The sequence below is a fragment of the Leptothrix ochracea genome (assembly GCF_041083635.1).
Taxonomy (GTDB): Bacteria; Pseudomonadota; Gammaproteobacteria; order Burkholderiales; family Burkholderiaceae_C; genus Sphaerotilus; species Sphaerotilus ochraceus.
The window spans coordinates 1-47,165 of record NZ_JBFPHB010000043.1; the positions used below are offsets into that span (position 1 = coordinate 1).

Consider the following 47,165-nt stretch of genomic DNA (forward strand, 5'->3'; position numbering starts at 1 on the left):
ATTGACTGCTCACCGACACGGAGCTGTGCAGCATCCCCGTCGCCCACGAACCGTACCCCTTGTGGCAGCTGTCGCAATTCGTCGCCGTGATCCCTGTGACTGACTTATAGGGAATGTGGTTCACCACTGGACCATCCGCTGGCGGATAGGCCCCCGAGTGACACGTCGCACACTGCCCACTCACCACCAACTGGCTGTGATTCCACAGCGTCGGCTTCCAACCCGTTGTGTTGTGGCACGTGGTACACGTCGCATTCCCCATCGGAATGTGTGTGCTTGGTCGCCCCGTGGCCGTGCTGCCGTTATGACATCCGGCGCAGTTCGTCGCAGCAGTGAACAAACTGTGATCCGGTTTGCCAGAGGAGGCCCAGCTTGTCGTGGACTTATGGCAGCTTTCGCAGTTGCCCGTCACGCTCGCATGGGTCGCCGTCGCCGGCTTGCCCACAGCCCCCAAATAACTGCCCGTGTGGCACGTCGCGCACTGACTACTCACCGACACCGAACTGTGCAACATCCCCGTCGCCCACGAACCGTACCCCTTGTGGCAGCTGTCGCAATTCGTCGCCGTGATCCCTGTAACTGACTTATAGGGAATGTGGTTCACCACCGGACCATCCGCTGGCGGATAAGCCCCCGAGTGACACGTCGCACACTGCCCACTCACCACCAACTGGCTGTGATTCCACAGCGTCGGCTTCCACCCCGTCGGTCGGTGACAGTTATCGCAAGTCGATGCTCCTGCAACCGGCATATGCAAAGCATGTTTGCCGGTTGCTGTCACGCCATTGTGACAAGTTGCACACGTACCTGGAGTCACATTGGTATGGTCAAAAGCCGTAGCAGGCCTCCAGCCAGAGGGACGGTGACACGTATCGCATGAAGCCTGAGTGGAGATGTGCCCCTGAGGCTTGCCACTGGTATAGATGCCGTTATGACAGTTGGTGCAGGTGCCAGACTGAACCCCTGAGTGGCTGAATCTTGCCCCGCTGAAGGCGCGAGTGATGTGACAGGTATCGCAGCTGTTCTGGGTTGGTAAGTGATTTGCCGGTTTCACCACATTGGAGCGAGCATGTGAGGCTCCCGATGTATGACAAGAAACGCACTCCCGCGGCGTACCTTTAAACACGCCATTGAGGTGACACGCTTCGCACTTCGCAGTCGAATGAGACCCAGTCAATGCATACCCTGTTTTGCCATGATCCTCGGCCTTACGAATTTGGGCATGAGCGCTCACACCCAAACACATCCACACAAGCAGAAAAAGAAAAGACAGCCATGGAGACGGTCCCAGTAACCGCTCACTCACGGTCAGGGATGAGCCACTTCTGTTCATTTCATTCCTCCAGTTTCAAATGCGTAAGACCGACTCGTCGCGCCAGCGTCTGTAGAACGGCGCTCCGATGGTCCGCGATCAAGCTGATGAAAAGCTTGTGAGGCCCCTTTACGGCTACCCGGTTGAATCACCTTGGCCCAGTTGTCCACACCATGACACTGGTCACAACGCGCCCCGAATTGCCCGTCATGGCGATCATCGTTGCGATGGCAACTGACGCACACGGTCCCAACAGGATCTGTCGCACGATTGGCCGGAGCCGGTCTGCGATGGCACGTCTCACAGGTCGCTTTCACGCGATGCCCACCTTCAAGCTTGTACGAAGTGCGCCGATCATGGTCGAAGCTCCAAAGATCCCAAGAACGCACGTTATGGCAATCCTCACAGCGAACACCAAACTTGAGTTTGTGCCGGTCATCCTTCTTGTGACAAGCCACACACTCCTGCGGTGCCTCCCTGTAGCGCAACGTCGTATGACAACCCTTGCAGGTGACATTCTTCGCCCCACCCAACACGTGCAAACCCGTTAACGGGAATCGGGTTCGATTGTGATCAAAGGCAGCCACTTTCCATGACTTGTCCGAGTGACAACTGTCACAACGGGTGTTGAGCGTGCCCTCGTGTTTGTCATCTTTCTTGTGGCAGCTGTAGCAGTCTGTTGGCGTATTGCGCAAGCTACTCGGGTTGGCATGGCAGGCCTTACAACCTGTTCTGGCAACCGAGCCATCGACCACCAAGCTAATCTTGGGATTGGCGTGTGCGTTGCGCAGAGGGAACTTGAGCTTGTCGTGATCAAACCGACCGAGCGTGTTTTTCCAAACTCGCTCGGTATGGCAATTGACACAAGCCTTACCCAACGTACCCTTGTGCGACTTGTCGTCATCCGCCTTGTGACAACCCCAGCAATCTTTCGGTGCATCTTTATAGAGCAAGGTCTTGTGGCAATCCTTGCACTCCAAGTCGACGTGCCCGCCTAGCAAAGGGAAACTCGACGTGCTGTGATCGAAAACTCGCCCCTCAGCTGAGCGTGCACCGCCGACAACAGCCTTAGAAGCCAAGGTTTTCCAATTTTGCGGTGTATGACATCCATCGCATTTGGGTCCAAGCATCGTCTTGTGCTTGTCGTCTTTCTTGTGACAAGACAAACAATCGGCGGCCAATTTAGCTTTGTAAAGCGGCCCTGTGTGGCAGTCCTTGCAGCCCGTGGTGCGATGCTTTCCTTCCAGTGCGTACTTGGTATCGACATCGTGGTTGAAGGCGATCGTCTTCCAAGACTTGGCCCCGTGGCACGACTCGCACTTATCGCCAAAGAACCCTTTATGACCCTTTTGATCATCATCTTTACGGTGACAGGCGACACACGCCTTCGGCGTTTCCTTGTAGCGAGCATCCTTGTGACACGTTGCGCACTTCACATCAACGTGCTTCCCAAGCAGTGGGAACTTCGTCTCACCGTGATCAAAATCGGTGTCTTTCCAGCTCTTTTCGTTGTGACAGTCAGCACACTTGAGCCCCAAAGACCCTTTATGGACATCCTCCTTGCGGTGACATTCCACGCAAGTATTCGCAGCCTGCGCCCACTTTTTAGACGCGTCATGGCACTTATCGCAGGTCACTTTGACGTGCTTTCCAAACAACTGGAAGTCCGTCTTCGTATGGTCGAAACTCTTTTTATCGAGACTGACGATCTGTGCCGTGCGTCCTTTGTGATCGGTGTGACAAGAACGGCATATCTGAGGCTTCATACGGCCGTGATAGCCCGTTTTATTCACCACGTCTTGGGCAATTTCTTTATGGCAATCAACACAGCGCTGATCTTGAGCCGTGCGATCAAACTTGACGTGGCAGCGAGCGCAATCGCTCTCCCATTTGACGTGTGCGTTAACGAGCTTACCGGGGGAAAGGACTGACTCCAGCCCCGGAACAGCGGCGGCAGGCAAAGCCACGAGAGCCAAGAAGAGCGCAAACCACCATGCCGCCCAACATTGCCGATCTCTGGAGGACCACCACACACGTACTTTCAACGAAACCTCACTCGAATGGAGTCAACAGTCATCAATAGGCATGCACTGCAATGACATGAACAATGGCGCTGATGATCAGAAGATAGACGAAAGGGATGTGCGCCACGTGCCAAAGTGCAAACAATCGCTCGTAAGCTGAGACCTGCGCAACACGTAACACAGCATCCATATCCTTGCGCACCAACACGCGGGCATTGCGGTTACGTCGAACGCGGTCATAGGCATGCCACTGGTTCTTTTCCGCAAGGGCTCGCATCGGCGCATCCATCTCAGCAAGACAAGTGCGATAAACGCGCCACTCAGCCCACGGCAGAACGAATAACCGGGAAACCACCCCATGCCAGCCGGGATCTTCCGTCAGCGCAAAGGACTCAAACTCCACCAGTCGTGTTTCTAGACTGGGGACAAGTTTGAACAAAGATCGCATATCACCCTTGTCCCAACCCGCCCGATCACGCCACATGCGCAGCTGATCCTTCTCACCTTGAACGCCACGCGTGATCCGCACATACACAAAACGGCCAACGATCCCACTGCCCGCCACAATCAGCATGCTGTAAAGCGCCACGGCAGCATTGAGTGATCCGATGTGGAAGGTCGAATGAGCAAGGATGAGAAGTGGGCCACCAATGCCTAGGGCCATGTGCACCACAAGCCAGCCCTTCATCTGACCGAGTCGGTGAAAGAAGCGAATGTGCTTTCTCAGCGGATAGAGAAAGATAAACAACATCATCACACCGCCGGAAACCCCGAGCCAGTAACCAACATCGTCCCCGGCCTTGAACAAGCCGATGGAACTGATTTTCCAAACGCCCAGAACAAGCGCGGTAATCAGGGCATATAGCATCGCACCCACACTCCTTCAGAATCGGATCAGCCTATCATAAGACATGGGAAATATTCCCATGCAGACCAAGTCATCGAGAAATACACCACACACCCAGATCGGACCGCAACACTTCGAGACCCACAAAGACGAAAGCCCACCAAACGGTAGGCCTCGAATTGGATCGAAAACAACAAAACTACGCGACGACCAACAAAGACGAGGTATCAAACGCACTACTCATCAAAGGCATATGCGGCGCAAAGACTGGCGCCACATGCTTCCCCTGCTTGACCGGTGCGCTAGTTTGAGCCACTTCAGCCCGCTCCCATTGCCCATGTTCCTGAGAGCGGGCTACCGAAAAGAATAGAAACATCTGAACGGGACTTTTCTGTCCGCCCAAAAATCTGCCGCATCTCGGAAAACATCAAGCAACTGCTCACGAGCCTCGCGATCAAAACGAGGCCCGTCGGGCAACTGCTCAAGCACAACAATGAACCCGGATTGCGCACCCGACTTGTGAACCAAGTCGGTCATGCAGTCATGCAGGGCATCGTAATTCTTGCCAAAGTGTGCGGGAAAAAGAAAGGCCTCGGCGATACCGTCCAGCACTTCTTGCTTGGACTGCGCCTTGGAAAGATTGGCATACAGGAAATGGTGTCCCATTTCCTCAGCAGACTTCATCAGATCATCGACCCGAAAAGCACGGATCGACTGAACAATGTTCGGACGCACAGACTGCAGCAGCATGACGGTCCCTTGGTAATCCTCAATATTCATGGAGTTCACGGCAAGATGCGGGAAAAGCTCGCATAGTGATCCTGCGTGAAATAACAGATATCAGGGGTTTTCGGCTGGACGCCACCACAGACCATGCGTTGCGCCCCCCGCCCCTGAGCCCCTGGCACCGGCACCGTGTACTCACGGTAATAACCGCGCGCCTGACGAGGCAAAATTCTTTCCCTGTTGGCAAAAACGATGCCGTCCTTCTCGTAGGGGAACGGCCCGCCCGCAAGAATCAGTCGGTACGTCGCCTGCGCATGCCCAGACATTGCCGACAACGCAACGGCGGCCAATGGAGCATCGACTCTTGCTTGAGAAACAGCGCTCCATAGCAAGCCACAGAGCGCAGCAACAGAGACAAAAAGCCGAAAGAACAAGCGCGCCATAGCCACCAACGAGGGTTTATCCTGATCCACGAGTCTGCCATGGTACAGAAATGGCGCGCAAAGCTCAAGGGCGCATCTCACAAATGCACGTCAAACTGCTAAGAATACAGCAAAGTCTTGCTGTATTCGACAATCAACGGGCCGCATTGGCATCGGCGACGGTCAAGGCGGTCATATTCACGATACGCCGAACCGTCGCCGAAGGCGTCAACACGTGCACAGGTTGAGCCGCACCAAGCAAGACAGGGCCAATCGCAATACCCCCACCGGCGGCAGTTTTGAGCAAGTTGTAGCTGATGTTGGCAGCGTCAATGTTGGGCATCACCAACAGGTTGGCTTCACCCGACAGCGTGGTGTGAGGCATCAAGCCAGCACGGTACGCTGGATCAAGCGCAGTATCGCCATGCATTTCCCCGTCCACTTCGAGCCAAGGCGCCTTGGCCTTGATCAGCCGCAAGGCCTCAGCCATCTTGAGCGCGGAAGGATATGTACTGGAACCGAAGTTCGAATGGGACAACAACGCCGCCTTGGGCTGGATACCGAAACGCATCAGCTCTTCGGCCGCCATGATGGTGATCTCAGCAATTTGCTCGGCCGTTGGATCGTAATTGACATGGGTATCGACCACAAAAACTTGCCGATCCGGCAACACCAACCCATTCATACAGGCATAGGTGTTCACACCCGGGCGACGGCCAATGACTTGGTCGATGTAGGTCAAGTGATTGGCCGTGCTGCCCCAAGTGCCACAAACCATGCCATCGACATCGCCCTTGTGCAGCAGCATGGACCCGATCAGCGTCAGTCGGCGACGCATTTCAATCTTCGCCAGCTGCTGGGTCACGCCCTTGCGCTCGGTCATGCGGTGATAGGTTTGCCAGTAGTCACGGTAGCGGGCATCAAAGTCGGTGTTGACCACGTCATAGTCACGGCCCTCTTCCAACCGCAGACCAAATTTCTCGATGCGCTGCGCAATGATCTGTGGCCGGCCAATCAGAGTGGGTCGTGCCAACCCTTCATCAACCACCACTTGCACAGCCCGCAAGACGCGTTCATCCTCGCCTTCCGCATAGGCTACACGCTTGGCCTCAGCCCGCTTGGCCAACTGGAAGATAGGCTTCATGATGGTGCCCGAGGCATAGACAAAGCTTTGCAGCTTTTCGCCATAGGCTTCGAAATCCTTGATCGGCCGCCGCGCCACACCCGACTCGGCCGCAGCCCGCGCTACGGCCGGGGCAATCTTGATCATCAGCCGCGGATCAAAGGGCTTCGGGATCAAATATTCCGGCCCAAAGCTCAAGGTCGCACCCGCATAAGCGGCGGCGACCACTTCGCTTTGTTCCGCCTGAGCCAGCTCAGCCAAGGCACGCACCGCCGCAATTTCCATCTCATCGGTGATGGTGGTGGCACCGCAGTCCAACGCGCCTCGGAAGATGTAGGGGAAACACAAAACGTTGTTGACTTGGTTCGGATAGTCCGTCCGCCCCGTGGCGATGATGGCGTCCCCCCGCACCGCCTTGACGTCCTCAGGCAAGATTTCCGGGGTCGGATTAGCCAAGGCGAAGATGATCGGGTTGGCGGCCATCTTGCGGACCATGTCTTGCTTGAAGACCCCCCCCGCCGACAAGCCCAAGAAAACGTCGGCGCCGTCGATGGCCTCGGTCAAGGTACGCAGCGCGGTGTCCTGCGCAAACTCAGCCTTGTCGGGATCCATCAACGCTTGGCGCCCGGTGTAAACCACCCCGGCCAGATCGGTGACCCAGATGTTTTCGCGCGGCATGCCCAACTTGACCAACAAGTTCAGGCACGCCAACGCGGCTGCACCCGCCCCGGAAGACACCAGCTTCACCTGCCGAATATCCTTGCCCAGCACCTTGAGTCCGTTGAGCAGGGCAGCCCCCACCACAATCGCCGTGCCGTGCTGATCGTCGTGGAACACTGGAATATTCATGCGCTCGCGCAAACGACGCTCAACGTAGAAGCAATCCGGGGCCTTGATGTCTTCCAGATTCACGCCGCCAAAGGTCGGCTCCAGCGCGGCAATCATGTCCACCAAACGGTCGAGGTTGCGCTCGTTGATCTCCAAGTCGAAGACATCGATGCCGGCGAACTTCTTGAACAAAACCGCCTTGCCCTCCATCACCGGCTTGGCGGCCAAGGGGCCAATGTCCCCCAGCCCCAACACCGCCGTGCCGTTGGTGATCACCGCCACCAAGTTGCCCCGCGAGGTGTAGCGAAACGCGTTGTCCGGATCAATCACGATCTCTTCGCAGGCCGCAGCCACGCCCGGTGAATAGGCCAAGGCCAAGTCGCGCTGATTGATCATCTGCTTGGTGGCCGCGATGGCCACCTTGCCCGGCGTGGGAAACTCGTGATACTCCAGCGCGCTGCGTCGGAATTGGCTCTTCTTATCTTCAATATTCGACATGATGGTTTCCGGATTTCTTTGACGTGACATCGACTCCCCCGAGTCTAATTCGGAAGCCATCACCCCATCGACCCGCCCTACAACCCGTCTCTTTCATGCCATGGCCTCCGGCGAATTCGATCTGATTGCGCGCTATTTCACCCGCCCCACACGCCGCCAACCGTTGGGTATCGGCGACGATTGCGCCTTGCTCGCCCCGCAGGCGGGTAGGCATCTGGCGGTGTCGAGCGACATGCTGGTCGAGGGGCGGCACTTTTTGTCCACCGTGGCCCCAGAGCACCTCGGGCACAAGGCTTTGGCGGTGAATTTGTCCGATCTGGCGGCCTGCGGTGCCAAGCCCATGGCCTACACCTTGGCCTTGGCTTTGCCACGCATGGATGCGACGTTCTTGGCGGGTTTTGCCCAAGGCTTGCACCGGCTGGCCGATGAACACGGTATCGAATTGGTCGGCGGCGACACCACCGCTGGGCCGCTCAACATCTGCATCACGGTTTTTGGCGAAGTGCCGCACGGCCAAGCCTTGCTGCGCAGCGGGGCCCGCGCTGGTGACGACATCTGGGTCAGCGGTCAGCTGGGCGATGCCCGGCTGGGCTTGGAAGCCTTGCGCGGCACCGTGGCCTTGTCCAGGGCCGATTTCACCCATGCCCGCAGAGCGCTTGAATGCCCAACCCCACGGGTCGCCTTGGGCTTGGCCTTGCGCGGCGTGGCCCGCAGCGCCATCGATCTCTCGGATGGCTTGGTGGGCGATTTGAGGCACATCTTGGCGCGCAGCGCCAGCCATGCCCCCATCCGCGCCACGCTGGACATTGACGCACTGCCGCGAAGTGGCGCATTGCGCCGCCAAAGCCGCACCCGGCAGCACCTTTGTCTGATGAGCGGCGGCGATGACTATGAATTGCTCTTCACCGCCGAACCCGCCAAGCGCGCTCAAGTCTTGGCGGCGGCCGCACAAAGCGACACGCCGGTGAGCTGCATCGGCCGAATGGAAGCCGCGACCACGACAACCAGCCCCGATGAAGCCTTGATCCGGGTTTTGGACGCCCAAGGGATGCCGCTCAGCACCCCATGGACATCTTTCGATCACTTCACGGCCTGAGCACGACCGGCCCCCTTCAGGCCGCGTAGGCCTTGCATTCTTTGAGGCAAGCCGCGCAGGACTCGGCGCAAGCCTTGCACTCGTCGTGCTTCTTCTCGTGCTTGCGGCACTCTTTTTCGCAGTCTTCACAAACCTGAGCGGCCAAGGCGGCATAGGCCTTGAGGTACTTCGAGTCTTGGCTGGCGAGCTTTTGCAGCGCCGTACACACCGGCAGCATTTGATTGACCGACTGCGCACAGGCAGCCATCTCTTTGTCGCCGTCGCCCAACAGTTGCAAGCAGTGCGCCAAGCAGGCTTCACCCTTGATGACACAGTCGCTGGCCGAGGCGATCAGGGCACGGGTCGGTTTGCCACCCGCACCGGCACCCGCAGCAACATGATGGTGATGGGCGTGCGGATCTTCCGCTGCGGCCAGCACCGAAGCCGACAGCGCGGCCAAAGTCAGGCCGCCCAAACCTTGCATCAGATGACGTCGTTCCATAGGTTCTCCTTGTGAATGATGTTGGTCACTATAGGCCGGATCAGGCTGTGGCTGAACCCACCAAGCCGCCCAAATGATCAAGCGCAAAGCGCACCGCTTGCGCCCGGATCTCAGATCGACGGCCCGAGGCGTGGAGGCAAACCACCTTGGCGGCTTGATCGCGCTGGGCCAAAGCCAACCACACCGTGCCAACCGGCTTATCCGTCGTGCCGCCCCTAGGCCCAGCAATGCCGGTCACCGCCACGGCCCATTCGGCGTGTGAATGCTGCAAGGCACCGCGCACCATCGCTTCGGCCACCGGCGCGCTCACGGCCCCATGTTGTTCGATCAACGCCAGTGGCACGCCCAGCATCTCGACCTTGGCCTGATTGCTGTAGGTCACAAATCCCCGGTCAAACCAAGCGCTTGATCCGGGCTGATCGGTGCAGCAGGCCGCGATCAGCCCGCCCGTGCAGCTCTCGGCACACGCCAGCATCCAGCCGCGTCGCACCAAAGCGGCGGAGAGTTCAGTCAACAGGTCAGGAGGCGTCATGCCCAAGAGCCCCACAACCGCACGCCCACGGCCATCACCAACAAGGTACACAGGGCGGCCACCAAATCATCGAAAAGGATGCCAAAGCCACCGCGCCAACCGCCGCCCTTGAAAGCTTGATCAGCCCAGCCCACCGGCCCCGGTTTGGCGGCATCGAAGTAACGGAACAGCCCGAACGCCAGCGCTTGAACCCAAAACGGCGCCGGCATCACCAGCCACAGGATCAGCCAAAAAGCGAGGATTTCGTCCCAGACGATGAAGCCAGGGTCAGCGATGCGGGCGTCTTCCGCCGTGCGGGTGCAGGCCCACCAACCGATGCCGGTGCTGAGCAGCAAAACCAACGCCCAACCGGGTGCATGGAGCCACCGATCCAGCAGCAAAAAACTGGCCCAACCCCAGAGCGTACCCACCGTGCCCGGCGCGACGCGACTCAGGCCACTGCCCGCGCCCAAGGCGATGAAATGGGCGACATGGCTGAACAGGAAAGCGCCATCGGGGCGCGCCACAGGGGCCGCAGGAGCCGCAGATGCGTCAGTCGAAGTCATAGCGTCTTCAAAATCATGGGGGGTGATACCGTCAAACCTTCCATCGTCATCAGCATCAGCCGACGCAACGCCTGCCAAGGATCACGCGGCCAAGCGGGATGCACGATGCCCTTGACCAAGCCATCGCAGATGCGGGCCGCGTGGATCAACTCGACCAAGACCGGACCTTTCAGGCGCGGCATCAAACGCTCGACTTGCTTTTCTTTCACGCCCCAAACCCGCGCCTCACGCAGCACCATGGCCAAGGGTTGGCCGGCCGCAACGGCGGTGTGGACGCGCAAAAGCATGCGCAGATCATCGGCCAGCGCCCAATGCACCAGCACGGCCGCTTCGCCTTCGGCCTCCAGGCCTTCGAGCATGCGCAGCGCCCGCCCGACTTGACCGCCCAGCACTGCCTCACTGAGCTTGAAGACGTCGTAGCGCGCCACATTCAACACTGCTTGGCTGATCTGCGCCAAGCTCAGCACCCCAGGGGGATGCAGCAGCCCGAGCTTGCTGATTTCTTGGTGCGCTGCCAGCAAATTGCCTTCAACCCGATCCGCAAAAAAGGCCAGCGCCTGCTGCCCGGCCTCGGCGTCCTCGACCCGCTGACCCTGCGCGGCCAAGCGCTGTGCGATCCAAGCCGGCAAGGCTCGGCGATCGATGGGATCGATGCGCACACAAAGCGCCACCTCGTCGAGCGCCGTCATCCAAGCACTGCTCAGCTGGGTGCGATCCAAGCGCGGTAGCAGCACCAAGGTGAACAAATCTTCGCTGCGCTCGCGGGCAAACCGGGCGTAGCGCTGCAAGGCCTCCGAGCCATCCTTGCCGGGTTTACCGGAAGGCAGGCGAATCTCGATCAGCTGCTGCGCGGCAAACAGGCTCATCTCGCTGGCCGCACCCAAGAGGCTGCTCCAGTCGAAATGCGCGCCGCTCACGGTGTGGACTTGGCGCTCGGTAAAGCCGGCTTGGCGGGCCCAAGCACGCACGGCATCAGCCGCTTCTTGATGCAACAAAGGCTCATCGCCGTGCAGCACCACCATGCGCTGCGCCCCCCGCTTCAGCGCCGCCGCGAGCTGATCAGCGCGAATCTGCATGGGGCAGCACCGCCAAGCGACGCAACACTTGATGGGCGATATCGCTTTGCAAAGTGCGGTGAATGAGGTTTTTCTCGGCCTCCTTGGCCAGCGCCAAGGTTTCGCTGTAGCTCATATCGCGGCTCAGGACCAACTCGGTCTCCGGGATCAGCTCTTTGCCTGCCATGGCGCGCACCCGAAAGCGAAAGCGCGAACGCAGGGTCAACTCACGCACTTGACCGGCGGTGGTCGAAGCCACCACCACCTGCTCTTGGGCATCGACCAGCGACTCCAAGATCGCATCCGCCTGCCCCGCTTCCTCGACCACTTGCACGCCCGGACTGAGGCGCAACTGGCGACGCAATTCGTCCGCCATGGGCGAAAGCGGCGCAAAACCGGCCAAGTAGATGCGCTTGAAAGGCAACTCGGGCGGACGCTTGAGCGCAAAGCCACAGCCGCTCAGCCAAACTGCGCCGCCCGCAGCCGCCAGCCCGAGCAGTTGGTTCAAGGCCCCGCGTCGCGCCAGCTTCATGGTCACGTTAGACCACCACGTTCACAAGGCGACCCGGCACAACGATGATCTTCTTCGGTGCCCGGCCCTCAGCAAACCGTGCCACCTCAGCGCTGGCCGCTGCCACCGCTTCGATGGCGGCTTTGTCAGCGCCCGCCGGCACCGTGATCGAGCCCCGCGTCTTGCCATTGACCTGCAAAACCAGCTCAATCTCGTCTTGCACCAAAGCCGCTTCATCAACCTGCGGCCAAGGCGCGTCGAGCAAATCACCTTGAGCGGCGGCGTAACCAAGTTCCGCCCAAAGCGTCCACGTGATGTGCGGGCAGGCCGGGTAGAGGCAACGCAGCAGCACCGAGTAGCCCTCGCGCAACACGGCGGCGGATGCCTCGCTGCCATCGTGCTTGTAGCCTTCGAGCGCATTGAGCAGCTTCATGCCGCCCGACACCACGGTGTTGTATTGCATGCGCTCAAAGTCATGGCTGATTTGACGCAACACCAGATGGACCTCACGGCGCAACGCCTTGGCTTGGCTTGACAACCCCGCCGGCAGCTCGCCCGCCAAGGCGCTTGCGCCTTGCAGCAGCGCCTCGTTCTTGGCCCCGAAAGCCCAGACCCGCTTGATGAAGCGGTGCGCGCCTTCCACGCCGGCATCGTTCCACTCCAACGTCTGCTCTGGCGGGCTGGCGAACATCACAAAGAGGCGCGCCGTGTCGGCGCCGTACTGGTTGATCAGATCCTGCGGATCAACGCCGTTGTTTTTCGACTTGGACATCGTGCCGATGCCGCCGTAGTCCACCGCCGAGCCGTCGCTCTTGAGCGTGGCCCCCACGATCTTGCCGTGGGCATCGATCACGTTCTCGATCTCGTGCGGCCAGAAGTACTCGATGCCGCCTTTGTCGGTGCGACGCGAGTAAATGTGGTTCAGCACCATGCCTTGCGTCAGCAGCTTGGTGAAGGGCTCATTGACCTTGACCAAGCCAAGATCGCGCATCACCTTGGTCCAGAAGCGCGCGTAGAGCAAGTGCAAGATGGCGTGCTCAATGCCGCCGATGTACTGGTCCATCGGCATCCAGTAGTCGGTGCCACCGGCCACCATCGCGTCGCTGTTTTGCGCGTCGCAATAGCGCATGAAGTACCACGACGAATCGACGAAAGTGTCCATCGTGTCGGTCTCGCGCTGCGCGGGCTTGCCGCAGCAGGGGCAGGCGACGTTCAGGAAGTCCGTGCGTTTCTTGAGCGGATTGCCCGAGCCGTCTGGCACGCAGTCGATCGGCAGCACCACCGGCAGGTCGGCGGCCGGCACCGGCACCGCGCCGCAGTCGTCGCAATGGATGATCGGGATCGGCGTGCCCCAGTAGCGCTGACGGCTGATGCCCCAGTCGCGCAGGCGCCAGGTGGTCTTCTTCTCGCCCAAGCCCAAGGCGCCGACGAGTTCAGCGACCTTGCTCACCGCGTCCTTGTAGCCGAGGCCGTCCAGAAACTCGAATCCGACGCCGGAGTTGACGCACACGGCGCGTTGCTTGTCGCCATACCAGTCCGCCCAGCCGTCGAGCGAAAACGCCTCTTCGCCCACCTGCACCACCGGCTTGATCTCAAGGCCGTACTTTTTGGCGAAGGCGAAATCGCGCTCGTCGTGTGCCGGCACACCCATCACTGCGCCATCGCCATAACTCATCAGCACGTAGTTGCCGACCCAGACTTCAACTTGCGCGCCGGTCAATGGATGCGTGACGAACAGACCCGTCGGCACGCCCTTCTTTTCCTGCGTCGCCAGTTCGGCTTCGGTGGTGCCGCCGTGGGCGCATTCAGCGATAAAAGCCGCCAACGCCGGATGGCTCGCGGCAGCGTGCGCAGCCAGCGGGTGCTCGGGAGCGACGGCGCAGAAGGTCACACCCATGATGGTGTCGGCACGCGTCGTGAACACAAAGAGCTTGCCGCCTTGGATCAGCGCGCCGTCCGCGCCCGCGATCTGGTGCGGGAAGGCGAAGCGCACGCCCTCGCTCTTGCCGATCCAGTTTTCCTGCATCAGGCGCACGCGCTCCGGCCAGCCGCTGAGATAGTTCGGGTCTTGCGGATCGGCCACCGCTGCAAGCAACTCATCGGCGTACTTGACGATGTTGAAGTAATAGCCGGGGATCTCGCGCTTTTCAACCAAAGCGCCGCTTCTCCAGCCGCGCCCGTCGATGACCTGCTCATTGGCCAGCACGGTCTGATCGACCGGATCCCAATTCACAACCTGAGTGCGGCGCTCGGCGATACCAGCTTCGAGCATCTTCAGGAACAGCCACTGGTTCCACTTGTAGTACGCGGGGTCGCAGGTGGCGACCTCGCGCGACCAGTCGATGGCCAGGCCCATGGCCTGCATCTGACCCTTCATATAGGCGATGTTCTCGCGCGTCCACTTTTCGGGCGGCACGGCGTTTTTCAGTGCGGCGTTCTCGGCCGGCAGACCGAAGGCGTCCCAACCCATCGGCATCAAGACGTTGTAGCCGCGCATGCGCAGCTGGCGCGTCAGCATGTCGTTGATGGTGTAGTTGCGCACATGGCCCATGTGCAGCTTGCCCGAGGGGTAGGGCAGCATCGAGCAGGCGTAGAACTTCGGCTTCGGGTGGCCTTGGGCGTCGCGTGCATCCTCGGTGACGCGGTAGGCGTCGGCAGCACGCCAAGCCGCTTGGGCCGCCGATTCAAGGGCGGTGGGTTCGTATTTTTCTGAAATCGACATATGGGGACGGACGACTAATCACTGATCGGGGTTCAGGGCGCAGCCGAGGCAGCCACGCCGCCCGGCTCTGCCACAAAGGCTATGCGGTTCAAGCCCACTTTTTGCAACTGGCCGATCAACTCGGCCACGCGGCCATAGGGCACGGCTCGGTCAGCGCGCAGTTGCACTTCGGCATCCGGCATCTGGCGGGCTTGGTCGGCCAGCCGGGCCGCCATCTGGGTGGGCAGGATTTTTTCTTCACCAAGATAACTGGCACCGTCAGCAGCGAGGGCCAGCGCAATGAAAGTCGGGGTGGCTTCGGTGACAGCCGGCGCGTCGGCTTTGGGCAGATCGAGCTTCAAGCTGGCGGTCATCAAGGGCGCGGTGATCATGAAGATCACCAGCAGCACCAACATGACGTCGATCAGCGGCGTCATGTTGATGTCACTCATGGGCTGCGGCGCCCGGGTGCGTTCAAGCCGACCGAAGGCCATGGTCTTGCAACACCATTTCACGCAGATCGTGCGCGAAGCCTTCGAGCTCCGCCTCGCACGCCCCGACCCATTTGCCGAAGACGTTGTAGGCCAACACCGCCGGGATCGCCACCGCCAAGCCCGCAGCGGTCATGATCAGCGCTTCACCGACGGGGCCGGCCACCTTGTCGATGCCCATCGAGCCCGAGGCCGACATGCCCAGCAGCGCGTGGTAAATCCCCCACACGGTGCCAAAAAGACCGATGAACGGCGCGGTGGCCCCAATCGAGGCCAACAACACTTGGCCGAACTGAAGCTGGGTCAAGACCCCATGCAAAGCATCGCGCAGACGGCGCGTGAGCTGCGCACCCACGTTGCCCGCAGCTTCCAAGGTGCCCGCAGGCGATGTTTGCAGGGCCGCGTCAAGCAGCGGCAACGCCACTTGCTCGCGGTCCAGCGCTTGCATTTGCAAACGCGCCGCCGCCCAATCGGGGGCGGCCCAAAAAGCCGGCACCGCCAAGGCCAGATCCCGACGAGCGCGAACCAAGATCCAGCTCTTCCAAAGAATCAACACCCAGGCCGACATCGACATCAAAAGCAGCACCGTAGCGACCACCCGGTGGATGGCGTCGCCTTCGGACCAAATCTGCCAAAAACTTCCCATGGAACGGTCGCCTTCGCGGTTCAGGTTCTCAGCGCAGGCCGAGCACGTCGTCCATGCCGTACAGGCCGCTGGATGACGTGGCAAGGAAGCGCACAGCGCGCAAGCTGCCCTGCGCGTAGGTCGCGCGGCTGCTGGACTTGTGCGTCACCTCGATGCGCTCGCCGGTACCCATGAACATCACGGTGTGGTCTCCCACCACATCGCCGCCACGCACGGTGGCAAAGCCGATGGTGCTCGGATCACGCTCGCCAGTCACGCCCTCGCGGCCGTACACAGCGCAGGTCTTCAGATCACGCCCAAGTGCCTCGGCCACCACCTCGCCCATCTTCAGCGCCGTGCCGCTGGGCGCATCGACTTTGTGGCGGTGATGCGCTTCAACGATTTCGATGTCGTAGCCTTGGCTGAGCGCACGCGCTGCCATGTCAAGCAAGCGCAGCACCACATTGACGCCGACGCTCATGTTTGGCGCCATCACGATGGCGATGTCCTTCGACGCCGCTTCGATCTCCGCCTTTTGCTCAGCGCTAAAACCTGTGGTGCCGATGATGAGCTTCACGCCCAGCTCGCGGCACATCGCCAAGTGCGCCATCGTGCCCTCGGGACGGGTGAAATCAATCAAGTATTCAGCGTTGCTCAGTCCGGCTCGCAGCTCAGATTGGGTGATCACCCCGCTGCTTTTGCCCAGAAAAGCCGAGGCATCCACGCCCAAGGCCGGGCTGCCCTCGCGGTCAAGGGCCCCTGCAAGTTGGCAGTCATCCGCGGCCAACACGGCCTCGATCAACATATGACCCATGCGGCCGGTACAGCCAGCCACGGCAATTTTGTGCATAGCGCTCATCGCGTCGTTGTCAAAGGTTCAAGGGGAGGATAGTTGCGCATCGGCGCACTGGCCGCATCAAGAGGTGGTTTGATCGCTTCAACCCGATTCGGCAGGGGCAAGGCTGCCACTTGAGCCTCACTCAAGACCAGCGGTCGATCACGTTTCTCGGATTTTTTGACCTCAATCGACGCAACGAAGGCCTGCTCAGTGGGCAAGGCATCCGCATCAAACCGGCTAACCCGATCTTTTTCAAAATAAACCGTCACTCGGCGTGTTTGGGTCACCACCCCTTGATGACGCAAACTGAAGATGTAATCCCAACGATCTCCATGAAAAGCGTCAGCAAGCAACGGTGACCCGAGCAACATGCGGACCTGATCTCGATGCAACCCCGGGCGCAACTGCGACACCATGTCTTGGGTCACCACATTGCCTTGGACCACATCAGCTCGATATGGTTTGAAGCGCCACCAAGCCACGTCTCCCCCTGCGGTACTGCAAGCAGACAAGCTGAAAGCAACAATCAAGAGAAGAAATCGGCTGCCAAAGGGCCGCAATGAACGCATAGGAACCAGACAAAAGAAGGCTAGAACGCCACAAAGGGGGACCGATATGATCCGGGCATTCTAGCGGTGTCGCCTCTAGCCTCATCGCCACCCTCCACAGATCACTTTGAATCACCAGCCGCACACCACACCATGACCAACGCGGAAGAAATCAAGAGTACGGGTCTCAAAGCCACCCTGCCCCGCATCAAGATCTTGGAAGTCTTTCAACAGGCGCACCAGCGTCACTTGGCCGCTGAAGATATTTTCAAAATCTTGCTGGCTGAAGGCACTGAAATTGGCTTAGCCACCATCTACCGAGTGCTGCTCCAGTTTGAACAGGCGGGCATTTTGATCCGCAATCACTTTGAGAGTGGCAAATCGGTCTTTGAACTCAACGAAGGTCAACACCACGACCATCTCGTCTGTCTAGACTGTGGTCATGTCGAGGAGTTCTGTGATGCCGAGATCGAATCTAGGCAGCGCGCTATCGCCCAAGAGCGAGGCTACCTTCTACAAGAACACTCGTTAGCGCTGTACGCTCACTGCCGACGCGCACCCTGTCCGCATCGCGTGGCCTGTCTCCGTGAAGGAGAAAACCTCGGTATCAAAAACCTGGATCCCCTTGCTCCATGAGCAATCGGTGACGCTGAACAAAGTCACGGTAAGTATCGATACCCCGCAACTGCAAAATCGTGTTGCGAACAGCCGCTTCAACCAAGACAGCCAAGTTTCGTCCAGCATCGACAGCAATCACGACTTTACGCACTGGAATATCAAGCACGTTCTCGTAGAGCGGCTCGTACGGCAGTCGCTCGAACTCGCGTTCCAAAGTATCCCTGCGCACCAGGTGCACGATCAGCTTGAGCCGCATTTTTCGACGCACCGCCGTTTCACCAAAAATCGCCTTGATATCCAGCAATCCGATGCCCCGAACTTCCAACAAGTTGGCCAAAAGCTCAGGGCAGCGGCCCTCAACGGAGGCCTGAGACACGCGGTAGAAATCAACCACGTCATCGGCAATCAACCCATGCCCACGAGAGATCAGCTCTAGGCCCAACTCGCTTTTACCCAACCCGGATTCACCCGTCAGCAAAACGCCCAAGCCAAGGATGTCGATGAAAACGCCATGGCGAGAGATGCGATCCGCAAAGTGCTGTGCAAGGTAGCCTCGCAAGACGTCAATCACGTGCCCCGCAGACTCTCGGGTCACGAACAACGGTATTTCAGCACGCTCACACATCGCCACCAACCGGTCAGACGGCATACAGCCGTCCGCAATCACAATGGCAGGCGGCTCAAGCGTGACGATGCGAGAGATACGGCGTTCTTGCGTTTCCGCATCAGCTTGATGTAGATACGCTGTTTCACGAACGCCAAAAATCTGTACCCGGTATGGGTGGATGTAGTTCAGGTATCCGACCAGATCAGCAGCAGACTGCGCATTGCGAATGGCCGATTCATCGAAATGCCGCTCGGGATGCGCATGTCCTGCAATCCACTCCAAGTGCAATGTGGTGCGATGGACTTCGAAAAGTGCTTCTGCACTGATGACTGTTGGCTTCAAGCGACTGATTTCAAAGGTTCCCAACGCGAAATCAGATCGTGCACTTTGGCGGCATCCGGCTCGGTTTTGAGGCGGTCCCGCAACTCTCGATCCGATAAGAGCTCGGCGATGGCAGACAAGATTTCCAAGTGTCGCTGTGTGGCGGCCTCGGGCACCAGAAGAAATATCAGGAGACTGACCGGTTCGTCATCGGGCGCATCAAAAGGAATCGGGCTGGACAAACGCAAAACCGCAGCCAACGGATTTTTGAGGCCCTTGATCCGCCCATGGGGAATAGCCACTCCGTGACCAAGACCGGTAGAGCCCAGTCGTTCCCGCGCGAAAAGGTTATCAGCGACAGTCGCGCGCGCGACAGCATGTCGATTTTCAAACAACAGGCCAGCTTGCTCAAACGCGCGCTTCTTGCTAGTAGCGTCCACGCTCACAACAACATTGGAAGCCGGCAAAATAGCAGCGAGACGGTTCATCGATTTCGATGGTTACATCGGTCAAGGACCGGTTGGACGCCATAGCAACAAAGGGCGCTAATTATAGGAACCCTACAAGAAGCGCCCACTTGAAATATGTGCAACCTCAAAGGTCACACGACGGGCAACCGCCAAGATGAACCTAACATCTTCAAGCGGCAGCCCTCTGTCTCAAGCGACATCACCGGCCACGGTCCGCTTGTGCGACTCGTGATGGTGATCCTGAACCCGATCCTTATGCCGAACCACTTGGCGGTCCAGCTTATCCATGGTTTGATCAATGGCTGCGTAAAGATCCTCGTGGGAGCTTTCTACAAAAATGTCTTTGCCCTTTGCATGCAAAGTCACTTCAGCACGTTGACGTTTTTCTTTTTCTTTCTGTTTTTCCACCGTCAGCAAGACGTTGACATCAACCACTTGATCAAAGTGCCGCGTCACTCGGTCTAACTTGGTGAGAACGTACTCCCGCAGAGACGGTGTCACTTCCAGATGATGGCCACTGATCGTCAGGTTCATGGTGCCTCCTTTCAAGAGGTTTGGAGAGATCTTGTTGATAGACGGGAAAAATGAGTCCCCGTCGAGGAGTGTGACGACTTCAACACCGGATGACAAGCCGTGAATCTCATCAAAGCAAAAAATACGCCGCTTATACTCGAATCGATTGCTGCCATCCCCGTCCTGACATAGCAACATTGGACGATGCGGCCTACCCCTTCATCACTATGCGTGAATAAACCTACGGAGATTTCATGGATCGATACGCCGTTTTCGTCGATGCAGGCTACTTGATCGCTGCTGGCGCCCAAGCAGCATTTGGATATCAGGTACCACGTAAGCATGTGTCCATCCTGAATCCGGGGGACTTGATTGCTGCCTTGATTGCCCGAGCATCGGAAGCTGCGGATGGACTGCCTCTACTAAGGATCTATTGGTACGACGCCATGCCAGGCCCGCGCCTATCCTTGGAACAAAACACGCTCGCGATGCTCCCCGGCGTGAAACTACGGCTCGGGGCGCTGAACTGCTCAGGTGAGCAAAAAGGCGTTGATGCCATGATCGTGACTGACGTCATCGAACTTGCTCGCAACGGAGCCATCGCAGACGCCGTGCTCATCTCGGGCGATGAAGATCTTCACATTGCCATTCAACTGGCTCAATCTTTCGGAGTACGTGTTCACATCTTGGCCGCAGGGGATCCAACCAAGAATGTGAGCCCATCCATTCAGATGGATGCCGACTCAGTCCGGAGCTTGTCCTCTGAATGGTTAGCGCAACATCTTCATCGACACGAGCCCCAAGAGGGAACGTTCTCGGAAGTGAGCAATCCGGGTCAAGGGACCGATCCATCAGCGCCGAACGAATCCATGCCCCTCGAAGAGGCCGCAGAACTGATTACCGAAGAGTTGCTGAGCGCAACCCCGGAACAACTGGTTCCACTACAGGCGCACTTCCAGTTCAATCAGGTGGTCCCGCCCGAGTTTGATCGCAAGCTCATCGCCAAAACATCTCGTTTGTTGGGCCGACAATTTTCGGGAGAAGACATGCGACGCATCCGTGGCATCTTCGTGCGATTGGTTCGAGCCCGTGGCGTCACAACAGCTTCTCAAGCACAGTGAAGGTTGTATTTAATCAACAAATAATTCATCGGTAACAAAAATCGACGTGAAAAATCACACGCAGTGACTTTTTCACGCTACCTTTCAGCACCGTCACCGTAAACGACTTGACTGAAGGCGCGTTCATGAACACGAAATCACCGGTAACAGCAAGCCATTTTGATTGGTTCTCTGGTTTGCTCAAGGCTCTCCTGATTGCCATCACCATCCCCGCCGCTGCCGCAGGTTTCTTGTTTGCGCTCGTCGTGGCGCCCGCTCTTGTCGTGGTTCTCAGTGGTCGCGCCGCACTCTCGGCCGTCCGTGTACGGAGAAATCAGGCTGATTTCTCTTACAGGGCCCATTTCAGCGGCCCGACCCACACGTACTGACCGCTCCGACAGACCGGCGCCAGACCTCATCGAGTCCGTTTTCTGGCGATGGCGTTCCAATCAGTGCGTGTCGTTGCAAAAAGTCCAGGGTCGTGATGGCCGCGTCTGCCGTAAACCGCGCCATTTTTAAACCAACCACGATTTCTTGAATCGCCAGCAAGAAGTACGCATCGACTTCTCCGTCTTGATTCTGTGGCTCGACTTCACGAGGTAGCGCCAAGTCGTAGACATAAAGCCGCTGCCTGTGCTGCCCACCAGCATCTTGGCGATCCACCTGATATACATTTCGCAACAAGGCTTGTTGCATGCAAGAGGCAGACAATCCTGCCTCTTCCCAACCTTCACGAATCACAGCCTCGTCAGGAGTCTGCGGCCAAGGAACGCCACAGCCAACGAGGTTGTCAAGCAACCCAGGATCCGTCGCCTTACTTGACGCCCGCTTGCCGACCCACAGGTGACTGGGCCGCCCGCGATGATCCACGATGAATCCATTGCAGTGCGCCCCAACCGTCTTCAACCCCAGAAACTTGGCCGCAGCGCGCTCAATCAAAGCAATCGGCTCATCTTTCGTTTCTTCGCGTACGGCGTAGAGCTCACCACGCCACCCGATGTGCCCCATGCCATGCAACTCATCGGCCAATTGAGCCAAGACAGCGTCGGGCGAGGCGCCTTCACAAAGTAAACACAGCGAGGGTGCGCAAGCGCAGACATCTTCTCGCCATCGCACGACAGCACTGTTCAGCAACACCTGCTTTTGCTGCGCATCGATCCAACCGATGCCATAAACAGCCTCATCGATCTGAATCGTCAATCGAATCATGGCGCCATGAGCCGCCACTACCGCAACCAACCCTTACGCCGGAAGTAAATGAACGGGGCAGCCACGGAAGCCACCATCAGACACAACGCAAAGGGATACCCCCATGGTTGATCTAACTCAGGCATCGATTTGAAGTTCATGCCATAAATGCTGGCAATCAATGTTGGCGGCAACAAGGCCACGGAAGCCACTGAGAATATTTTGATGATTTTATTCTGATTGATATTGATAAAACCAACGGTCGCATCCATGAGGAAGTTGATTTTATCGAAAAGAAAGGCAGTGTGTGAATCGAGTGAGTCAATATCACGCATGATCTGACGGGCCTCTTCAAATTGCTCCGCATTCAGCATGCGACTGCGCATCATGAAACTTAAGGCGCGGCGCGTATCCATGACATTACGTCGAATCCGACCATTCAAATCTTCTTCACGCGCAATCGCCGTCAATGCTTCACCAGCAGCATGGTCATCAACATCTTGCTTCAAAACACGATGACTCACTTTTTCAAGTGAGTCATAGATACCTTCAAGCGTATCTGCAGAATACTCAGCATCCGCATCATAGAGTTTCAACAGCACATCTTTAGCATCCTCAATCAATGCTGGAATACGCCTTGCCCTCAAACGTAACAACCTAAAAACAGGTAGATCTTCTGCATGCACGGAAAAAAGAATACCGGCATGGAGAATAAAAGCGACGCGAACATTTCGCGATGTTTCTCCATCTTCGATCAAGAAGTCTGATCGAATATGAAGTTCACCGTTGTCTTCCTCGTAGAAACGAGCAGACTCCTCAAGATCGTCATCAACGATATTCTCCGGAATAACAACCCCAAAACGAGCACTGATCCACTCTTTTTCTTCGCGGGTTGGTGCCTCAAGATCGACCCAGACAGGCTGGACTTGAGTCTGCTCGATCGCACTGGTTTCGATCTCTTCCTGAAACAAACGACCATTCGACAACCGGAACACATTCAGCATGCAAGCCCCTGCGGAGTCGGTGCAACCATGCACCAAAGGTGGAAAGAGGTGAAGGGAGAAAGTGCCCGACGCGCGCATTATCCCACCGGCAAGAAGGCATACCGATATACTCGCCAGCCTCAGATCACCTCCATTTTTGGCAGTCTGCGCAAGACCCCATCGGGTTTGGCGCCATCTCATCACGGGCACCCATGGGTTCGGTCGGTATCGTTTCTCCTCAGTCACACCATTTCGTCGATGCGCTTGCGCTCAGAAGTGGTGCCCAGCTACGCGATTACACCCTGTTCTACGAAACCTATGGCTCGCTGGCTGAGGATCGCAGCAACGCTGTCTTGGTGTGTCATGCCCTCAATGCCAGTCATCACGTGGCTGGAACGTACTCCAACCAAGCACGCAGCGAAGGCTGGTGGGATAACTTGGTGGGCCCAGGAAAGCCCTTGGATACCGATCGATTTTTTGTCATTGGCATCAACAACCTCGGCTCGTGTTTTGGGTCAACCGGCCCAGCGCACCCGAACCCAGATGCAGCGATCCCCGGCACGCCCTATGGGGCTGATTTTCCCGTCGTCACCGTCGAGGATTGGGTCGATGCCCAAGCTCGACTCTTGGATGTTTTGGGCATTTCACAACTTGCCGCTGTGATTGGGGGCAGTTTGGGCGGCATGCAAGCCTTGAGCTGGTCGATTCAATACCCCGAACGACTGCGCCATGCCATCGTCATCGCCAGCGCGCCCAATCTATCGGCACAAAACATTGCCTTCAACGAGGTGGCTCGCCAAGCGATCCTGACCGATCCCGATTTTCACGGCGGCCATTTCTACGCTCACAACACCCTGCCCCGCCGTGGCCTTCGCGTGGCCCGCATGATTGGACACATCACGTATCTCAGCGATGATGTGATGGATGCAAAATTTGGTCGCGCTCTGCGCAATGCAGAAATCAGCTACAGCACTCAAGCTGTTGATTTTGAAATCGAAAGCTATTTACGCTATCAGGGCGACAAGTTCAGCGAATACTTCGATGCCAATACATATTTGCTCATCACCCGAGCCTTGGATTATTTTGATCCCGCATCCAACTTTGAGGGTGATCTCAGTAAGGCGCTTGAGAAAAGCCTCTGCAAATTCTTGGTGATCAGCTTCACCACAGATTGGAGATTCTCACCCGCCCGCTCAAGAGAAATCGTCAAGGCGCTGGTCGATAATGCCCGTGATGTTTCTTATGCAGAGATCGATGCCCCGCATGGTCACGATGCTTTCTTACTCGAAGACCCACGCTACCACCGCATCTTAGCTGCTTACTTTGATCGCATCTCGTCAGAGGCATGATATGAACCAAAATCACACCTTATCCGTGATCGCGGACATGGTTCCACAAGGTAGTCGTGTTCTCGATCTAGGCTGCGGCGGTGGTCATTTCCTTGCCATGCTTCAGAAGGAAAGAGGCTGCCGTGGATACGGCATCGAACTCAATGACGACAAGATTCTTGAGTGTGTGCAAAAAGGTGTTTCCGTGATGCAGAGAAATCTCGAAGAGGGATTATCTCTTTTTGATGATCATAGTTTTGATGTGGTCCTGCAAATCGACACTCTGCAAAACATTCGAAATACCGAGCAGATGCTCAAGGAAACCGTTCGTGTCGGACGGATGGGCATCATCAGTTTTCCAAATTTTGCCCACTGGCCAAATCGGTTATCCGTCCTGAAGGGCGCCATGCCGGTCACCAAAGTGCTGCCTTATCAATGGTTCAACACGCCCAACATCCGGGTCGGAACCTATCGTGATTTTGGACATCTCGCCCGGGCATGCGGCTTGAAAGTCGTGGCCTCTTTCGGGCTTCACCAAGGCCAAGTCGTGTCACCGCTTTGGGCCAATCTGCTGGGCAGTACAGCGGTCTTTCAGGTGGTGCGCAACGACGCACCTCATTCATAAACCCAGGGCTCGTCGCACCACGCGGGCCACGCTTTCGCCCCGAGTTTTGGCCACTTCTTCGACAAAACGCTGGGCCACCACTTGCAGTTCCTGCAAGTCCCGAGCGCGCTCAATATCGAGGCTGAATCGATAGCCCTTGAAAAGCCCCAAGGTTTCCTTGACCAACGCATTGAGCCCGTCATAGAGCTCGACATATCCCAAATTCACCGCCTTCGGGGACGATGATGAGCTCGCGGGAGCATCCTCCACGGTCTCCGACTTGGCCGCAGCCACATTCGCAGCCATCACTGGCACAGCGGCCACGACGGGCGGGCGGGTGCTGGCCTTGTTGTCGCCACCCGTCTTGACAGCGATCGCCTCGATCAAACCGGCCTCGATCAGCGCCGCCCCATCATGAGAGTTGGAGCCCTGAACCATGGCCAACCACTCGGGCAAGGATCGGGAAGAATCGATGATGAGCAGAAGATTCCGCGCCGTGCGCGACAAAGTCAGTGCACGCGTCCGGATTTCGATTCGGCCCTTTTCTGTTTTGGAATACCGCTCAACCATCACCTGCGCCTCATACGAAGTCGTGAGTGTAGGGATTCCTGTGCAGGAATAACGCAACCCTTCTCACCATCATTCGCTACTCTTTGTGACAACGGGGGAACCGAACCTCCGGAATCCCCCGTTGAAGTATCCATCAGGCGCAGATCACGAGCACGCCATCATTCGATCGCCTTGACCATGTCTTCCACGACCTTCTTGGCATCACCGAACACCATCATGGTTTTATCCAGATAGAAAAGTTCGTTGTCCAAGCCAGCATAACCCGCAGCCATGGAACGCTTGTTGACGATGATGGTCTTGGCCTTGTAGGCCTCCAAGATCGGCATGCCGTAGATGGGTGAGCCCTTCTGCAACGCAGCCGGATTCACCACGTCGTTGGCACCCAAGATGATGGCGACATCGGCCTGACCGAATTCAGCGTTGATGTCTTCCATTTCGAAGACTTGGTCATAAGGCACTTCGGCCTCGGCCAACAAGACGTTCATGTGACCCGGCATACGACCCGCCACCGGATGAATCGCGTATTTGACCGAAACGCCCTTCTCGGTGAGCTTGTGCGCCAGTTCCTTGACCGCATGCTGAGCTCGCGCCACCGCCAAACCGTAGCCCGGCACGATGATCACGCTCTCGGCGTTGCCCAAGATGAACGCAGCGTCATCCGAGCTGCCGCTCTTGGCCGTGCGCTGCGGGGTGTCGCCCGCCACGGCCGCCGTGGCATCCCCACCAAAGCCACCCAAGATCACGTTGATGAAGGCGCGGTTCATCGCCTTACACATGATGTAGCTCAGGATCGCGCCCGAAGAGCCCACCAAGGAGCCGGCAATGATCAGCATCGAGTTGTTCAGCGAGAAGCCGATACCGGCTGCTGCCCAGCCCGAATAGCTGTTCAGCATCGACACCACCACCGGCATGTCAGCGCCACCGATCGGGATGATGATCAGCACACCGAGCACAAAGCTCAGCGCCAGCATCGCAAAGAACGCGGTCCAGCTGCCCGTCGCCATGAAGGCCAAGCCCAAGCCCACCGTCGTCAGACCCAGCACCAAATTCAGCATGTGCTGACCGGCAAACACCACCGGCGCACCTTTGAACAAGCGGAACTTGTAGGTGCCCGAGAGCTTGCCGAAAGCGATGACGGAACCACTGAAAGTGATGGCGCCAATCGCCGCGCCCAAGAACAACTCCAAACGGTTACCCGCCGGAATCGGCTCGTCTGCGCTATGCACAATCCCGAAAGCCATTGGCTCAGCCACGGCGGCCACAGCGATGAACACCGCTGCCAAACCGATCATGCTGTGGAAGAAGGCCACCAGCTCGGGCATCTTGGTCATTTCGACCGTCTTGGCGCGCCAAGCACCGTAACCACCCCCAGCCACCAAACCGAGCAAGACCCAAGCCAGGCCCGCCATATGACCGTCGGCCAGCTTGATGATCAACGCTGCGGTCGTCACCACAGCGATGGTCATGCCCGTCATGCCGAAAAAATTGCCGCGAATCGAGGTGGTCGGATGTGACAGCCCTTTAAGCGCCTGAATGAAGCAGACGCTAGCCACCAAATAAAGCAGTGTGACGAGATTGAGGCTCATTACGCACCCTCCTTGGTGGACACAGCCTTCTTGTCCTTCTTCTTGAACATTTCCAGCATGCGCCGCGTGACCAAAAAGCCACCAAACACATTCACCGCAGCCAAAGCAACCGCGAGCACGCCCATGGAGCGACCCAAGGTGGTTTCAGTCATGCCCGCAGCCAGCATGGCACCGACGATGATGATGGCCGAGATCGCGTTGGTCACTGCCATCAAAGGCGTGTGCAGAGCCGGGGTCACGGTCCAAACGACGTGGTAGCCGACGTAAATCGCCAGCACGAAGATGATCAAATTGATCAGGGTAGGGGAAACGGTTTCCATCGTGGATCCTCTTCAGGCCGCTTTCTTGACGGTGCCGCCTTGAGTCATCAGGCAGGCGGCGACGATATCGTCGTCCATGTTGACAGTCAGGGTGCCTTCCTTGGTCAAGACCAACTTCAGGAAGTCGAGCACGTTACGGGCATAAAGCGCGCTGGCGTCCGCAGCCACCAAGGCAGGCAGATTGGTTTCGCCCACGATGGTCACGCCATGACGCACCACCGTCGCCCCAGCCTCGGTCAGGGGGCAATTGCCGCCCGTCATACCACCGTTCATGTCCGGCCCGCGACCCGCAGCCAAGTCGATGATCACCGAGCCCGGCTTCATCGAAGCGACCATTTCAGCCGTCACCAAGGTCGGTGCCGGCCGACCGGGAATCAACGCAGTCGAGACCACGATGTCGGCTTGGGCAACACGCTTGGCCACTTCGACCTTTTGACGCGCCAACCAGCTCGGTGGCATCGGACGGGCGTAACCGCCCACACCGACGGCCGCGTCTTTTTCTTCTTGGGTCTCGTAGGGCACGTCAATGAACTTAGCGCCCAGCGATTCGACTTGCTCCTTCACCGAAGGACGCACGTCAGAAGCCTCAATCACAGCCCCCAAACGCTTGGCGGTCGCGATAGCCTGCAAACCCGCCACACCCACGCCAAGAATCACCACCCGCGCCGCTTTGACGGTGCCGGCTGCGGTCATGAGCATCGGGAAAAACTTTTGATAGCGATCCGCCGCCAAGATGATGGCTTTGTAGCCGGCGATATTCGCTTGGCTAGAGAGCACATCCATGCTTTGCGCACGGGTGGTCCGAGGGGCTGCTTCAAGCGCAAAACCCGTCAAGCCAGCTGCTGCGATACGTTCCAGACCTTCCCGATCAAACGGGTTAAGCATCCCCACCACGGTGGAGCCCGGCTTCATCAGCGTCAACTCAGCCTCAGACGGCGCGCGAACACGCAGCACCAAATCACAGCTCGCCGCACCAGCGGCATCCGTGATTTCAGCGCCGACAGCGGCATAAGCCGCATCAGGCGCACTGGCAGTCACACCCGCACCGGATTCGATGCGGATCGTGTGACCCTGAGCTTGAAGTTTTTTGGCTGTCTCGGGCGTGACAGCCACACGCGTTTCACCTGCGGCGGTTTCACGCGGCACACCAATGTGCATGGTTATCTCCTCTGTTATGGCGCTGCGAACCTATGGGAACAAACACACAGGCTGCGCGGCCCGTGCGAGGCGGCATTGTCGCTGATAACCCCCGGCCAAATCCTGACAGCACGGTGAAAACCGATGTGAATGAACCAGCCCCGGGACGACACTCCGGTCATTTCCGAGGCCCCAGGTTCGGTTAATCGAACCGATTCACCCTCAGCGAGGAACACCCATGACAAGAACCCAATAAGTTCCGTAATGGGCATGATTTGATTTCACGCAAGCCAAGCCCATTTCCCGCATATTCGGATTCATCAGATTCGCACAATGTCCATCGCTGTGAACCCAGTCAGCCACGACCTCACGGATAGAGGGTTGACCGCCAGCAATGTTCTCGGCCCATTTTGACCAGTCATAACCGCTGTTTCTGGCACGAATACCCCCACTTGTGCCGTCCACACCCGTATGCGAGAAATAGTCATAACTGGCCATCGATCGAGCATGAGCCGCAGAAGCTGATTCCAGCTTGGTATTCCAAGTCAGATCACCCGCAGGAGAAAAGGCACCTTTACTGCCACAACGTGCCCCGCTGTGTCGAATGCGATTGATCTCCCGCATCAGCATGTCGCGCTGTGCTGCGCCAGAAGCACCGCACTCTGCGGCAGAGGTCATCTGCATCGGAACCCGTTGTTGACGCATGCTGCGCTGTGCTTCGCCACCATGGGCCACAGCCCCCTCAAAAGCTCGGTTTTGGGAGGCTCCGGACTCTTTGGAACTTGTGGCACAACCACTCAGTGCCGACACCAAGCCAGCCACGAGACATACCAACCATGCACTGGAACGGACCAGTGGAACTTGACAAACTGATGGCTGACTCATGGCACAGACTCCGCAGCAAATTCGACCAAGGGGCGAATGAATTGTTGCCGCAGCGTAGTCTTTATGCTTGGTCCATAGATGAAGGCGTGATGAGCATCACGGTAGTTTTTACTACAAAACCTAGGAAATCATGCCAAACAGTCATTTGTATTTTTTAAGCCATAGTCCATCTGTTGCAACCATATCCAAACCATGCAACGACAAGCGTCAGACGTTATATTTTCACGGAAATAAGTGAATGTAAGTCGAGCCTAGATACTCGACTTACATATATCCACACATTCGTTATTCGGGATCGAATCAAAGGGGCGCGGCCAGTCCGGGTTGTTGATCCAGCACCCAGAGCCAATGACGGAACAAGGCCTCCGCCCGAGCTTGCTGCGCGGCCAAGCGCTGCTCAAGCGCCAAGCGCTGCGCCACCACCACGTCGGTCAAAGCCGCTTGACCCAGTTGCCATGCGCGCTCAGTGGTGCGGGCATGAGCGTCGAAACGCGTGGCGGCATCGGTCAACTGGTGCCAGACGATCACACTGTTGGCGGCTTCAATGGCCCGAGCGGCACGATCCGCGACGATCCGTTGACGCTCCATCTCCACGCGTGCCGCCACATTGGCTGCACGATGGGTTGCCGCCTCGGCGCTGCTATCGCGCGCCGAGCCATCCAAGGGCATGCTAAAAACCACACCGATAAATTTTTCATCAGGCCCTTTGGCCGTGCCGATCCGCATCCCCACCGTTGGATCAGCGCGCCGCTGCGCGCCCTCGAATCGAGCCGCTCCAGCCGCAGCAAGCGCCTCTGCTTGCACCAATTGCAACTCAGGTGCGTCCTCGGGGGAGGCGACCATGCCGACAGTGGCCACCAAAGCAGGCGGCTCGCTGTGCAACAACGACATCAAGTCTGTGTCCGACCATCCCGGCAGAAGAACGGTCAACCGCGCCCGCGCCGCCTTGGCCCGAGCCTGTGCTTGGGTGGATTGAGCCTCGACTTGGACTTGGGCGGCCTCGGCCAAGTCACGCTCAGCCCGCGAGACATCCCCCAACTCATGACGCCGCCCCACCGCTTGGGCTTGTTTGCGTGACAGGCTCAGCTGCTCCCCCCACAACTGCGCCGCACCCTCTTCACGCAACCACACCGACAAAGCATCGAGCCAATCACGCAACGCGGTCCGGGCGACCATGCGAATCTGAGCCTGCACCCAGCGCTCACGCTCGTCGAACCACTGCTGTTGAACCTGTTCCTTGTTGCCCAAGCGCCAAGGCCGCTGCAAAGTCAGCTCGGTCTCGGTCGGCGCGTGATTCGGATCATCGGCAAAGCTGCGATACCCAACACCCCCTGAAATCGACCAAGCCACGGGCGATTTTTTCTCGACTTGGGCGGCAGCCTGCTCAGCAGGCAACAACGCCAACGCAGCCCGGACCGATGGACTGGCAAGCAAGCGCTCACGCAACACAGACTCGGGTGGCAATCCGGTCAAAACACCCTCGGCAGCGGCAGCCCCGCCGACCAGCATCAAAGCGAGCCAACAGGCGCTAGCACCGAACCAACCTCGCCCACTCTTTGGCTTCATACCTGCTGCCCTTCCACCCGAAATGCACCCATGCGCTCCACCGGCGTCAACCAATAGCCCCCATCGGCACCTCGAAACAGGCGCTCCATCTCGTCGGTGATGCTCTGTGCCAAAGTGCGTTCGACGATCAATTGGATCTGCACCCGCGCGGCCGAACCCTGCACTTCTTCTTCACCCGGGGCCAAACGCACCCAAGGGCCGCGCGCTGACACCACATGCTGACTGAATTCAACCTGCAAGGCCGGATGGCCCAACAGCCAATCCACCACCGCATCCTGCATGGCCAAAGGCAGCACCAGATTGAGACACACCGATGTCGCTGTCGCACTCATGCCAGATCTCCCTGCGCTGAGCGCGCCGGCTCAACCCCAAAACGACGAAATAGCACCGGCAACAACAGCAGGGTCAACAAGGTTGAGGAGACCAAACCACCGATCACCACGATGGCCAACGGCCGCTGAATCTCCGAACCCGGCCCGGTGGCAAAGAGCAGCGGCACCAAGCCCCCCGCCGTGATGGAAGCGGTCATGAGCACCGGACGCAGCCGGCGCCGCGCGCCCTCCACCACCACCTGCGCCAAAGGCATGCCGCGCGCCAACAACTCGTTGAAATAACTCACCAACACCACACCGTTGAGCACCGCAATCCCCAGCAGCGCGATAAACCCCACCGACGCCGGCACCGAGAGATATTCCTGCGCTAAGGCCAGTGCCAACACCCCACCGACCAAAGCCAACGGAATATTCACCAACACCAGAACGGCTTGGCGCACCGAACCAAAGGTGGAGAAAAGGATGAAGAAAATCAGGGCGATCGCGATCGGCACGACCAAACTCAGCCGAGCCGCAGCGCGTTGTTGGTTCTCAAACTGCCCACCCCACTGGATCTGATAGCCCTGCGGCAGGGGCACCTTGGCCGCCACCAACGCCTTGATTTCCTCGACAAAACCGACCAAGTCGCGGCCGCGCACGTTGGTTTGGACCACGCGGTAACGCTGTGCCAATTCGCGGTCCACCTTGACAGGACCATCAAGCCGCTGCAATTGCGCCACTTGGGACAAAGGCACCACCACCCCGGCCATGTTGGTGATGCGCACCGCCGCCAAATCATCCGCCGAAGCGCGCAGCGCGTCGCTGCCGCGCACCACCAGCGGAATGCGTCGCCCGCCTTCTTGCACCACACCGACCTGCTGGCCTTCGACCCAACGGCGCAGATCGGCTTGCACCTCATCGCCCGCCAAACCAAGCCGCCCCGCAGCTAAACGATCCACCTTGATGTTGAGGTACTGCACCCCACCGTTTTGCAGCGTGAAGGTGTCGGTGGCGCCGTTGACTGTCTTGACGGCCGCTTCAATGGCCAGCGCCAGCCGGTTCAACTCGTCCAGATCAGAGCCCACGATCTTGATGGCCACATCGCCACGCACCCCGGTGAGCATTTCAGACACCCGCATGTCGATCGGCTGGGTGAAGCTGGCTTCAATGCCGGGAAAGCCCTCCATGACCTTGCGCAGCTCCTCGGTCAGCCACTCCTTGTCGGGTTGACGCCACTGTTCACGCGGTTTGAGCACCAAAAAGGTATCGGTTTGATTCAACCCCATGGGGTCCAAACCCAGCTCGTCCGAACCACTGCGCGCCACCACAGACTGCACTTCAGGCACCTTGGCCATCACGGCTTGCTGGACGCGCAAATCCGTCGCCACCGTCGTATCCAAGCCAATGGAGGGCAGCTTTTCGAGCTGCATGATCAAGTCGCCTTCATCCAGCGTCGGCATAAAGGTCTTGCCCACGAACATGAACACCACCACAGCCACCGCCAACGCGCCCAACGCCATCAGCGTCATGGCGCGCGGATAAGCCAGCGCTTGGGTCAGAAGCTTGTCATAGATGCGCGCGCACTGGCGCATCAGCCACGGCTCATGCGCAGGCAGGCGCTGCAACATCCAAGACGCCAAGACGGGCACCACCGTGAGGGACAACACCAATGAAACCGTCAACGCATAAACGATGGTGAGGGCCACCGGGGCAAAGAGCTTGCCCTCCAAGCCTTCCAAGCTCAGCAAGGGCAAAAAGACGATCACGATGATGGCGATGCCCGAAGCCACCGGTGACGCCACCGAGCGACAGGCACGCAACACCAGATGCAAGGTGGGGATGCGTGAGCCCGAGGCCGCCGCCGTGGACAACTCGGTTTCGATGTTCTCCACCATCACCACCGCGCCATCGACCAGCATGCCAATGGCGATCGCCAGCCCCCCCAGACTCATCAGATTGGCCGAAAGCCCAAACTGCCCCATGAGTAAAAAGGTGCCCAGCGCCGCCAAAGGCAGCATGACCGCCACCACCACCGCCGCCCGCACATTGCCCAAGAACGCCAAGAGCAGCACGACCACCAAAATCACCGCTTCACCCAAGGCTTTGACCACCGTGTGAACCGCACGATTGACCAGCTCAGAGCGGTCATAAAACGGTTTGATCGTCATGCCCTTGGGCAAGGTTGGCTGCAACTCCGCCAAACGGACCTTGACCCGCGCCACCACCTCACGGGCATTGGCGCCCTTGAGGCCCAGCACAAGGCCTTCAACCGCTTCGCCTTGGCCGTTCATGGTCACCGCGCCGTAGCGCGTCATCTCGCCAGCGCGCACTTCAGCGACATCCCCAACCCGCACCACCGACCCAGCTGCAGGACCGGCGGCACTGCCGCCCACATCGCTGCGCAACACCGTCTGACGGATGTCTTCCATGCCGTGCAAGGCGCCTTCGACACGCACGATCAAGGCTTCTTCACCTTGTGACAGCCGCCCCGCACCATCGTTGCGATTGTTGAAGGCCAAGGCTTTTTCAAGCTGATCGAGCGACACCCCACGCGCTGCCAAGGCGGCAGGATCGGGCACCACTTCAAAGGAACGGACCCGTCCGCCCAAGCTGTTGACATCGGCAACACCTGGCAGCGGGCGCAGCGCGGGGCGAATCACCCAGTCGAGCACCGCACGGCGCTGCTCCAGCGGCTGCGGCCCCTCGACCGTGAACATGAACATTTCACCCAAGGGCGTCGTCACTGGGGCCAAGCCGCCAGTCGTGCCCGCAGGCAAATCACGCAGCACATTGGCAAAACGCTCACTCACTTGCTGACGAGCCCAGTACACATCGGTGCCGTCGTCAAAGTCGAGCGTGATATCGGCCAAGGCGTACTTTGAAGTGGTGCGCAGCATTTTTTGCTTGGGGATACCCAGCAACTCCTGCTCCACGGGCACCGTGATACGGGCCTCGACTTCTTCGGGCGTCATGCCCGGAGCCTTCAAGATCAACTTGACCTGCGGCACCGAGACATCGGGAAACGCGTCGATCGGCAGACCCAAGTAAGCCAACAGACCCGCAGCGGCAAAAACCACCGTCAACACACCCACGAAGAGGCGCTGACGCAGCGCAAAAGCGATCAAACCATGCAACATCGGGGAACCCCAGGCTCAGGATTTGACCGCAGAGGCCGCAGTCGGCGTCGGCACCGCAGCAGCGCCATCGCCTTCGATCGCTTTCAGCGCCGCCGTACCGGTGGCCGCCACATGATCTCCTGACGTCAGTCCGCTGACGCTCACCGAGCCATCCGCACCCGAGCGACCCATCACGCGCACGGGACGGCGTTCAAATTGACCCGCTTTGCGCTGCACATACACCGCAGCACCGCGCGCATCTTCCAGCACCGCACCGGCAGGCACTTGAACCACACCCGCTTCATGACGCTGCACTTCGAGCTCAATGGCCTGACCCGCACGCAGTTGGCGCAAGCCCGCACCGCGCAAATCAGCGCGCACCACCGTGGTCTGACTGCCCCCTTGAACGGCGGGTGCAAACGAGGTGATCGTGCCCTCAACCGCCACCCCGATGCCGCGCACCTTGTCGCCCAAACGGAGCTGAGCCGCCTGTGACACCGGCACCGACAACTCGGCCCACAACGATCCCGACGAAGCCAAACGGATCAACGGCGTCACAGCATCGACACGCTGCCCCGGGGTCACCGTCACTTCCAACACTTGGCCCGCCATCGGAGCCGTGAGCACCAGTTCACCGCCGATACCCTCAGGCTTGGCCCCCGCAGCGGTCAAGCTTTGTCCCCGCTCTTCCACCAGCACACGCTGCTGCTGAACTTGAGCACGACTGGCTTCGAGACGCGAGAGCGCGATCAAGCCTTCGCTGTAGAGCTGCTCATCACGCGCCATGGTGCGTTGCATCAAATCCAGTTGGGCCTTGAGTTGCTGCCAATCGCGCTGCCACTCGGCCACTTGCTGACTGCGCAAACGCACCAAGGGCATGCCCAGACGCACCATCTGACCCTGCACCACCCATAAGGCATCCACGCCACCAGGCACCGGTGCTGAAATCACCCGCTGCTGCGCGAGGGGGATCTGGATTTGGGCTGGATAACGCGCCACACCCGCCTGCGTGGCGGAGCGAACTTCGACCGTGGTCACACCCAACTGACGCAGTTGCGCGGCATCTGCTTTCAAGCCCTGCGCCATCGCAGCTTGAGCCCCCAAAACCAAGGCACCCAACCCAACCCCGCGCAACCATTCACGTGAACTCATCGCTTGTTCCAACCAGCCATCGCATCGCATCCGCATCACCCCCACCTTGGCAAGACCGCCAAGGATATCCGTCCAGCATTTCCTACTGAGATGAACCTTAAGTTAAAAGTTCTTACAGTCGGCTGAACAAAAGCCAACAGACTCGATCTCACCCGCAAAAACACGGCGGCACAAGCGAAAATCGCCCACCGAACTTTGAGACCCCAACCCATGCGACTGCTACTGCTGGAAGACGATTCGATTCTGGGTGAAGGCCTGCGCGACTACTTGCGCAGCGAAGGCCACGTGGTGGAATGGTTCACCCACCTTGCCGACGTGCAAGGCATGAATGGCGAGCCTTTTGATGCCCTGCTGGTCGATTGGTCGCTGCCCGATGGCACGGGGATCGACTGGATCCGGTCGCTACGCCGCACGGATCAGTCCGTACCCGTCATCATGCTGACCGCCCGCGATCGCTTGGCCGATCGGATCCAAGGCCTAGACAGTGGTGCCGATGATTACCTGGTCAAACCCTTCGCCCCGGAAGAACTCTCGGCGCGACTGCGTGCCTTGGCCCGCCGTAACGCGGCCGCAGTTTTGGAGCGACGTCGTTTCGGTCAAGTGGAAGTCAGCACCACCGCCCGCCAAGCTTGGCTGGATGATCGTCCGGTTGATCTCACCGCCCGTGAATGGGCCGTGCTGGAAGCCTTGGTGCTGCGTGCCGGTCGTATCGTGACCAAGGCCGATCTGAGCCAACTGATCCACGGTTTCGACGGTGATGTGACCAGCAATGTGCTTGAAGTGCACATTTCTGCCTTACGTCGCAAGCTCACCAAGGATTTGATCGAAACCGTGCGTGGTTTGGGCTACCGCGTGCCGACCTGAACGCCACCCCCCACAGCACACGCCCAGCACCATGACCGCCCTGCCATCGATTCGCTCTCGCTTGGCCCGGTCGGTCTTGGTGGTAACCCTGATCTGGTGCATCGCCGTGGCGTTGGTTGTGAGTGTCGTGGTGCAGTCCGCCGTGGATCGTTTGCTGGATGGTGCCTTACAGGAGTCGGCTGAAATTCTGTTTGGCCTCATGGAGCGCCATGTCGATCACACCAACCCGAGCGATGAGATCTTGCCCGCGCCGCCCCACGAAGAGGGGCTGATTTGGCAGTTGGTCGATACCCAAGGACAAATGCGCATGCGCTCGCATCGCGCGCCCCCTGAACCGCTGGGTGCTGCCAAATCCGATGGCTTTTCCAATGAATCAGCCCGCGCGCCTTGGCGGGTTTACTCCATGCGGCTCGATAGCCGTCAGCTGATTTTGCATGTCGCCCAAAGTCGTGAGCAGCGCCAAGCCGCCCGTCTTAACGCCATGGCCATGGCTTCGGGCACCGCTTTGTTGATCGGTCTCTTGGCCGCTTGGTGGCTGCGCCGTCGCGTCACCGATGAAACGCAGCATGTGGTCGAGCTGTCCCAAACCCTGCGGCGCTACGAATGGGGGCAACCGAACACCTTATCTTCGGCGCAGCTGCCGACCGTCACCCGCGAAGAATTGCTACCGATCCGCGAAGCCGTCATGGAGCTCACCACCCGGCTGGCGCAGCGCTTGGCCAACGAACGCGCCTTCAGCGCCCATGCCGCTCACGCCCTGCGCACGCCCTTGGCGGGCATCGATGCCCAACTGGCGGTGGCCCTGAAAGAAAGTTTGCCGGAAAGCAAACCCCGTCTGATCAAGGCCCGCCAAGCCACCGAGCGCTTGCGTCGGGTGGTGACAGCGCTCTTGAGCATGTTTAGAGCGGGCACCGACCCCCATCCTCAAGCCGTCGATCTGGCCAGCATGCTGCAGCAGATTCCAGTCGATGGCCTCGATGTGACGCTGCACAGCAGCGGCTCAGTGCATGCTGACCCAGACTTGCTGGCTGCTGCGCTGCTCAACATCCTTGACAACGCTGTACGCTACGGCGCCACCCACATGGATGTCTTTCTCGTGTGCCCGGGAGGTGACAGCAATGTGGAGGAATGTTGCTGTGCAGATGACAGCAAGATCCTTAAATTCACCGACAACGGCCCAGGGGTATCGGCAGAACGGCTCCAGCACCTGCTTGGGGTGCTCGACCGCCAAGACTACTCGCTCATCGGGCTGGGCCTGACGCTCACCGACTTGGTGGCCAGGGCCCACGGGGGCCGAGCCCGGGTCGAATCAACGCCCGGCGCCGGATTCACGGTGCTTATCCAGCTCAAGGACGCACCATCATCCAGGCAGCCCGTCGATCAAGCATGACCGAAGACGATCCATGCCCCTCAGATCGCAGCGGCAGGGTCTTCAAGAAACTCCGAACAGGCTTCAGCCGCACCAAAACGGGTGACCCGACGCGGACGCAAGTGGGTTTGACTGCCAGGGCGCAAGCCCAGACGCTCACGCAACGCCAGCCAAGCATCGCGTGACAGCTCGACATCGACCAAGCTTTCGTCGTCACGCCGACGGAACTCCAGCCGCGTGTTCGGGCCGACCGTCAGCACATGGGCCAAGGTCACATCCCACGTATCAGGTCCTGCTTGGGGCACCACATCCAACTCGTGCGGTCGCACGTAACTCACAGCGGATGGGTCCGTGGTGCCCGCACTCAGGCCTGGAGCATGGTCGCGCCGACCGTGGAACAGGTTCACATCGCCCAAAAACTGCAAGACAAACGGCGTGGCCGGGCGGTCGTAGACCTCGTCGGGGCTGCCTTGCTGCTCAATGCGACCTTGGTTCATGACCACAATGCGATCCGCCACTTCCATGGCTTCTTCTTGGTCGTGGGTGACGAACACGCTGGTGACGTGCATCTCGTCGTGCAGGCGGCGCAACCAGCGGCGCAGTTCTTTGCGCACCTTGGCGTCCAAAGCCCCAAAGGGCTCGTCGAGCAACAACACCTTGGGTTCGACCGCCAACGCCCGGGCCAAAGCGATGCGCTGGCGCTGACCACCGGAGAGCTGGTGCGGGTAGCGGTCGGCGATCCAGTCAAGCTGCACCAGTTTGAGCAAATCGTTGACCTTGGTCCGAATCTGCGCTTCGCTGGGGCGGGTGTCCTTGGGGCGCACACGCAGGCCAAAGGCGACGTTCTCGAAGATCGTCATGTGACCGAACAAGGCGTAGTGCTGAAACACGAAGCCCACGTTGCGCTCGCGCACATCGGCAAAGGTGGCGTCCTCGCCGTGAAACAGCACGCTGCCCGAGTCCGGGCGCTCAAGCCCCGCGATCATGCGCAGCAAGGTGGTCTTGCCCGAGCCCGAAGGCCCCAGCAAAGCGACCAATTCACCCGCCGGCAAATCAAGATTGAGGTTGTCGCAGACCGCTAGAGCGCCGAAGCGCTTGACGAGGTTACGAATTTGGATGCTCATGATGGGATCTTTCCGCAAATCAAGCTGGATCGGACGATGCGCTGCGCATCTGGGCCTTGACGCGTTGTTCCACCGCGTACTTCAGCACCAAGGTCACCAAGGCCAACACCGCCAGCAGCGAAGCCACCGCAAAGGCGGCGGCAAATTGGTATTCGTTGTAGAGGATCTCGATGTGCAGCGGCAGGGTGTTGGTCTCACCCCGGATATGGCCTGACACCACGCTCACGGCCCCGAATTCACCCATGGCGCGGGCGTTGCACAGGATCACGCCATAAAGCAGGGCCCACCGGATGTTGGGCAGCGTGACCCGGCTGAAGATCTGCCAGCCACTGGCACCCAGCACCCGCGCGGCTTCTTCCTGTTCCAAGCCCTGCACTTGCATGAGCGGAATCAGCTCACGTGCCACAAAGGGGAAGGTCACGAACACGGTGGCCAAGACGATGCCAGGGACGGCAAAAATCACCTTCAGATCGTGGTCCCGCAGCGATTCACCCAACCAGCCTTGCAGACCAAAGACCAGCACATAAATCAGCCCCGAGATCACCGGGCTGACCGAGAACGGCAAGTCGATCAAGGTGAGCAGGACACTTTTGCCTCGGAACTCAAACTTGGCAATCGTCCAAGCGGCCGCAACCCCGAACACCAGATTGAGCGGCACAGCGATCAGCGCCGCGATCAAGGTCAGCTTGAGGGCGGACAAGGCATCCGGATCGGAAATCGCCGCCCAATAAACACCAAGCCCTTTCTTGAAGGCTTCGATGAACACCGTGGCCAAAGGTACGAACAGAAACAGACCCATGAACAGCAAGGCCACTGCGATCAGGCTGCGACGCACCCAGACCGGCTCGGCCGTGGCGTTGACCCGATGGGGCGGGGCGACCCCTTGAACGGCGGAAGGGGGCAAATCCGGATAAGCATCCATCGGGGGCAGGTTCATGACCGCAGATGACATGGCAGCAGCCTCTTACATACCTTGGCGCTTACGCGCCCAGGCTTGCAACGTATTGATAAAGAGCAGCAACGTAAACGCCGTGATCAACATCACCACCGCAATCGCCGTCGCACCGGCCACGTCGTACTGCTCCAGCTTGGTGATGATCAAAAGCGGCGTGATCTCGCTGACCATGGGCATGTTGCCGGCGATAAAAATCACCGAACCGTACTCACCCAGCGCGCGTGCAAACGCCAAGGCAAAGCCGGTCAGCAAGGCCGGTGTGAGCACCGGAAAGATCACATGGCGAAAGGTTTGCCAGCGGGTCGCGCCTAACGTGGCTGCGGCCTCTTCCAGCTCACGGTTCACATCTTCCAAGACCGGCTGCAAGGTGCGCACCACAAAAGGAAAGCCAATGAACACCAAAGCCACGAACACCCCCACCGGGGTAAAGCTGACCTTGAACGGCAACCACTGACCGATCCAACCGTTCTGGGCGTAAATCGCGGTCAGGGCAATGCCCGCTACCGCTGTGGGCAACGCAAATGGCAAATCGACCAAGGCATCCACCAACCGACGCCCCACAAAGCGATAGCGCACCAGCACCCAGGTCACGATCAGCCCAAAAAAGGCATTGATCAGGGCGGCCACCAAGGACGCCCCAAAAGTGAGCCGATAAGAAGCCATCACCCGGGGTGAGCTGACCGCATCCCAGAACTGCGCCCATGTCAGGGTGAACGTCTTGAGAAAAGCCGCCGACAGCGGCAGCAAGACAATCAGACTCACATAGAGCAGCGTGAACCCGAGGGCCAGATCAAAGCCCGGCAAAACGGTGTGGCGCTTGAGCAGCGTTCGGGTGAAAAACATCGCAACCCCTCTTCAAAACACGCAAGCAGCTCAGCGCGCCTTGGCCGCAGCGATCACTTGGTCATAGAGACCGCCATCGTCGAAGTGATCCTTCTGAGCCTTCTTCCAGCCACCAAAGAGTTCGTCCACCGTGAACGTGATCAGCTTCGGGAACTCGGCGGCGTGTTTGGCCAGCACCTTGTCGTTGCGCGGCCGCAGATGATGCTTGGCCGCAATCTCTTGGCCCGCATCGGACCAGAGGTAATTCAAATAGGCCTCAGCTTGTTTGCGTGTGCCCTTGCGATCCACCACCTTATCGACCACGCTCACGGGGTTCTCAGCCAGCACAGTGCTCTTGGGGTAGATGACCTCAAAGTCCCGACCAAATTCACCCAGAATCAAGTCCACTTCGCTCTCAAAAGTCACCAGCGCATCACCGATACCGCGTTGCGCAAAGGTCGTCGTTGCAGCGCGTCCACCGCCGTCAAAAACCGGCACGTTGGCAAAAATCTTGGTCACCAGATCCCGCGCTTGGGCCGCATGGCCGCCGCTCTTGAGCACACTGCCCCACACCGCCAGATAGGTATAGCGCCCGTTGCCCGAAGTCTTCGGATTCGGAATCACCACCGAAACCCCGCTGCGGGCCAAATCCGCCCAATCCTTCAGCCCTTTAGGGTTGCCCTTGCGCACCAAAATCACCGACACCGAAGTGGTGGGTGCGCTGTTGTTGGGCAAGCGCTTGGCCCAGTCTTGCGGGATCAACTTGCCGCGCTCGGCCAAGATATCGATGTCGTTGGCCTGATTCATGGTGATGACATCGGCGTCCAAGCCATCCACCACACTGCGCGCTTGCTTGCTGGAGCCACCGTGTGATTGGTTGAGCGTGAGGCTCTCACCTGTTTGGGCTTTCCAGTGTTGCGCAAAAGCGGCGTTGTAGTCCTTGTAAAACTCACGCGTCACGTCGTAGCTGACATTGAGCAAGGTCGTCCCAGCGTGGGATACACCCATAAGCACCAGCGCACCCAAGGCCAAGACACACCGACGAAGAGAAGAAAAACCAATCTGAGACATCACGCACGCACTCAACAGGGCAATGGCGGCATCCTAAGAAGCTCCTTCATAAAAAGGAACGATTCTTTCTTTCTCTTCTTATATTCAAAACGAATAAGACCTATCGCAAGGCAAGTCCAAGACTCGCGTTTTAAGCTCAGCACATGGGTATCCGTCTCAACACCTCCAGCCCCCCGGCTGCCATCCCGTCGTACTTGACCACCGTCTACAACTGGGCCTACGTTCATCCACGCGCTATCAGGGTTTTTGAGCGCCCTTGGCTCATCAATCTGATTTTGTGGGGCCAATTTGGCCATCTGAGAGACACCGCCCTGAACTGGCTTGGGCCCAATTTAAAGGGCCAAACACTACAAATGGCGTGTGTTTATGGTGACTTAACACCAAAACTCACAAAAATCCTTGCCGAAGATGGTGCACTCAAAGTGGTCGATGTGGTGCCAGGACAGTTGGACAATCTGCGCCGCAAGCTGGACCCCTCCAATCGCGTGGAATTGATTCAAGCAGACTGCACAGCCATGCCCATGGCCAGTGGCAGCATGGATCAGATCTTGTTGTTTTTCCTGCTGCATGAACAACCCGAAGAAGTGCGCCGAGCCACGCTTGCTGAGGCTTTACGGGTCCTTCAGCCGGGTGGTCGCATCGTGTTGGTGGATTACCACCGGCCCCGAGCTTTCCATCCGCTTTACGGCCCCATGGCATTGATCCTGCGTCAATTGGAGCCGTTTGCCTTGGACTTGTGGCGTCACCCCCTGACGCACTGGCTACCCACGGATGTTTCGGTCCAGGTGGTACGACACGAAACTTGGTTTGGTGGGCTCTATCAACTCTGCGAACTTCGCCGAGATTGACGCAATGCGAGCGACAAGTGCGACAATCGCGCTCCTTGTCTGCCCGTAGCTCAACTGGATAGAGCAGCTGCCTTCTAAGCAGCAGGTCGGGGGTTCGAGTCCCTCCGGGCAGGCCAATCAGGGTTTGACAAAACCGGAAAAGTAACGCTCAGCGGTCGCTTGAAAATCACGCGACCGATATGCGTCACTCAGATCCTTGACCCAAGGTTTATCCTTATCCTCGGTCCGAACCACCAAGACGGTTTGCTGAACCGACGGCGTTTTATCCAGTGCAAGAGCGTCGCTGAGTTTCAGCCCTGCCGACCAACCCGAACCACCGTCAATCACGGCAAAGTCGGAGCTATCTAGCGCTTTCACCAACGCAGCACCATCTGCTGGCACCCAGCGAATTTTTTTCGGGTTCGAAGCAATATCACGTTCAGTCGCACGCATGGCATCCGCGCCATCACGCAGGCGCAACCAACCCAGTTGTGACAACCAATGCAAAGCCCGTGACTGGTGAATCACATCCGTCGGCAAAGCCACGGAAGCCCCCTCACGAATATCGGTCAAACCCTTGTTCTTGCGGCTATAGATACCCAGTGGGGCGGTGGGCAGTTTAATGATTTCAGATAACTTCAACTTGCCATCACTCAAAGCACGGCTCAGTTGAGCCTCATTCTGAAAAGCATTGGCATCCAAAGTACCTTGAGCCAGGGCGGCATTGGGCTGGGTGGATTCGACCACCTTCACCTTGTAACCCCGCTTTTCCAAGACAGGACGAATCCCCATGCTGATCTGATCACCATATGCATTGCTGGTGACACCGATCACCAATTCCTTTTTGGATGCGCTGCGCTGGCTCGCAGAGCGAGCTTGGACAGACTGATCATCCATGATCGCATCGACAAACGCTTGCTCTTGAGCTCGGGCCCCGGCACACACACTCAACACCAAAGCAACAAAAACCACAGATCGACGGAAGTACTGCATGGATTCCCTTTCGTGACACCAATCGCACAAGTCCGACCACGAACTCGGCGCACCCATGTACTGGAATCGATAGCCCTTGCTAAAGCCTTTCAGCCGTTACAACGGTATGCCATGCATTTCACGTTCTGACAATCTATTGCGGATAACCCGTATTTGAAGCGGGCACAGCAAAAGGAATCGAGCCGGGTTGAGCACCCGCCCAAAGTTTACGTAGCCGAGCCAGTTCGTCATCATAGATCGCATCAATGCGACTGACCTCGGCTCGATGGTTCTGTACCAAGGTGCGTTGCGCTTCGGAAGCCGATTGGTTGTATTCGAATCGCCCCGTCAATTTGGCGGGCAGTTCACGCCCTTTGTAAAATTCGGCCTCATCCTGAAGCGTTTTACGTTCACGTTCCAACTCTGCCAAACGAGCTTCGCTCGATTTCAAGGCCTTGCGCATCGTATCGAGCGCCCCCTCACGTGCTTTTTGATGCGCGCGTTCATTCGGATATCGATTCAGCAAATTTCGATCATGCCGAATCGCATCCTTGCGAGCCGTCTCCAAGGCTTGCCGCCGCCGCTGAGCCTCATCGGCGATGGACTTTTCTTCAACGGTCTGGGTGGGCCCCACCACTTGACGGATCGACCCATCGCTGTTGAGCACCCGTTGTTCTCGATCGGTGCATTCGGCAATAGGTCGATCTGAAGTCAGTCGGCGACCCTTGTTATCCGTACACGTAAAAATGCTGCCTTGGGCGACCGCCGCGATGGGCAGCGTCCACACACAGACGAACCGCAAGATCGGTCGAAACATTTCAACGTGTAATGATGAACCCTTCACCCATGCACTCCATAACGTTGACGGTACGCCTCCACCAGGGGTAGGTAGGCGGCTAGAGCTGGATCGCTCTGCTGAGCGAGATACTGCAACAAATCAGTCAACGTCGCGATAGCGACAACTTGTAAACCCAGCTCTTGTTGCACAGATTGCACAGCTGATTGCACAGATTCAACCCCTGCGACGCAAGCCGTTTCTTGGCGATCAAGGGCAATGGACACGGCACATGGCTGCGCACCTGCGGCTTGAATCAGGGCGATCGATTCACGCACAGAGGTTCCGGCCGAGATCACATCATCAATAATCAGCACCCGCCCACGCATCGGAGCCCCAACCAAAGTCCCCCCCTCACCGTGGTCCTTGGCTTCCTTACGGTTGTAGGCGTAAGGAACATTCACGCCCAAACGTGCCAACTCAACAGCCACAGCGGAAGCAAGCGTAATGCCCTTATAGGCCGGCCCAAAGATCATGTCGAAGGCCATGCCTGACGCCATCAAGCGGCGTGCATAAAATCCGGCCAAGCGCCCGAGCTTGGCGCCATCATCAAACAGCCCCGCATTGAAAAAATAGGGTGACATCCGCCCTGCCTTGGTCTTGAATTCACCAAAGCGCAAGACACCCGACTCAACAGCAAAAGTCACAAAATCCAGCGCCAAGCTATCGCGATGAGTTGGCAAATTATCGACAGTCATTTCAGGAAACCAGCAAGTGCGTTTGATCAGTTTAAACCTCAATGGCATTCGATCAGCCACCACCAAAGGCCTAGCAGCATGGATCGAATCCACTCGACCCGATTGTATGGGTGTCCAAGAGATTAGAGCCCAGCCAAGTGACATATCGAATCGATTTGACACGCTCGGAGGGATGAAAGGCTACTTTCACTGTGCGCAGAAAAAAGGCTACGCAGGCGTTGGCATCTACTCTATCCATGAACCCAGCGAACTTTGCACAGGGATGAATGATGCTGAATTCGACGCTGAAGGTCGCTGGTTAGAAGCACGCTTCGATACCCCCTTTAGAAAATTTTCGATTGTGAGCGCATACTTTCCAAGTGGGTCTTCCAGTGAAGATCGACAGCAAGCCAAATTCCATTTTCTGAATGTGATTTTGCCGATATTGAATCGCATGAAATCAGAACGAGAATTTATTCTGATGGGCGATCTTAATATTGCTCACAAAAATATTGACATTAAAAACTGGAAAGGCAATATAAAAAATAGTGGTTTTTTACCAGAAGAACGTGCTTGGATGGATCATATTTTTGAGGATCTCGGCTTTGTAGATGTTTACAGATCTTTATACCCAACGCAGGAGCAATACACGTGGTGGAGCCAACGAGGTCAAGCCAGAAAAAACAACGTCGGCTGGCGCATTGATTATCAAATAGCCACGAGAAATATCAGCTCAAGTGCGCTGGCAAGTCACGTATATACCCATGAAAAATTCAGCGATCACGCACCATTGATTGTCGATTACGATTTCACAATATGATCATGATCAAAAAAATTCTGCATTCACGCATTCTTAAAGCAATCATCGCATCGGTTGCAATTATCGTTGCGACCTTGGCGATTGCAATGATTTTTGGGGGACATAATCCTGATTCAAAAATCTCCAGAACAAGCATGCCATGGGAGATTGAGCCTGTTGCTGGCGGAGGATCTCGCATCTTTGGGCTTACCTTGGGGCAATCAACCTTGGGCGATGCTATCGATCAGCTGGGAGAGTCATTACAGGTTGCGATTATCACCCCATTGAATACAACGGCGGAATCCCCAGAGAACGGGTCCCCACCCAGTGCCCTAGAGGCTTATATGGACCCCATGCGAACTCAATTTCTAAGTGGTCGCCTTATTATCAGCATCCAAGTTAGTCCAGAAGATTTGAGAACATGGCGAGAACGAAGTGTTCAGCATCACAAATCGGACACAGGAGCTCATCTAGATACGCTCTCTCGTGATGATTTGCTTAATGCCCGTCGAGCAATGATCACGGGACTGACTTATATACCAGGAGCAAAAATTGATGAGTCCATCATTCAAGCTCGTTTTGGTAACGATGGCTCCAAGCACCAAATCAACCCAGATCTCACTGAGTGGTATTTTCCATCAAAAGGCTTGGCTATTTCACTGAACTCAAAAGGTCGTGATCTATTGCAGTATGTTGCTCCAAAGGACTTCGATGTGCGCCTAGGAGCGCAATCGCTGCCGCTCAAGCAGCCATCTCGATAAAGACACCCTACTACCCCACTACTCACCCCCCAAAGGTGGGTAGAAAAAAGGTTTTTCAGCGCATTGAATACGGAGGGTCAAGACACAAGACACACAACTTTGGGAGCGCAGAACATGGGCCAAGCATCTCCACGCCTCAGCTTTCCAACAGAAGCACTCAGCATGCGGGCAACGACAACATCAGTCTATGCTGAAACGCAGCATTCCCAAGGCAGTGACAGAGTGACAACACTGCCGCAAGAACAGCATGCATCCATCTTGGCGACAGATATTGATGACGAATGGATCAGAGGCCTAGAAATCACAGAGCATGATCTACCGCAGGTATTTATCGACACCCTCTTTTGCTCAGAATTCACAGAAACACGAAGGTGATCCACACCGTTCAACAAACCCGTTCTTCCAAAAGCACAAAGCCTAAAGCCCTCACGAGGAGGGCTTTGGGTGTTTCTTCTTAGAAGAGGGGTGCCTGACGATGACCTACTTTCACATGCGAATGCACACTATCATC

At 58.0% G+C, this 47,165-nt stretch carries 50 protein-coding genes and 1 tRNA gene; 14 read left to right on the forward strand and 37 right to left on the reverse strand.

All coding sequences use genetic code 11. The features are described from left to right. The 6 genes from AB3X39_RS12820 to AB3X39_RS12845 all read right to left on the reverse strand — a co-directional run. Positions 1–1,333 (reverse strand): cytochrome c3 family protein (locus tag AB3X39_RS12820; RefSeq protein ID WP_369417773.1); only part of this gene is annotated, 1,333 nt, incomplete at its 3' end. Continuing rightward, positions 1,330–3,279 (reverse strand): cytochrome c3 family protein, encoded by a 1,950-nt coding sequence (locus AB3X39_RS12825; RefSeq protein WP_369417774.1) that lies wholly within the window; start codon positions 3,277–3,279, stop codon positions 1,330–1,332. The genes AB3X39_RS12820 and AB3X39_RS12825, both read right to left, overlap by 4 nt. Positions 3,280–3,388: 109 nt before the next feature. Beyond that, positions 3,389–4,204, reverse strand: coding sequence for a hypothetical protein (locus AB3X39_RS12830; protein WP_369417775.1), 816 nt, complete (start codon positions 4,202–4,204; stop codon positions 3,389–3,391). Between the two features lie 333 nt (positions 4,205–4,537). After that, entirely contained in the window at positions 4,538–4,933 is a 396-nt protein-coding gene (locus AB3X39_RS12835; RefSeq protein ID WP_369417817.1) for a barstar family protein, read from the reverse strand. 35 nt (positions 4,934–4,968) lie between these two features. Continuing rightward, a complete protein-coding gene (locus AB3X39_RS12840) occupies positions 4,969–5,352 on the reverse strand; it encodes a guanyl-specific ribonuclease (protein ID WP_369417776.1) in 384 nt (127 codons plus the stop codon). Positions 5,353–5,485: 133 nt separating this feature from the next. Then, entirely contained in the window at positions 5,486–7,780 is a 2,295-nt protein-coding gene (locus AB3X39_RS12845) for an NADP-dependent malic enzyme (RefSeq protein WP_369417777.1), read from the reverse strand. Positions 7,781–7,880: 100 nt separating this feature from the next. On the opposite strand from AB3X39_RS12845, the gene thiL reads away from it, so the two are divergent. After that, a complete protein-coding gene (gene thiL / locus AB3X39_RS12850) occupies positions 7,881–8,876 on the forward strand; it encodes a thiamine-phosphate kinase (RefSeq protein ID WP_369417778.1) in 996 nt (331 codons plus the stop codon). 16 nt (positions 8,877–8,892) lie between these two features. On the opposite strand, the gene AB3X39_RS12855 is transcribed toward thiL, so the two are convergent. Genes AB3X39_RS12855 through AB3X39_RS12900 form a run of 10 tightly spaced genes read right to left on the reverse strand, consistent with a single transcriptional unit; the run spans position 8,893 to position 17,167 of the window. Then, positions 8,893–9,357, reverse strand: a complete 465-nt coding sequence (locus AB3X39_RS12855) for a four-helix bundle copper-binding protein (RefSeq protein WP_369417779.1) — start codon at positions 9,355–9,357, stop codon at positions 8,893–8,895. A 40-nt stretch (positions 9,358–9,397) separates the two neighbouring features. Continuing rightward, positions 9,398–9,889: a CinA family protein gene (locus tag AB3X39_RS12860; RefSeq protein ID WP_369417780.1), complete on the reverse strand. Its 492-nt coding sequence runs from the start codon at positions 9,887–9,889 to the stop codon at positions 9,398–9,400. Further along, a complete protein-coding gene (locus AB3X39_RS12865) occupies positions 9,886–10,434 on the reverse strand; it encodes a phosphatidylglycerophosphatase A family protein (RefSeq protein WP_369417781.1) in 549 nt (182 codons plus the stop codon). Before AB3X39_RS12865 ends, AB3X39_RS12860 begins: the two co-directional genes overlap by 4 nt. Continuing rightward, on the reverse strand, positions 10,431–11,510 hold the full coding sequence (gene holA / locus AB3X39_RS12870; RefSeq protein WP_369417782.1) for a DNA polymerase III subunit delta: 1,080 nt from the start codon (positions 11,508–11,510) through the stop codon (positions 10,431–10,433). Before holA ends, AB3X39_RS12865 begins: the two co-directional genes overlap by 4 nt. Beyond that, positions 11,494–12,021: an LPS-assembly lipoprotein LptE gene (locus AB3X39_RS12875; RefSeq protein WP_369417818.1), complete on the reverse strand. Its 528-nt coding sequence runs from the start codon at positions 12,019–12,021 to the stop codon at positions 11,494–11,496. The genes holA and AB3X39_RS12875 overlap by 17 nt, the downstream gene beginning before the upstream one ends. A gap of 7 nt (positions 12,022–12,028) precedes the next feature. Beyond that, entirely contained in the window at positions 12,029–14,716 is a 2,688-nt protein-coding gene (gene leuS / locus AB3X39_RS12880) for a leucine--tRNA ligase (protein ID WP_369417819.1), read from the reverse strand. Positions 14,717–14,754: 38 nt separating this feature from the next. Further along, on the reverse strand, positions 14,755–15,195 hold the full coding sequence (locus tag AB3X39_RS12885; protein WP_369417783.1) for an ExbD/TolR family protein: 441 nt from the start codon (positions 15,193–15,195) through the stop codon (positions 14,755–14,757). Beyond that, complete coding sequence (locus AB3X39_RS12890; protein ID WP_369417784.1) at positions 15,176–15,838, reverse strand: MotA/TolQ/ExbB proton channel family protein; 663 nt, start codon at positions 15,836–15,838, stop codon at positions 15,176–15,178. The genes AB3X39_RS12885 and AB3X39_RS12890 overlap by 20 nt, the downstream gene beginning before the upstream one ends. A 28-nt stretch (positions 15,839–15,866) precedes the next feature. Further along, positions 15,867–16,676: a 4-hydroxy-tetrahydrodipicolinate reductase gene (gene dapB / locus AB3X39_RS12895; RefSeq protein WP_369417785.1), complete on the reverse strand. Its 810-nt coding sequence runs from the start codon at positions 16,674–16,676 to the stop codon at positions 15,867–15,869. Beyond that, the gene (locus AB3X39_RS12900) at positions 16,673–17,167 is read right to left on the reverse strand and encodes an outer membrane protein assembly factor BamE (protein ID WP_369417786.1); all 495 of its coding nucleotides are present in this window, start codon (positions 17,165–17,167) and stop codon (positions 16,673–16,675) included. Before AB3X39_RS12900 ends, dapB begins: the two co-directional genes overlap by 4 nt. 189 nt (positions 17,168–17,356) lie before the next feature. Here AB3X39_RS12900 and fur point away from each other — a divergent pair, with 189 nt between their 5' ends. Then, positions 17,357–17,839, forward strand: a complete 483-nt coding sequence (gene fur / locus AB3X39_RS12905) for a ferric iron uptake transcriptional regulator (RefSeq protein WP_369417787.1) — start codon at positions 17,357–17,359, stop codon at positions 17,837–17,839. On the opposite strand, the gene hprK is transcribed toward fur, so the two are convergent. The 3 genes from hprK to hpf all read right to left on the reverse strand — a co-directional run bounded on the left by hprK (position 17,811) and on the right by hpf (position 19,753). Beyond that, the gene (hprK, locus tag AB3X39_RS12910; protein ID WP_369417788.1) at positions 17,811–18,770 is read right to left on the reverse strand and encodes an HPr(Ser) kinase/phosphatase; all 960 of its coding nucleotides are present in this window, start codon (positions 18,768–18,770) and stop codon (positions 17,811–17,813) included. The two genes, fur and hprK, sit on opposite strands and share 29 nt — an antisense overlap. Beyond that, positions 18,767–19,237, reverse strand: a complete 471-nt coding sequence (locus AB3X39_RS12915) for a PTS sugar transporter subunit IIA (RefSeq protein ID WP_009453148.1) — start codon at positions 19,235–19,237, stop codon at positions 18,767–18,769. The genes hprK and AB3X39_RS12915 overlap by 4 nt, the downstream gene beginning before the upstream one ends. Positions 19,238–19,408: 171 nt before the next feature. Further along, positions 19,409–19,753, reverse strand: a complete 345-nt coding sequence (gene hpf / locus AB3X39_RS12920; protein ID WP_009453147.1) for a ribosome hibernation-promoting factor, HPF/YfiA family — start codon at positions 19,751–19,753, stop codon at positions 19,409–19,411. Positions 19,754–19,986: 233 nt separating this feature from the next. On the opposite strand from hpf, the gene AB3X39_RS12925 reads away from it, so the two are divergent. Continuing rightward, positions 19,987–20,853, forward strand: coding sequence for an NYN domain-containing protein (locus tag AB3X39_RS12925; protein WP_369417789.1), 867 nt, complete (start codon positions 19,987–19,989; stop codon positions 20,851–20,853). A 125-nt stretch (positions 20,854–20,978) separates the two neighbouring features. Then, positions 20,979–21,221 carry a hypothetical protein gene (locus AB3X39_RS12930; protein WP_369417790.1) on the forward strand — a complete coding sequence of 81 codons (243 nt, stop codon included), beginning with the start codon at positions 20,979–20,981 and terminating at the stop codon, positions 21,219–21,221. Here the strand turns inward: AB3X39_RS12930 and AB3X39_RS12935 are convergent. Next, positions 21,196–22,041, reverse strand: coding sequence for an NUDIX hydrolase (locus tag AB3X39_RS12935; protein ID WP_369417791.1), 846 nt, complete (start codon positions 22,039–22,041; stop codon positions 21,196–21,198). The genes AB3X39_RS12930 and AB3X39_RS12935 overlap by 26 nt on opposite strands. A 17-nt stretch (positions 22,042–22,058) precedes the next feature. Further along, entirely contained in the window at positions 22,059–23,024 is a 966-nt protein-coding gene (corA, locus tag AB3X39_RS12940; RefSeq protein ID WP_369417792.1) for a magnesium/cobalt transporter CorA, read from the reverse strand. A gap of 191 nt (positions 23,025–23,215) precedes the next feature. Between corA and metX the strand changes: the two genes are divergently transcribed. Beyond that, positions 23,216–24,352 carry a homoserine O-succinyltransferase MetX gene (gene metX / locus AB3X39_RS12945; RefSeq protein ID WP_369417793.1) on the forward strand — a complete coding sequence of 379 codons (1,137 nt, stop codon included), beginning with the start codon at positions 23,216–23,218 and terminating at the stop codon, positions 24,350–24,352. Between the two features lies 1 nt (position 24,353). Continuing rightward, entirely contained in the window at positions 24,354–24,956 is a 603-nt protein-coding gene (gene metW, locus AB3X39_RS12950) for a methionine biosynthesis protein MetW (protein ID WP_369417794.1), read from the forward strand. Here metW and AB3X39_RS12955 read toward each other — a convergent pair. Further along, positions 24,951–25,373: a hypothetical protein gene (locus AB3X39_RS12955; RefSeq protein WP_369417795.1), complete on the reverse strand. Its 423-nt coding sequence runs from the start codon at positions 25,371–25,373 to the stop codon at positions 24,951–24,953. The genes metW and AB3X39_RS12955 overlap by 6 nt on opposite strands. On the opposite strand from AB3X39_RS12955, the gene AB3X39_RS12960 reads away from it, so the two are divergent. Next, complete coding sequence (locus AB3X39_RS12960) at positions 25,372–25,557, forward strand: hypothetical protein (protein ID WP_369417796.1); 186 nt, start codon at positions 25,372–25,374, stop codon at positions 25,555–25,557. The two genes, AB3X39_RS12955 and AB3X39_RS12960, sit on opposite strands and share 2 nt — an antisense overlap. Before the next feature lie 106 nt (positions 25,558–25,663). Here the strand turns inward: AB3X39_RS12960 and AB3X39_RS12965 are convergent, their stop codons facing one another. From AB3X39_RS12965 to AB3X39_RS13000, 8 genes are all read right to left on the reverse strand, one after another. Then, on the reverse strand, positions 25,664–27,091 hold the full coding sequence (locus AB3X39_RS12965; RefSeq protein ID WP_369417797.1) for an NAD(P)(+) transhydrogenase (Re/Si-specific) subunit beta: 1,428 nt from the start codon (positions 27,089–27,091) through the stop codon (positions 25,664–25,666). Beyond that, positions 27,091–27,411 carry an NAD(P) transhydrogenase subunit alpha part 2 gene (locus AB3X39_RS12970; protein ID WP_369417798.1) on the reverse strand — a complete coding sequence of 107 codons (321 nt, stop codon included), beginning with the start codon at positions 27,409–27,411 and terminating at the stop codon, positions 27,091–27,093. The genes AB3X39_RS12965 and AB3X39_RS12970 overlap by 1 nt, the downstream gene beginning before the upstream one ends. A 12-nt stretch (positions 27,412–27,423) precedes the next feature. Continuing rightward, on the reverse strand, positions 27,424–28,569 hold the full coding sequence (locus AB3X39_RS12975; protein WP_369417799.1) for a Re/Si-specific NAD(P)(+) transhydrogenase subunit alpha: 1,146 nt from the start codon (positions 28,567–28,569) through the stop codon (positions 27,424–27,426). Positions 28,570–28,770: 201 nt separating this feature from the next. After that, positions 28,771–29,253, reverse strand: a complete 483-nt coding sequence (locus tag AB3X39_RS12980) for a CAP domain-containing protein (RefSeq protein ID WP_369417800.1) — start codon at positions 29,251–29,253, stop codon at positions 28,771–28,773. A gap of 480 nt (positions 29,254–29,733) precedes the next feature. Continuing rightward, positions 29,734–30,999 carry a TolC family protein gene (locus AB3X39_RS12985; protein ID WP_369417801.1) on the reverse strand — a complete coding sequence of 422 codons (1,266 nt, stop codon included), beginning with the start codon at positions 30,997–30,999 and terminating at the stop codon, positions 29,734–29,736. Further along, positions 30,996–31,331, reverse strand: coding sequence for a DUF3240 family protein (locus AB3X39_RS12990; RefSeq protein ID WP_369417802.1), 336 nt, complete (start codon positions 31,329–31,331; stop codon positions 30,996–30,998). The genes AB3X39_RS12985 and AB3X39_RS12990 overlap by 4 nt, the downstream gene beginning before the upstream one ends. Then, positions 31,328–34,447, reverse strand: a complete 3,120-nt coding sequence (locus AB3X39_RS12995; protein WP_369417803.1) for an efflux RND transporter permease subunit — start codon at positions 34,445–34,447, stop codon at positions 31,328–31,330. Before AB3X39_RS12995 ends, AB3X39_RS12990 begins: the two co-directional genes overlap by 4 nt. 15 nt (positions 34,448–34,462) lie before the next feature. Further along, complete coding sequence (locus AB3X39_RS13000; RefSeq protein WP_369417804.1) at positions 34,463–35,578, reverse strand: efflux RND transporter periplasmic adaptor subunit; 1,116 nt, start codon at positions 35,576–35,578, stop codon at positions 34,463–34,465. A gap of 210 nt (positions 35,579–35,788) precedes the next feature. Between AB3X39_RS13000 and AB3X39_RS13005 the strand changes: the two genes are divergently transcribed. Continuing rightward, positions 35,789–36,442 (forward strand): response regulator transcription factor, encoded by a 654-nt coding sequence (locus AB3X39_RS13005; RefSeq protein ID WP_369417805.1) that lies wholly within the window; start codon positions 35,789–35,791, stop codon positions 36,440–36,442. A 31-nt stretch (positions 36,443–36,473) separates the two neighbouring features. Then, complete coding sequence (locus AB3X39_RS13010) at positions 36,474–37,832, forward strand: sensor histidine kinase (protein ID WP_369417806.1); 1,359 nt, start codon at positions 36,474–36,476, stop codon at positions 37,830–37,832. A gap of 20 nt (positions 37,833–37,852) precedes the next feature. Here the strand turns inward: AB3X39_RS13010 and AB3X39_RS13015 are convergent, their stop codons facing one another. Genes AB3X39_RS13015 through AB3X39_RS13030 form a run of 4 tightly spaced genes read right to left on the reverse strand, consistent with a single transcriptional unit; the run spans position 37,853 to position 41,783 of the window. Beyond that, positions 37,853–38,935 carry a sulfate/molybdate ABC transporter ATP-binding protein gene (locus AB3X39_RS13015; protein WP_369417807.1) on the reverse strand — a complete coding sequence of 361 codons (1,083 nt, stop codon included), beginning with the start codon at positions 38,933–38,935 and terminating at the stop codon, positions 37,853–37,855. A 19-nt stretch (positions 38,936–38,954) separates the two neighbouring features. Beyond that, complete coding sequence (gene cysW, locus AB3X39_RS13020; protein WP_369417820.1) at positions 38,955–39,857, reverse strand: sulfate ABC transporter permease subunit CysW; 903 nt, start codon at positions 39,855–39,857, stop codon at positions 38,955–38,957. A gap of 42 nt (positions 39,858–39,899) precedes the next feature. Further along, a complete protein-coding gene (gene cysT / locus AB3X39_RS13025; RefSeq protein WP_369417808.1) occupies positions 39,900–40,733 on the reverse strand; it encodes a sulfate ABC transporter permease subunit CysT in 834 nt (277 codons plus the stop codon). Between the two features lie 30 nt (positions 40,734–40,763). After that, the gene (locus AB3X39_RS13030; protein WP_369417809.1) at positions 40,764–41,783 is read right to left on the reverse strand and encodes a sulfate ABC transporter substrate-binding protein; all 1,020 of its coding nucleotides are present in this window, start codon (positions 41,781–41,783) and stop codon (positions 40,764–40,766) included. Positions 41,784–41,926: 143 nt separating this feature from the next. Here AB3X39_RS13030 and rquA point away from each other — a divergent pair, with 143 nt between their 5' ends. Both rquA and AB3X39_RS13040 read left to right on the forward strand, forming a co-directional pair. Continuing rightward, positions 41,927–42,631 carry a rhodoquinone biosynthesis methyltransferase RquA gene (rquA, locus tag AB3X39_RS13035; RefSeq protein ID WP_369417810.1) on the forward strand — a complete coding sequence of 235 codons (705 nt, stop codon included), beginning with the start codon at positions 41,927–41,929 and terminating at the stop codon, positions 42,629–42,631. 39 nt (positions 42,632–42,670) lie between these two features. After that, a tRNA-Arg gene (locus tag AB3X39_RS13040) sits at positions 42,671–42,747 on the forward strand. 1 nt (position 42,748) lies between these two features. On the opposite strand, the gene AB3X39_RS13045 is transcribed toward AB3X39_RS13040, so the two are convergent. The 3 genes from AB3X39_RS13045 to pyrE form a co-directional block, all read right to left on the reverse strand. Then, positions 42,749–43,603 carry a MetQ/NlpA family ABC transporter substrate-binding protein gene (locus AB3X39_RS13045; RefSeq protein ID WP_369417811.1) on the reverse strand — a complete coding sequence of 285 codons (855 nt, stop codon included), beginning with the start codon at positions 43,601–43,603 and terminating at the stop codon, positions 42,749–42,751. A 133-nt stretch (positions 43,604–43,736) separates the two neighbouring features. Further along, on the reverse strand, positions 43,737–44,219 hold the full coding sequence (locus AB3X39_RS13050) for a hypothetical protein (protein ID WP_473964901.1): 483 nt from the start codon (positions 44,217–44,219) through the stop codon (positions 43,737–43,739). Positions 44,220–44,422: 203 nt separating this feature from the next. Then, positions 44,423–45,115 carry an orotate phosphoribosyltransferase gene (gene pyrE, locus AB3X39_RS13055; protein WP_369417813.1) on the reverse strand — a complete coding sequence of 231 codons (693 nt, stop codon included), beginning with the start codon at positions 45,113–45,115 and terminating at the stop codon, positions 44,423–44,425. A 16-nt stretch (positions 45,116–45,131) separates the two neighbouring features. Between pyrE and AB3X39_RS13060 the strand changes: the two genes are divergently transcribed. The 3 genes from AB3X39_RS13060 (at position 45,132) to AB3X39_RS13070 (ending at position 47,029) form a co-directional block, all read left to right on the forward strand. Next, positions 45,132–45,914 (forward strand): exodeoxyribonuclease III, encoded by a 783-nt coding sequence (locus tag AB3X39_RS13060; RefSeq protein ID WP_369417814.1) that lies wholly within the window; start codon positions 45,132–45,134, stop codon positions 45,912–45,914. Further along, positions 45,911–46,654, forward strand: coding sequence for a hypothetical protein (locus tag AB3X39_RS13065; RefSeq protein WP_369417815.1), 744 nt, complete (start codon positions 45,911–45,913; stop codon positions 46,652–46,654). The genes AB3X39_RS13060 and AB3X39_RS13065 overlap by 4 nt, the downstream gene beginning before the upstream one ends. Positions 46,655–46,768: 114 nt before the next feature. Further along, the gene (locus tag AB3X39_RS13070; RefSeq protein WP_369417816.1) at positions 46,769–47,029 is read left to right on the forward strand and encodes a hypothetical protein; all 261 of its coding nucleotides are present in this window, start codon (positions 46,769–46,771) and stop codon (positions 47,027–47,029) included. Positions 47,030–47,165: the final 136 nt, after the last annotated feature.

What these genes read in the sequence shown, in the direction of transcription:
- AB3X39_RS12830 (WP_369417775.1), bottom strand. Translation starts at nt 4,204, where the DNA reads ATGCTATATGCCCTGATTACCGCGCTTGTTCTGGGCGTTTGGAAAATC.
- AB3X39_RS12835 (WP_369417817.1), bottom strand. Translation starts at nt 4,933, where the DNA reads ATGCTGCTGCAGTCTGTGCGTCCGAACATTGTTCAGTCGATCCGTGCT.
- AB3X39_RS12840 (WP_369417776.1), bottom strand. Translation starts at nt 5,352, where the DNA reads ATGGCGCGCTTGTTCTTTCGGCTTTTTGTCTCTGTTGCTGCGCTCTGT.
- AB3X39_RS12845 (WP_369417777.1), bottom strand. Translation starts at nt 7,780, where the DNA reads ATGTCGAATATTGAAGATAAGAAGAGCCAATTCCGACGCAGCGCGCTG.
- thiL (WP_369417778.1), top strand. Translation starts at nt 7,881, where the DNA reads ATGGCCTCCGGCGAATTCGATCTGATTGCGCGCTATTTCACCCGCCCC.
- AB3X39_RS12855 (WP_369417779.1), bottom strand. Translation starts at nt 9,357, where the DNA reads ATGGAACGACGTCATCTGATGCAAGGTTTGGGCGGCCTGACTTTGGCC.
- AB3X39_RS12860 (WP_369417780.1), bottom strand. Translation starts at nt 9,889, where the DNA reads ATGACGCCTCCTGACCTGTTGACTGAACTCTCCGCCGCTTTGGTGCGA.
- AB3X39_RS12865 (WP_369417781.1), bottom strand. Translation starts at nt 10,434, where the DNA reads ATGACTTCGACTGACGCATCTGCGGCTCCTGCGGCCCCTGTGGCGCGC.
- holA (WP_369417782.1), bottom strand. Translation starts at nt 11,510, where the DNA reads ATGCAGATTCGCGCTGATCAGCTCGCGGCGGCGCTGAAGCGGGGGGCG.
- AB3X39_RS12875 (WP_369417818.1), bottom strand. Translation starts at nt 12,021, where the DNA reads ATGAAGCTGGCGCGACGCGGGGCCTTGAACCAACTGCTCGGGCTGGCG.
- AB3X39_RS12885 (WP_369417783.1), bottom strand. Translation starts at nt 15,195, where the DNA reads ATGGCCTTCGGTCGGCTTGAACGCACCCGGGCGCCGCAGCCCATGAGT.
- AB3X39_RS12890 (WP_369417784.1), bottom strand. Translation starts at nt 15,838, where the DNA reads ATGGGAAGTTTTTGGCAGATTTGGTCCGAAGGCGACGCCATCCACCGG.
- dapB (WP_369417785.1), bottom strand. Translation starts at nt 16,676, where the DNA reads ATGAGCGCTATGCACAAAATTGCCGTGGCTGGCTGTACCGGCCGCATG.
- fur (WP_369417787.1), top strand. Translation starts at nt 17,357, where the DNA reads ATGACCAACGCGGAAGAAATCAAGAGTACGGGTCTCAAAGCCACCCTG.
- AB3X39_RS12915 (WP_009453148.1), bottom strand. Translation starts at nt 19,237, where the DNA reads ATGAACCGTCTCGCTGCTATTTTGCCGGCTTCCAATGTTGTTGTGAGC.
- hpf (WP_009453147.1), bottom strand. Translation starts at nt 19,753, where the DNA reads ATGAACCTGACGATCAGTGGCCATCATCTGGAAGTGACACCGTCTCTG.
- AB3X39_RS12925 (WP_369417789.1), top strand. Translation starts at nt 19,987, where the DNA reads ATGGATCGATACGCCGTTTTCGTCGATGCAGGCTACTTGATCGCTGCT.
- AB3X39_RS12930 (WP_369417790.1), top strand. Translation starts at nt 20,979, where the DNA reads ATGAACACGAAATCACCGGTAACAGCAAGCCATTTTGATTGGTTCTCT.
- AB3X39_RS12935 (WP_369417791.1), bottom strand. Translation starts at nt 22,041, where the DNA reads ATGATTCGATTGACGATTCAGATCGATGAGGCTGTTTATGGCATCGGT.
- corA (WP_369417792.1), bottom strand. Translation starts at nt 23,024, where the DNA reads ATGCTGAATGTGTTCCGGTTGTCGAATGGTCGTTTGTTTCAGGAAGAG.
- metX (WP_369417793.1), top strand. Translation starts at nt 23,216, where the DNA reads ATGGGTTCGGTCGGTATCGTTTCTCCTCAGTCACACCATTTCGTCGAT.
- metW (WP_369417794.1), top strand. Translation starts at nt 24,354, where the DNA reads ATGAACCAAAATCACACCTTATCCGTGATCGCGGACATGGTTCCACAA.
- AB3X39_RS12960 (WP_369417796.1), top strand. Translation starts at nt 25,372, where the DNA reads ATGGCCAACCACTCGGGCAAGGATCGGGAAGAATCGATGATGAGCAGA.
- AB3X39_RS12955 (WP_369417795.1), bottom strand. Translation starts at nt 25,373, where the DNA reads ATGGTTCAGGGCTCCAACTCTCATGATGGGGCGGCGCTGATCGAGGCC.
- AB3X39_RS12965 (WP_369417797.1), bottom strand. Translation starts at nt 27,091, where the DNA reads ATGAGCCTCAATCTCGTCACACTGCTTTATTTGGTGGCTAGCGTCTGC.
- AB3X39_RS12970 (WP_369417798.1), bottom strand. Translation starts at nt 27,411, where the DNA reads ATGGAAACCGTTTCCCCTACCCTGATCAATTTGATCATCTTCGTGCTG.
- AB3X39_RS12975 (WP_369417799.1), bottom strand. Translation starts at nt 28,569, where the DNA reads ATGCACATTGGTGTGCCGCGTGAAACCGCCGCAGGTGAAACGCGTGTG.
- AB3X39_RS12980 (WP_369417800.1), bottom strand. Translation starts at nt 29,253, where the DNA reads ATGCGTCAACAACGGGTTCCGATGCAGATGACCTCTGCCGCAGAGTGC.
- AB3X39_RS12985 (WP_369417801.1), bottom strand. Translation starts at nt 30,999, where the DNA reads ATGAAGCCAAAGAGTGGGCGAGGTTGGTTCGGTGCTAGCGCCTGTTGG.
- AB3X39_RS12990 (WP_369417802.1), bottom strand. Translation starts at nt 31,331, where the DNA reads ATGAGTGCGACAGCGACATCGGTGTGTCTCAATCTGGTGCTGCCTTTG.
- AB3X39_RS12995 (WP_369417803.1), bottom strand. Translation starts at nt 34,447, where the DNA reads ATGTTGCATGGTTTGATCGCTTTTGCGCTGCGTCAGCGCCTCTTCGTG.
- AB3X39_RS13000 (WP_369417804.1), bottom strand. Translation starts at nt 35,578, where the DNA reads ATGAGTTCACGTGAATGGTTGCGCGGGGTTGGGTTGGGTGCCTTGGTT.
- AB3X39_RS13005 (WP_369417805.1), top strand. Translation starts at nt 35,789, where the DNA reads ATGCGACTGCTACTGCTGGAAGACGATTCGATTCTGGGTGAAGGCCTG.
- AB3X39_RS13010 (WP_369417806.1), top strand. Translation starts at nt 36,474, where the DNA reads ATGACCGCCCTGCCATCGATTCGCTCTCGCTTGGCCCGGTCGGTCTTG.
- AB3X39_RS13015 (WP_369417807.1), bottom strand. Translation starts at nt 38,935, where the DNA reads ATGAGCATCCAAATTCGTAACCTCGTCAAGCGCTTCGGCGCTCTAGCG.
- cysW (WP_369417820.1), bottom strand. Translation starts at nt 39,857, where the DNA reads ATGGATGCTTATCCGGATTTGCCCCCTTCCGCCGTTCAAGGGGTCGCC.
- cysT (WP_369417808.1), bottom strand. Translation starts at nt 40,733, where the DNA reads ATGTTTTTCACCCGAACGCTGCTCAAGCGCCACACCGTTTTGCCGGGC.
- AB3X39_RS13030 (WP_369417809.1), bottom strand. Translation starts at nt 41,783, where the DNA reads ATGTCTCAGATTGGTTTTTCTTCTCTTCGTCGGTGTGTCTTGGCCTTG.
- rquA (WP_369417810.1), top strand. Translation starts at nt 41,927, where the DNA reads ATGGGTATCCGTCTCAACACCTCCAGCCCCCCGGCTGCCATCCCGTCG.
- AB3X39_RS13045 (WP_369417811.1), bottom strand. Translation starts at nt 43,603, where the DNA reads ATGCAGTACTTCCGTCGATCTGTGGTTTTTGTTGCTTTGGTGTTGAGT.
- pyrE (WP_369417813.1), bottom strand. Translation starts at nt 45,115, where the DNA reads ATGACTGTCGATAATTTGCCAACTCATCGCGATAGCTTGGCGCTGGAT.
- AB3X39_RS13065 (WP_369417815.1), top strand. Translation starts at nt 45,911, where the DNA reads ATGATCATGATCAAAAAAATTCTGCATTCACGCATTCTTAAAGCAATC.
- AB3X39_RS13070 (WP_369417816.1), top strand. Translation starts at nt 46,769, where the DNA reads ATGGGCCAAGCATCTCCACGCCTCAGCTTTCCAACAGAAGCACTCAGC.